Raw genomic sequence first — 57,142 nt, 5'->3', positions numbered from 1 at the left:
GATCACCCGTCGATCGGTTCTCAGGGTTTGTCGACGTCCAGGTTCGCGATCGCCGCGTCGGCGACCTCGCGGCCCCGCGCGGTGAAGTCGCCGTCGCCCGGATAGCTGATCGTGAGCTTGTACATGTCCCCGGCCTTCGACTTGAAGTAGAAGAGCCGCACCTCGCGGGGACGGGGATTCTGACTGTCGTCGGTCTTGTAGGTCACCGTGTTCTCGGCGGACTCCCGGCCCCGGTAGGTCGCCCTCGCGTCCGGCTTCGTCCGCGGCCCCGCCGGCATGTTCAGGCTGTAGGCACCGCTCGCCTTGAACGTTCCGTCGTCCGCGTACATCTCGGCTCTGGCGGAGTCCTTGATCACCTTGCTGGTGTCCTCGGACTTCAGGGCGAGGCTCAGCCCGATCCAGATGCTCCCGCTCCAGTCGGTGTACGTGACCCAGTGGCCCTTGTCCGACGCCCGGTCCGGTGTCCCCTCCTGGTACTCGGCGGGCACCGCCAGCGTCGCGGCGACGTCGGCCACGTGCCGCTTCTTCCAGCCGTCGGGCAGCGGACCGGCGAAGGGGTCCGCGATGACCACGTACGCCGTCACCCCGGCCGCCGCGACCGCCGTGACGACCGCCGCCGCGAGACCGATCAGGGTCTTGCGGCCGATACGGATGCCCCCTCCGCCGGGCGCCGGGGTGCCCTCCGGGCCGGCGATGCCCTCCCTCCGTGTGACCTGCGTCGGCGCGAGGACGGGCGGCCGTACGGCCTCCTCCAGGAGGCGCCGGACGTCGGCCGCCGCGGGACGGTGGGACGGTTCCTTGGCGAGCAGGCCGTTGATGACCTCCGTGAGCGGGGCACCCGCCGAGGCGGGCGCGGCCGGTGTCGCGTTGAGGACCGACTGGAGCGTGGCGGGTGTGTTGCTGCGCCGGAACGGCGACACGCCCTCCGTGGCCGCGTAGAGCACCACGCCGAGCGACCAGAGGTCGGAGGCGGGACCCGGGCGCACGCCCAGCACCCGCTCCGGGGCGATGTACTCGGGTGAGCCTACGAAGCCGCCGGTGTCCGTCAAATTCGTCTCGCCCTCGATGCTGGCGATGCCGAAGTCGGTGAGCACGACACGGTCGTGCGGGCCGAGGAGCACGTTGTCCGGCTTGACGTCCCGGTGCAGGACGCCCGCCGCGTGCGCCGCCTCCAGGGCGCCGAGGACCTCCAGACCGATGCGCGCGGTCTCGCGGCTGCCGAGGGTGCCCTCCCTGAGGGCGTCGCCGAGCGAGCGGCCCCGCACCAGCTCCATGACGATCCAGGGCTGTCCGTCCACGACGGCGACGTCGTGGACGTTCACCACGGCGGGATGGTCGAGCCGGGCCGCCGCGCGGGCCTCGCGCCGCATCCGCTCGTACGCGGTGGCCCGTTCACGCTCGGGAAGATGGTCCGGGACACGCGGTTCCTTGACGGCGACCTCGCGGTCCACGGTCTCGTCCCTGGCCCGCCACACCGTGCCCATGCCGCCGTGCCCCAGCTTGGCGAGCAGGCGATAGCGCCCGGCGATGAGGCGACCCGTCCCCGGCTCCTCCGGGGACCCCGGCGCGGGAGTCCCCACAGGAGCCGCGACGGTCCGGGCAGGCGTGGCATACGGATTGCCCGGGTACGGCACGGCGACCGGGCCCTCCGCCCGCCGCTCAGGCACCGTGGCGCCCGGCCGCGGGTCCGGCACGGCGCTCCTGGGGTCCGCAACCAGGGCCGCCGACGGCACGTCCGGCACCGTGGCACCCAGGTGCGGGTCAGGGGCCGGCGGGTCCGGGGTCATGGCGCCCGGCTGTCCGCCGCGTACCGCCCGTCCAGGTGGTTGCAGACCGAAACTCGTCGGCTCGTCGCCCCCGCGAGGGACTCCCCCGTCGTCGCTCATGCCCCCATCTGTATCGCGGCGGACGCCCGGCCAACCAGCCTCTTCGCCCACCGGTCACAGACCCGTGACGCACCTCATCCCTTATCTCCCCTTTACGGGGTTACGAGGCCGCGAACGTGTCCACGGCCACGTCGAAGTACTCCTTCGCCTCCGTCAGCCGGCCCACCGGCGCGGAGACCCAGACGTCGTACATCCGGCCGCCCTCCTCCCAGCACAGGTCGTAGGTGTGCCGCGGGCCTTCCGCCGTGCTGAAGCCGTTCCAGGTGAACTCCCAGAGGGCGGCGGAGTTTCCGTCGTGCACGGTCCGTGTGACCCTGCCGTCGCGGTAACCGGGGTTGCTGGAGGGGCCGTCGGCGTCCGCCCGGCGCATCACGCCGAGCGGACCGCCCGTCGCGGGACCGGCCACCTTGATGCCGATGCGGAAGGTGTCCCCCGACGACAGGTAGAAGATCCGCTCGCCCTGCGGGTCGCGCGTGAACCCTTCGGGCACGGCGAGCGAGAAGCCGTTCGGATCCGAGGCGATGCGGTAGCCCGAGGGCGCGCTGCGGGCGGACGGCGTCCGGTGGCCGGTCACCGTGACGGTGGGGCCCGCGCCGGTGGGCGGGGTCGAGGGCGTGCCGGACGCCGACGAGGGCGTGCCGGAGGGGGTGCCCGGTGTACGGGGCGTGCCCGGCGCGCTCGACGAGGCCGGTTTCCCGTCCCCGCCGCCGCCCATCAGCAGCGCGGCCGCCGACACCCCCGCACCGGCCATCGCCGCGACCAGGGCGGCGGTGACGAGGAGGCTGCGCGTGGACTGCCGGGGCGGCGGGTCGGACACGGTGCCGCCGGAGGCCGGCGACGGCTCGGGCGCGGGTCTGCGCAGCGATACGTGGGGCACGTCGCGCCGCGTCGGCGTGTACGGGACCAGCAGCCGCGGGGTACGGCCGGTGTCCCGGTAGGCGCGCAGCATCCGCTCCGCCTCCGCCGCGTCGAGCCGCCGCTCGGGATCGCGCTCCAGCAGCCCTCGTACGACGGGCAGCAGCGGCGCGGCCTGGGCCGGCGGACGGATCTCATCGACGACGACGGCGTGCAGGATGCCGCCGAGCGAGTCGCGGCGAAAGGGCGACGCGCCGCTCAGCACGGCGCACAGCAGCACACCGAGCGACCACAGGTCGGACTCGGGGCCGGTCCGGGCGCCGGCCATCCGTTCGGGCGCGGTGTACTCGGGCGAGCCGACGAACGCGCCGGTCTCGGTCAGCGTCGTCGCGCCCGCGACCTGGGCGATCCCGAAGTCGGTGAGGACGACGCGGTCGGTGCCCGCCTCGACGAGGACGTTGGCCGGCTTGAGGTCGCGGTGCAGGACGCCCGCCTCGTGCGCGCGGCGCAGCGCGCCGAGCAGGTCGATGCCGATGCGGGCGGCCTCGCGCGCGTCGACCGGCCCGTTAGCGGAGATCCGTTCGGCGAGCGAGCCGCCGTCGATCAGCTCCATGACGATGTACGGGCGTTCGTCGTCCTCGACGACGTCGTGGACGACGATGATGTGCGGGTGGTGGAGCTGGGCGACGGCCCGCGCCTCGCGCAGGGTGCGGTCGCGCTGGAGCCGGGACTCCTCCGTCGAGAGCGAGTCGTCGAGGGCCAGTTCCTTCACGGCGACCCGACGGCCGAGCAGTTGGTCGGTGGCACGCCAGACGACGCCCATGCCGCCCCGGCCGATTCTCGCCTCCAGCCGGTAACGCCCCGCGATCACACGGACGTTCTCCCCCTCGGTCCCCATGGGTCTCATCATGCCCCACCGGACGGACACCCTCCGTGGCACCGACCGGCCAAGTATGCCGCCGCTCCAGGACAGCCGGTGGCACAGCCCTGGGGACTCGGGCCCGGGTCAGCCCTCCTGGAAGCTCCGCAGGATCTGCTTGAACTGCTCTTTGGTGGTGGTCCATTCGCCGGCCGGCGAGGACTCGTAGACGGCGTACTCGGTGCCGTCGCTGTTCATGTACCCGACGTCGATCGCACGGTAGGGCCCCGGGAAGTAGTGCGGCGGGTCCTTGGCCAGGGCGTCCCAGGTGTACTCCCAGCGGGCACCCGGCTGGTCCCGGAAGAGCTCCTCCTTGAGGAGCAGTTGGCTGTAGTCCAGCAGGTGCCCTGCGAGGTTCTCATCCAGGTTAATCATGTGCTTATACGAGGAGCTGAAGTCCGGATCGGTGTCGACGGCGACCCGTACGAGGTGCTTGCCCTTGTCGGGTGTGAAGTCGACCTGCCGGAGGCCGTCCTTGTCGATGGAGACCGACCGCGTCCACCCCTTGGGCAGGGAGACGCTGAAGCCCACCGGGTCGTCGCGATGCTCCCAACCGGCGGGAACCGCCCCCTGGCTGCCCTTGTCGCTCGGCTTGGAGCTCGGCTTGTCGTCGGCACTCCGGGTCGACGACCCGGAGGCGGAGCCGCCGGGGCTGCCGGTGCCGAAGTGCTGCAGCCCGACCGCGACACCCCCGCCGACGATCGTCGCGAGGGCGACGACCAGGGCGAACGTGCGCAGGCGGTGCCGCTTCGACGGTGCGGCTACGGGCGCGATCGTCACCGGCCGGTACGGCGTCGTGGCGGCCGTGTGCGCGCGGGTACCGGTGCCGGTCCGCGGCTCCGCGGTGTCGTACCCCGCCTGCCCGGTCGGCGCGTACGACTGCGTCACACCCGACGGTCGCCCCTCCGCCACGTCGACAAGCATCCGCTCGACCTGCTCCGAGCCGGGCCGCTCGGCCGGATCCTTGCGCAGCAGCGCGGCGAGGACGGGCCCCAGCGCACCCGCGTTGACCGGTGCGGCGGGTTCCTCCTCGACGACGGCCTGCATGGTGCCGATGGGCGAGGTGCGGCGGAACGGCGACCTGCCCTCGACCGCCGTGTACAGCGTGGCGCCGAGCGCCCACAGGTCGGACGCCGGGCCCGGGTCGTGGCCGCGCACCCGCTCCGGGGCGAGGTAGTCGACCGAGCCGACGACCTCTCCGGTGCGGGTGATGGTGGTGTCGCCCTCGATCTGGGCGATGCCGAAGTCGGTGAGGAGCACTCGGCTGTCGCGGCCCAGCAGGACGTTGCCGGGCTTGATGTCTCGGTGCAGCACGCCCGCCGCGTGCGCGGCGCGCAGGGCCCGCAGTACCCACAGGCCGACGCGCGCGGCCTCGCGCGGCTCGATGCGGCCGCGCTCCTTCACCGCGTCGGCCAGCGACTCGCCCTCGACCAGCTCCATCACGATCCAGGGGCGGCCGTCGTGATCGAGGACGTCGTGCACGGTGACGACGGCGGAGTGGTTGATGCGCGCGGCGGCGCGGGCCTCGGCACGGGTGCGGGCCAGCAGGACGCTCCGCTCGCTGTCGGAGACGTAGAGCGCGGCGGTCAGCTCCTTGACCGCGACAGCGCGGTGCAGCACCTCGTCGTGGGCGCGCCAAACGCGCCCCATGCCACCGCTGCCGATGGATTCGACAAGCCGGTAGCGGCCCGCGAGGAGCAGGCCCTGCATCTGATTCACGTTTCCCCGCAATGGTCTTGACAGGGTCAGACTAAAGAGCGGTACCCACCCTGGGAACAAGCGGGGTCGTACGGAGACCTCACTGTGACGGTTGTCCCATCCCTGTACGGAAGGGAACCGTTCGGTGTTCAACGGCTCCCGTCTGGTCAAACACGGCGTGGCGAGGGCAAAAGGGTTGCTCAGCGGATGACTTGGTACGTCGACGAGGCCTGCTCGTACAGCCGCGAGACCTCGTCGCGCTCGGCGTCCGGGCCGCGTACCTGCACCACGTGGTAGTGCCCGGCGATCAGGATCGCGAGGTTGCGCACGTAGAGCGAATGCCCCGCGGAGTCCTGCCAGGTGAACTGGCCCTCGGCCATCGCCCTGCCGCCCACGTCGATCCGCCGCATCCCGCTGGAGGTCGCCCAGGTCGAGTCCCGGAAGGGCTGCAACTCCTTCTCGGTCTCCCGCTGATACGTCATCGGGTCGCTGCCGTACGTGGCGGTGCCGTCCCGACCGGGGACGACGATGAGCTCGAAGTCCCCCTGGGAGTAGACGACCTGGCCCCGGCCGTTCTTCGGCGAACGCGTCCAGCCGCTCGCCACGGCGACCTGGAAGCCCTCGGAGTCCTTGCGGAGGGTGAACCCGTCGGCGACGCCGGGATCGGCGGTCGTGTGCGAGGACGTCGAACTGGACTTTCCCGAGGGGCTCTTGACCGGGTCCGGCGAGGTCTGGTCGGAGCCGGGCGCGTTGCTCGCGGTCGGGTCGCCACCGGGCTGTGTGGCGGGGCCCGCCTGTCCGGCGGCGCCGGTCCGCCCCTCGTCGGTGCCGCTCCGGTCCGTCTTGGGCATGAAGACGACCGCGTACGTGACCGCGGCGGCCAGCACGAGCAGGATCAGCAGGAGGAGGTTCCGGCCCAGCCGGCGCGGACCCGCCGCGTTCTCCCGCCTGGCCCGCTTGTGGCGGGCGGGCGCACCGGTCGCGGGCAGCCCGGCGCGACGCCTGCGGACGAGCTCGCCCCGGCGCCGTACGATCGGCAGCCGGCTCGGGTCGACGGGCGGTACGGGCACGACGTGCGTCCCGGCCTCGGGCTCCGGCGCGGAGCGCACCAATGACCTCAGCCAGCCACGCAGTTCCTCGAAGTCGAGCCGTTCGGTGGGGTCCTGGCGCAGCAGCGACTCGACGACGGGCCGCAGCGGTCCGCACTCCTCGGCGAAGGCGGGCGGTTCCGCGCACACCGACTGGACGAGTTCGGCGGTGTTCTCCTCCGGGTAGGGGGCGTGTCCCTGCACGGCGCGGAAGAGCAGCGCGCCGAGTGCCCACAGGTCGGTCGCCGGTCCGATCGGAGCCGCCAACTGCCAGTTCTCGTGCACCGGTCCGGCCTGCTCGGGCGCCCAGCGTTCGGTGACCGGCCCGACGAGGGCCATCCGTGCCTGCCGGGCCCGCTCGGCCGCGAGCGCGGTGGCGGGCCCTCGGCGCGGCGGAGCACCGGCGACCAGGTCGCCCCAGCCACCGCCGGGGCGGCCGGAGGGGTGCGGTGCGGGGGTGAGTCCCTGCGGAGCGCCGGGCGCCCGGGTGTGGTCGGCGGCCGGGGAGACGCCGGGCAGGCGGGCGTGCCCGGTACCGGTGAATCCGCCGGGCGGTACGGGTACGTGGGTGCCGCCGGGTACCTGGAATCCGCCGGTGGGCCGGCCGTCGTCCGGGGTCCGCTCGCCGCCGAGGGGCCGTCCGGGGGCCGGGACTCCGGGACGGCCGCCCTGTCCCGTGCCGTAGGGGGCCTGGCCGGGCGCGAGCGCGGAACGGCCGTACGCCGTGTCTCCGCCCGCCGGCCCCCCGCCGGGGGCTCCGGCAGGACGCGGCTGGACTCCGTACCTGCTGGTGCCGCCGACTCCGTACGGGTCGGCTATCTGGCCCGGGGGCACGCTGTGCGGCTGCTGCCGGCCTCCCTGGCCGGGCAGGTGCGGCGGGGTGTGGCTCTGGGACCCCGGGGTGTGCGGGGAGGCGCCGTACCGGCTGTCCTGGCCGGGAAAGCGCGACGGCGCGCCGGGGTCCTGGGACCCCGGAGTCTGCGGAGAGGCGCCGTACCGGCTGTCCTGGCCGGTCTGCTCGCCGGGGGCGGCCGGCCGGGGTGCCGGAAGGGCGAGCGGGTCGCCCCGGCGCTCTCCCTGGACGCGGGCGGCGGCGCGTGCTCCGGCGCGGTACGCGGCGATGGCACCGGCGCGCGCGGCGCGGATGTCGTCCTCGGTGCCCTCGGCCTGGTCGCCCGTCTCCGGTCCGCCGTCCGGACCGGCGCCTTCCGCAGGACGGCCCGGACCCGCCGGACCGCCGGCTTCGAGGGCACGCGGTCCCCGGCCGGCCACGGGCGCGCCGGGGACCGGTGTCCCCGGGACCGGCGTTCCCTGCTCCGCGCGGGCCTCGATCGCGGCCCGCCGGGCCGCTTCGGCGTCGGCGCCGCTCGTGGCCGCGACGGCTACACCGCGCGGGGCACCACCGAATCCGGCACCGGCGACGGGCCCCCGCCCGCCCGTGGCACCCCGGGAAGCCCCCGCCCCGGCCGGACCGGCGTCACCGGGCTGCCCGGCGCGGGGGCCGGATCCGTGAGCGGCGAGACCGGCGTGACCGGTCGTGAGGTCGTCCTCCGGCGCGGGCAACGGGTCGTACCCGCACAGCGCCTCTTCGGCGGCCCCGGCCGCCAGTCCGGTGAGCAGGACGCGGCCGTCGTCGCAGACGAGCACCGTGCGCACGGTGATGTTGCGGTGCACCCAGCCGTGCGCGTGCAGGACCCGCAGCGCGGTCAGCACGTCGGCGGCGACCTCCGCGGCGCGGTAGGGGCTGAGCGGCTTCTCGGCGAGCAGCGCGGCCAGCGACCTCGCGGGCACCAGCTCGCTGACGATCCACAGCGAGCCGCCCTCGGCGAACACGTCGAAGACCTGGTCGAGCCGGGGGTGGTCGGGAATCCGCGCGGCCGCCTGCGCCGCCTCGATCGCGCGGACCACCGCCGGTTCGGTGGGCCGCCGGGTGGTGCGGGCCGACGCCCGCCGCACGCCGCCGTCCCGGGCCACGAACCCGTCGGGCAGCCCGTCCGCGTCGAGCACCTCGGCCTCGACGACCTCCGGCAACGGCACCTGCCGTACCAGGACTTCCTGCCCGCTATAGGTGTCGAAGGCCCGGCTCTCGGCGAGTTCGTACGCGTCGGACGGCGGCAGGGGCAGGCGGTAGCGGTCGGCGAGTACCCGTCCCGCGTAGTCGTCCACGATGCTCCCCCAGCCGACCGGTTGGTCAATTCCGTTCGCCGTGCGTCCCGTTGTGGCTTCGTTTGGTCCGCAACCACTCACGATACGTGCCCGAGGCAACCCGCAGAGCGGTGATGCGAGTTCTCGGGCATCGTTCGTCGCGGAACGTCACCTCGGCGAGCGGTACGTCACGACTTCGGCTGGAAGGTCTCGGTCAGCGTGGCCCACGTGCTCTTGCGCAGCGCGCTCCCCCACGCGGCGTCCTTGGCCGTGTACATCAGGGCGTAGCCCTGATGCGCGTTCACCACGAAACCGCGGTCGATCGTGTGGAACCTGGTGCCGCCGTCCACGTAGGTGAACTCCCAGTCGGCCGTGTTCCAGCCGCGGTAGCTCACGCTCTCTATGTGGATCTTCTTGTACTGGGAGCGCGCCATGTAGCGCTCCTGGTTGTTCCAGTCCGCGACCGGGTCGTCCTTGGGCGTCGACGTCCAGCCGACGAGGAGCTTCTGTCCGCCGGGACCGGTGAACCGGGCTCCCGTGGCGTCCTGGGACTCGTACTTCCATCCCTTCGGCAGCCCGATCGAGAAGCCCTGCCCGCTCTTGTACGTCGTCACGGCGGTGGAACCCGAGCCCGATTCCTTGCCGTCGCCGCCCGAGCCGCCCGAGTCGCCGGTGCTCGTGTCCGACGAGGCGCCGGCGGCGTCGTCCGAGCCGGAGCCCGACGTGTCGCCGGTGTCGGTGTGAGCGGCGTCGCTCTTGCTCTTGTCGCCGCTCTTGCCCTTGTCGTCGCTCTTGCTGTCGTCGCCGCTCTTCCCGCTGCCGGCGGCCGCTCCGGTGGAGGCGGTCGCCTTGGCGCCGCTGCCACCGCCCTTGGCGCCGTTGTCGTCGCCTCCGCCGATCGTGATGGCCAGCACGATGCCGACCACGACCAGCGCCACGACGACCGCGATGATCACCAGCGTCCGCAGCGGCACGACATCGGTCAGCGAGGCCTTGGGAGCCGGACGTGCCGGGCGCTCGGGTGCCACCGGCCATCCGGAGCCCGAGCCGCCGCGTCTGCCACCCGCGCCTCCGGCGCCGGTGGCGGAACCGGAGTTCCCCGCCTTGCCGTCGGAACCACCTGTCTGTCCCGGCACGGACGCGTTCACGGCGGTGGCCGCCACGGAGACGCCACCGGCCTGGCCCGCATCCGCTCCGGACGCCGAACCCGCCTGCGGGGAGGCCGTCTTGGCGGCTCCGGCCGTCTGCGCGGAATCCGGGCTGCCGGCCGCCTTGGCGCGGGCCGTCGCCGCCGAGGTGGCCGCCGCCGTGGCGGCCCCGGCCGCGGTCGCGGCCTTGCGCACCGAACGCAGGGCCCCGCGCAGCCGCTCCGCGGGCTCCTCGCCCTTCTTGCCGCCGGCCGAGCCGCCCCGCCGGGCCGGTTCCTCCGGCAGCGGCGGCATGGCCACGACCTTCGTCGCGTCCGGCGGCTCCGGCACGTTCCGCTCGGGCTCGGGTGCGCGCAGTACCTCGTTGAGCATGGCCCGGGCGCCCGCGTCGTCGAGCCGCTGCTCGGGATCCTTGGCGAGCAGGCCGTAGATCACCTTCTCCAGCGGGCCCGCGTTCTTGGGCTGTTCGACCGGCTCGGTCATGACCGCGGTGAGCGTCGCGATCGCGGAACCCTTGTCGTACGGCGGCACACCCTCGACCGAGGCGTACAGCAGACCGCCCAGCGACCACAGGTCGGCCGCGGGTCCGGGCTTGTGGCCGCGCGCCCGCTCCGGCGAGATGTAGGAGGGCGCGCCGACGAGCATGCCGGTCGAGGTGATGGACGGGTCGCCCTCCACCTGGGCGATGCCGAAGTCGGTGAGCACGACCCGGCCGTCGTCGCCGGAGATCAGCACGTTCGACGGCTTCACGTCACGGTGCAGGATGCCCTCGCGGTGCGCCGCCTGCAGCACGTCGAGGATCGCGAGCCCCACCTCGGCGGCGCGCCTCGGCGTGAGCAGCCCGTCCTCGCGGATGGCCTCGGCGAGGGACTTGCCCTCGATGAGCTCCATGACGATCCAGGGCCGGTTGTCCTCGTCGACCACGTCGAAGACCGTCACCGCGCCGTTGTTGCGGATCCGCGCGATGGCCTTGGCCTCCCGCAGCGTGCGCGTGATCAGCCGGCGCTTCTCGTCCTCGTCGATGGCCGACGGGAACCGCAGCTCCTTCACGGCGACCGTACGGCCCAGGGTCTCGTCCTCGGCGCGCCACACGGTGCCCATGCCGCCGCGGCCGAGAACATCCCCCAGCCGGTACCGCCCGGCGAGGAGACGTTCGCTCTTGTCCTGACGGGATGCTCCCGCCCGCTCCGCCTCCGACATGCGTCCCCTCATGCAACCCGCCCTGACAGAGCCTCCATTGTCCCCCACCCGACAAGTGCCCAGCGCCCTGGGGGCCCCTGGAACCGCAACAGCTCAGCCAGTGAGACGTCCGGACCCCGCCGGCGGGCTCGCCCGCGACCGCGTCCCGCACCGCCCGACCGCCCCGCGACCACGGCCGTGCGGGTCCGCCGCGCCCGTTTCGGGGACCGGCCCCCGCGACGGCCACGTGCACAGCAACGTGCCTCATGATGGCCGCGACAAGGAAGGACCTCGTGATGCCGGCGCCCTGGACACCTCGGACACTTCTGGCCATACCCATCTTCCTGGCGCTGCTCGTCACGGTCCCCGCCGACCTTCCGGGGCAGGTTCCGGCCGCCGCGCGAACGGCCGCCACCCAGGCCTCGGACGCCGCGCTGGCCCGTCTGGTGACCCGTGGCGGCGCTCCCGCCGCCGCTCTGCTCACCGACGACCCGTCCGGTTCGCATTTCGCGAGCGCCGGAAACGGACTTGCCCGATCCGATCATTTCCGCGCCGGAAGTATCACCAAGTCGTTCATCGCGACGGTCGTCCTGCAACTCGCCGCCGAACACCGGCTGTCCCTGTCCGACTCCGTCGAGGACCATCTGCCCGGCCTGGTGCGCGGAGCGGGCAACGACGGCCGCCGCATCACACTGCGCGCCCTGCTCCACCACACCAGCGGCCTCTACGACTTCACCGCGACGACCCGGGGCACCGTCCCCGTGACCGCTCCTCAGGCCTTGCGCATGGCACTCACCCATCCCCCGGCCGACCGTGGCCGCTTCGCCTACTCGAACACGAACTATGTGGTGCTCGGCATGATCGTCGAGCAGGTCACCGGCCACTCGTACGCCACCGAGGCCGAACGGCGCATCATCAACCCCCTCCACCTGAACGGCACTTCGTTCCCCGGTGATCATGTGTCGCTTCCCGCGCCGCACGGCCGCGCCTACGCCGCCGACGGCTCCGACGTCACCGAGCTCGACCCGCGCGTGGCCGGCGCGGCGGGTGAGCTCGTGAGCACGCTGGCCGATCTGAACCGCTTCTACGCGGCTCTGCTCGACGGCACGCTGCTGCCCTCGCGCCGGCTGCGCGAGATGCTCGACACCCGCGCCGCACACGGCTCGTACGGCATGGGCCTGTTTCCGGTGAAGCTGCCGTGCGGGACCACGGTGTGGGGGCACAACGGCCGGATCTCCGGCAGCTACGTGCGCAGCGCGGCCACCGTCGACGGTCGTCGTGTCCTCACCTTCCGGGTGAACACGGACGGGGTCACGGACCCGGCACTCGAACCGGCCCTGCTCGCCGCCGAGTTCTGTCCCCGCACCTCGTAGAACGGCCGGGCCGCGAACGGAGATCCCGGCTCACCACACCCGTTCGAGTGACATCGGCGGGAGGGGCGGTCAGAACGGCACGATGTCCGGCGCCCCCAGCCGGGCCGCGTCCGCCGTCAGGTCGTCCGGCTGGCGCTGGGACTCCCGCTCGGCCTCGACCCGCTTCTCGTAGTGCTCCACCTCGCGCTCGATCTGGTCCTTGTCCCAGCCGAGGACCGGCGCCATCAGCTCGGCGGCCTCGCGGGCGCTGCGGGTGCCCCGGTCGAAGGTCTCGATGGAGATGCGGGTGCGCCGGGTCAGGACGTCGTCCAGGTGGCGGGCGCCCTCGTGCGAGGCGGCGTAGACGATCTCGGCCCGGAGATAGTCCTCGGCGGCCGGCAGGGGCCCGCCGAGGGAGGGGTCCTCCTCGATGAGGGCGAGGAGTTCTTCGGCGAGCGACCCGTACCGGTTCAACAGGTGCTCCACACGCACCACATGGATGCCGGTGCGCGCCGCGATCCGCGCCCGCGCGTTCCACAGCGCGCGGTACCCCTCGGCGCCGAGCAGCGGGACGTCCTCCGTGACGCATTCGGCGACCCGCTGGTCGAGACCGTGCACCGCCTCGTCCACCGCGTCCTTGGCCATGACCCGGTAGGTCGTGTACTTGCCGCCGGCCACGACCACGAGTCCGGGCACCGGGTGGGCCACGGTGTGCTCGCGCGACAGCTTGCTGGTGGCGTCCGACTCCCCGGCCAGCAGCGGCCGCAGCCCCGCGTACACCCCTTCGACGTCGTCACGGGTGAGCGGCACGGAGAGCACCGAGTTCACATGCTCCAGCAGATAGTCGATGTCCGCGCTGGACGCGGCCGGGTGGGCCTTGTCGAGGTCCCAGTCGGTGTCGGTGGTGCCGATGATCCAGTGGCGGCCCCACGGGATCACGAACAGCACGGACTTCTCGGTGCGCAGGATCAGGCCCGTCGAGGAGTGGATGCGGTCCTTCGGCACGACCAGGTGGATGCCCTTGGACGCGCGGACGTGGAACTGACCCCGCTCCCCGACCATGGCCTGGGTGTCGTCGGTCCACACACCGGTGGCGTTGACGATCTGCCGGGCGCGGACCTCGTACTCGCCGCCGCCCTCGACGTCGCGCACCCTGGCCCCGACCACCCGCTCGCCCTCGCGCAGGAAACCGGTGACCCGCGCGCGGTTGGCGACCTTCGCCCCGTACGAAGCCGCCGTGCGCACCAGGGTCGCCACATAGCGGGCGTCGTCCATCTGAGCGTCGTAGTACTGCAGGGCGCCGATCAGCGCGTCCTTCTTCAGGGCCGGCGCGACGCGCAGGGCGTGGCGGCGGCTCAGATGGCGGTGGCCGGGCAGACCGCGGCCGTGACCGCGGGCCATCGACATGGCGTCGTACAACGCGACGCCCGAGCCCGCGTACAGCCGCTCCCAGCCCTTGTGCTGGAGGGGGTAGAGGAACGGGACGGGCTTGACCAGATGCGGTGCCAGCCGTTCGAGGAGCAGGCCGCGCTCCTTCAGCGCCTCGCGGACGAGCGCGAAGTCCAGCATCTCCAGATAGCGCAGGCCGCCGTGGATCAGCTTGCTGGATCTGCTCGACGTGCCCGACGCCCAGTCACGCGCCTCGACCAGCCCGGTGGACAGGCCGCGCGTCGCGGCGTCCAGCGCGGTACCCGCGCCGACCACGCCCGCGCCCACGACCAGCACGTCCAGCTCGCCCTCGGCCATTCCCGCCAGTGACTCGGCACGCTCCGCCGGCCCCAGTGTCGCTGTCCTCACCGCTGCCTCCCGCTGTAGGTCGCGCTGGCCGCACCCGTCCGGCGACGCCCGGCTCACATCCCCCCTGCCCAAAGTCTGACCGTCTCTCCCCTCATCGGCCACCGTCCGTCCTCAGCCTGTGGACAACTCTGGGCGACGCGTAGGGAATCTTGATCGATCAATCCCGTAAATCGGTCATATTTACTCCTAGTCTGACATTGCTCTCGCCCAACCTGTCCACAGGGCTTGCGCACCTGTCCCGCATCGGTTATTGGGAAGGACGGCCCACTCCATGCCCGCAGACCTCGCCGTCATCGGACTCGGTCACCTCGGCCTGCCCCTGGCCCAGGCCGCCGTCGCCGCCGGCATCTCCACCCTCGGCTACAGAACCGGCCCGGAAGGCGGCTCCCTCACCGCCCCGGAACTGCGCCGGATGCTCGCGGGCGGCTTCCGCCCGGCCACCAACCCGGCCGAGCTGGGCCGCGTCCGCACCGCCGTCATCTGCGCGCCGACCCCGCGGGGCGCGGACGGCGCCCTGGACCTCGGGCAGGTGGAGTCGGCGGCCCGCACCCTGGCCGCACGGCTGCGCCCGCACACCACGGTCATCCTGGAATCGCCCGTGCACCCCGGCACCACCGAGGCGTTCCTGCGCCCCCTCCTCGAAACCGGCTCCGGACTGCGCGCGGGGCGCGATTTCCACCTCGCCTACTCGCCCAGCCGGGTCGACCCCGGCAACCGCGACTTCACGCCCGCCGGAACACCGAAGGTCATCGGCGGTCTCACCCCCGCGTGCACCGAGTCGGCCGCCGCTTTCTACGGACGGCTCACCGACAAGGTCGTCCGCGCGCGTGGGCCCCGGGAGGCGGAGACCGTGCAGGTCCTGGAGACCAACTTCCGGCACGTCAACATCGCCCTCGTCAACGAGATGGCCGTGCTCTGCCACGACCTGGGCGTCGACCTGTGGGACGTCATCCGCTGCGCGGAGACCAAGCCGTTCGGGTTCCAGGCGTTCCGGCCCGGCCCGGGAGTCGGCGGCCACGGCATCGCCCAGGACCTCGGCGGTCCCTCCGGCCGCCCGCTGCGGATGGTCGAACTGGCCCGGCAGGTCAACAGCCACATGCCCCAGTACGTCATCCAGCGCGCCGCCGCGCTGCTCAACGAGCACGGCAAGTCCGCCCGGGCCGCGCGGGTGCTCCTCCTCGGCGTCACCTACAAGGCCGACATCGCCGACCAACAGGGCTCCCCCGCCCACGAGATCGCCGTACGGCTGATGGAACTCGGCGCCTCCGTCAGCTATCACGACCCGCACGTACCGGCGTGGAGCGTGCTCGGGCGGCCCGTACCGCGCGCGGACTCCCTCTACGAGGCCGCGGCCGACGCGGACCTGACGATCCTTCTCCAGCAGCACCGCACCTACGACCTGCAAGGACTGTCCGTGAAGGCCCAACTCCTCCTGGACACGCGGGGGGCGACCCCGACCGGGGCGGCACACCGGCTATAGGTGTCGCCGGCGAATTCACGGCACGGGAAGCCCCACCGAACCGAAACGGCCCAACCGTCGAACCGGCGGGCCGTTCGGCCGAGTGCCCGAACTACCTGGCCGAGTGCTTGTAGCGGTAACCGACCGCCTTACGGGCAGTCCCCTTGCCCACGCTCTTACCGGTGATCTTGCTGTACACGTTGAAGGAGTACTCCTGGTAGAGCGGGTACGCGTTCAAGGTCCCGAACTTGCCCCGGGGAACGTTCCAGCTGCCCCCCATGCTCTTCGTGCGCGACTTCGTGACGTCGAACCCGACGGCCGCCGACACGGGCTCGGCGGCCACTGTGATCGACGCGCTCTTGGTGTTGCTCACGGTCTCAGTGGCGGTCAGGGTGAGCGTCATGGGGCCGCGGCCCTGAACCACGGCGATGGACCTCTTGCCCTGCGCCAGCCCGTGGGACTTCACGTGATCGATTCCGCAGAAGGCCGGGTTGAAGTCAAGCCTGCTGCTCCGGCACGGAGTCCTCGACGCGGCGCCGGCCTCGCCGGCCATGCCCAACGTGCCCGCGAGCGCGGCGACGGTGGCGACTGCGCCTCGTACACCCCGGGATATGAGAAAGCTGGTTGATCGCAACGGAGTTCCCCTCGTTCTGCTGCCGGTCGAGCAGCGGGACGAGACTATCGACGCCAGGGACACATCAGACAACTTGATCGACTTATCTGATCAACATTTGAGCCTTGCGTCGAATCGTCCGGGATGCGCGGCGGACCGGTGAGGACCTCCTCGACGGTGCCGAGAGTCCGCGTGCGCGGGTCGCGCGAGGGGGAGACCGCGCGGATCCCGCCACGAGACCGTGGCCTGCGCCGATCCGACGATCCCGCTCCCGCGACACCACGCCCACGACCTGCGAGGACTGACCGTGAGGGCACAACTCCCCCTGAACGCAAGGGGAGCGATCCCGACCAGGGTGGGACACCGGCTCCGGGCCGGGGAATTGCCTCACCGATTGTCACTCCCCCCTGCTAATCTGCGGCAGCTCTCGCACACGCGTGCGCCCATGCCCCGGGCGCCGCCAGGTGTGCGCGACATCCCAGGCGCACACCTCGTGCGCCCGCATCCCTGGGGGGAACCACATGAGTGAGTCGACGCCGCCGTCCGGTCCGCCGGTCGACGCCAACCCGTACGCCAACGCGCCTGCCGCGCCGGCCGACCAGCCGCCCGTTCCGCCGCAGGGCGCGCCCCAGCCGGGCTTCCCGGTCGCGCCCCAGCCCGGCTTCCCGGTCGCGCCCGTCGCCCCGGCCGCCCCGGCGCGCAACAACTTCCCGCTCGGCCTCGTCGCCGCCATCGGCGCCGGCGTGGTCTCCGCGATCCTGTACGGCCTGATCATCGGCCTCACCAAGCACGAGATCGGCTACGCCGCCGTCGGTGTCGGCTTCCTCGTGGGCATCGCCGCGGGCCGTGTCGGCGGGCGCAGCCAGACCCTCCCGGTCGTCAGCGTGATCGTCTCCGTCGCCGGGATCTACCTCGGCCAGCTCATCGGCGAGGCCATGATCATCGCCAAGCACTTCGGCGTCGGCTTCAACGAGGTCTTCTTCTCCCACCTCGACGTGGTTCAGGAGAACTGGAAGGCCGACGCCGACCCGCTGACCTTCGTCTTCTTCGCGATCGCCGCCTACGTGGCTTTCCAGAGCGCCCGCAAGGTCGGGGACTGAGCGTCGCCGAGCCGCTGAACGGCGACTCGGACACCCGTCTCACGACGAAGGGCCCGTTCACCGAGGTGAACGGGCCCTTCGCGCGTACAGGCTTCCTACCCGCGGACTACCGCTTGTGCTGCGAGTCCGCCACCGTCACCTCGACGCGCTGGAACTCCTTGAGCTCGCTGTAGCCGGTGGTCGCCATGGCGCGGCGCAGGGCGCCGAAGATGTTCATCGAGCCGTCCGGGATGTGCGACGGGCCGGTGAGGATCTCCTCGATGGTGCCGACGGTGCCGAGGTCGACCTTCTTGCCGCGCGGCAGCTCCTCGTTCACCGCCTCCATGCCCCAGTGGTGGCCGCGGCCCGGCGCGTCGGTGGCGCGCGCGAGCGGGGAGCCCATCATCACGGAGTCGGCACCGCAGGCGATGGCCTTGGGGAGGTCGCCGGACCAGCCGACACCACCGTCGGCGATGACGTGCACGTACCGGCCGCCGGACTCGTCCATGTAGTCGCGGCGGGCCGCGGCGACGTCCGCGACGGCGGTGGCCATCGGGACCTGGATGCCGAGCACGTTGCGCGTGGTGTGCGCGGCGCCGCCGCCGAACCCGACGAGGACACCGGCCGCGCCGGTGCGCATCAGGTGCAGCGCCGCGGTGTACGTGGCGCAGCCGCCGACGATCACCGGGACGTCGAGCTCGTAGATGAACTGCTTCAGGTTCAGCGGTTCGGCGGCACCCGAGACGTGCTCGGCCGACACCGTCGTACCGCGGATGACGAAGATGTCCACGCCCGCGTCGACGACGGCCTTGGAGAACTGCGCCGTGCGCTGCGGGGAGAGGGCCGCGGCGGTGACGACTCCGGAGTCGCGCACCTCCTTGATGCGCTGCCCGATCAGCTCTTCCTTGATGGGAGCCGCGTAGATCTCCTGGAGTCGGCGGGTCGCGCTCTCCGCGTCCAGCCCGGCGATCTCGTCGAGCAGCGGCTGCGGGTCTTCGTACCGCGTCCAGAGGCCTTCCAGGTTCAGGACGCCCAGGCCGCCCAGCTCGCCGATACGGATCGCGGTGGCCGGGGAGACGACCGAGTCCATGGGGGCGGCCAGGAAGGGCAGCTCGAAGCGGTAGGCGTCGATCTGCCAGGCGATCGAGACCTCCTTCGGGTCCCGCGTACGGCGGCTCGGGACGACGGCGATGTCGTCGAAGGCGTACGCCCGGCGGCCGCGCTTGCCGCGCCCGATCTCGATCTCAGTCACGTTGTGGCCTTTCCCTCTTCGCTTCTGCGCCTCCCAGTATCCCCGACGCCCACGACGAGGGCGGCCCCGGAAGCTCCGGGGCCGCCCTCGTGGCGGGTCTCCACGGCGCGTGGAGACCGTTCAGGTGTACGGGTGACTACTTGAGGCGGCTGTAGTTCGGCGCCTCGACCGTCATCTGGATGTCGTGCGGGTGGCTCTCCTTGAGGCCCGCCGAGGTGATGCGCACGAACCGGCCGCGGTCCTGGAGCTCGGGCACCGTCCGTCCGCCGACGTAGAACATCGACTGGCGCAGACCGCCGACCAGCTGGTGGACGACCGCGGCGAGCGGGCCGCGGTAGGGCACCTGGCCCTCGATGCCCTCGGGGACGAGCTTCTCGTCGGAGGCGACGCCCTCCTGGAAGTAGCGGTCCTTGGAGAAGGAGCGCTGGTCGCCACGGGACTGCATGGCGCCCAGGGAGCCCATGCCGCGGTACGACTTGAACTGCTTGCCGTTGATGAAGAGCAGCTCGCCCGGGGACTCCTCGCAACCCGCGAGCAGCGAGCCGAGCATCACCGTGTCGGCGCCCGCGACCAGGGCCTTGGCGATGTCGCCGGAGTACTGGAGGCCACCGTCGCCGATGACCGGGACGCCGGCCGCCTTGGCGGCGAGCGACGCCTCGTAGATGGCCGTGACCTGGGGAACGCCGATGCCGGCGACGACACGGGTGGTGCAGATGGAACCGGGGCCGACACCGACCTTGATGCCGTCGACACCGGCGTCGATGAGCGCCTGCGCGCCGTCACGGGTGGCGATGTTGCCACCGATGACGTCGACGCCCGAGGAGTTCGACTTGATCTTGGCGACCATGTCGCCGACCAGCCGGGAGTGGCCGTGCGCGGTGTCGACGACGATGAAGTCGACACCCGCCTCGATCAGTGCCTGGGCCCGTTCGAAGGCGTCGCCCGCGACACCGACGGCCGCGCCGACCAGCAGACGCCCCTCGCTGTCCTTGGCGGCGTTCGGGTACTTCTCGGCCTTGACGAAGTCCTTGACCGTGATGAGGCCCTTGAGGACGCCCGTGTCGTCGACCAGCGGAAGCTTCTCGATCTTGTGGCGGCGCAGAAGCTGCATCGCGTCGTGGCCGGAGATGCCGACCTTGCCGGTGACCAGCGGCATCGGCGTCATGACCTCGCGGACCTGGCGCGAGCGGTCCGTCTCGAAGGCCATGTCACGGTTGGTGACGATGCCGAGCAGCTTGCCGCCGCCGTCGGTGACCGGCACGCCCGAGATGCGGAACCGGGCGCAGATCGCGTCGGCCTCGCCGAGCGTGGCGTCCGGGTGCACGGTGATCGGGTCGGTGACCATGCCGGACTCGGAGCGCTTCACCAGGTCGACCTGGTTGGCCTGGTCCTCGATGGACAGGTTGCGGTGCAGAACACCGACGCCGCCCTGACGGGCCATCGCGATCGCCATGCGCGATTCGGTGACCTTGTCCATGGCGGCGGAGAGCAGCGGGATGTTGACCCGGACGTTCTTCGAGATGTGCGAGGCGGTGTCGATCTGGTCGGGCGCCATGTCCGACGAGCCCGGCAGCAGCAGCACGTCGTCGTAGGTCAGCCCGAGTGTCGCGAATTTGGCGGGCACTCCGTCGACGTTGGCAGTCATGACACCTTCCCCAAATGGCCTTGATCGGTGCGGATGTCCATGCTAACGGGAAGCATGGCTCTCTCATTCCACGGTTGAGGGTGGGCTTCGGCCTCGTATGTTCGTACGGGATGACGGTCGTTCCCGTTCAGACCCGCGCCCGGAGAAGGACTCGGGGCCCGCTCGGGCCGCCCGGCCCGGGGTGGGCGCATGCCCGCCGGCCCCTGCCCTGCCCACCTGGGGCGGCGCCGTGCCGTCCCGGCCGAGCCGGATCGACCCCGCCGGGGTCCGTCACCTTTTGCCTGCAATTTGCGGAGGGAAAGGTTTCCCGCGCACGGGCACCCCTGACCGAAGTGACCGGCATCACCGGCCCGGCATCACCGGAACGTGTCATACCGGGACGCGGCCGGCTCGACGGGACCGTGCCGGCCGGACGCGCGACCAGCCGTACGCAGGGACGCACGACCAGACCTACGGCCGCGCCACCCGGTCACACCACCCGGTCACACCACCCGGTCGCGTCGCCGTGACCGCATCCGCATGTCCGAGGAACCCGGATCCCTACTGCTCCGCCAGTGCCCGCAGCCGGCTCAGTGCCCGGTGCTGGGCGACCCGGACAGCACCCGGTGACATGCCCAGCATCTGGCCCGTCTCCTCCGCCGTGAGGCCCACCGCGATCCGCAGAAGGAGCAGCTCGCGCTGGTTCTCGGGGAGGTTGGCCATGAGCTTCTTGGCCCATTCGGCGTCGCTGCTGAGCAGCGCGCGCTCCTCGGGGCCGAGGGAGTCGTCGGGCCGCTCCGGCATCTCGTCGGACGGAACGGCCGTGGACCCCGGATGACGCATCGCGGCCCGCTGGAGGTCGGCGACCTTGTGTGCGGCGATCGCAAAGACAAACGCCTCGAAGGGACGACCGGTGTCCTTGTAGCGCGGCAGCGCGAGGAGCACCGCGACACAGACTTCCTGCGCCAGGTCCTCTACGAAGTGCCGCGCGTCCCCCGGAAGCCGGGACAGCCGGGCGCGGCAGTAGCGCAGTGCGAGCGGGTGTACGTGGGCGAGCAGGTCGTGCGTGGCCTGTTCGTCGCCGTCGACCGCGCGAAGGACGAGCGCACCGATCCCCGTCGTCTCGTCTTCACGCATCGGTCCATGGTGCCTTGACGTCGTTCTGTCCGTGGCACCGCGTCCATAGTTGTGCACCGAAGCGTTATGAGCAGGTGCGCCGGAACTCATCTCCTGCGCCCTCCCCTTCCGCTCGACCGACTTGTCCCCAAGGAACTCCACACCTCAAGGATGCGGCATCCGCCGGGAAACGGAGTCCGGACACCGAGGAGGTTCCCTCCGAGGGCCCGGCCCCACCCGCCGGCAGGCGGGCAGGGACTACCCACGTCATACCCGCGAGGCGGCTCACCTGAGGGCTGTCCCGTGGTCCCCGGCGGGCGCGCGACGACGACGGGACACCCCTCAGCGGACCAGGCCCCACCGGAATCCGAGCGCGACCGCGTGCGCCCGGTCCGAGGCGCCGAGCTTCTTGAAGAGCCGCCGGGCGTGGGTCTTGACCGTGTCCTCGGAGAGGAACAGCTCACGGCCGATCTCCGCGTTCGAGCGTCCGTGGCTCATTCCTTCGAGCACCTGGATCTCCCGCGCGGTGAGCGTGGGCGCGGCGCCCATCTCCGCCGAACGCAGTCTGCGCGGCGCGAGCCGCCAGGTCGGGTCGGCGAGCGCCTGGGTCACGGTGGCGCGCAGCTCCGCCCGCGAGGCGTCCTTGTGCAGATAGCCGCGGGCACCGGCGGCGACGGCGAGCGCCACACCGTCCAGGTCCTCGGCGACGGTGAGCATGATGATGCGCGCACCGGGGTCGGCGGACAGCAGCCGCCTGACCGTCTCCACGCCGCCCAGTCCGGGCATGCGTACGTCCATCAGAATCAAATCCGAACGGTCGGCTCCCCAGCGGCGGAGGACTTCCTCGCCGTTGGCCGCCGTCGTCACACGCTCGACACCGGGCACGGTCGCGACCGCACGGCGGAGCGCCTCTCGGGCAAGCGGGGAGTCGTCGCAGACGAGGACGGATGTCATGACCGTCCTCCGCAGCTGATGCGCGTCACCTTGAGCCTCCAGGCTGTTACGAATCGTCACCTGTGCGGTCGACACTCGCAGGCGGATGTGTCCACCTACCCGAGCGCTTGTTCCTTCAACCGCCTCAGCCATCTCAACGATGGTCACTCGAAAGAGTTACGGGGCAGCCGGTCGTCATCGGCACTGTACGTGAGGGCGCGGACACGGTGCAGACATGCGCGCCGACCCTCAACGTTTCATCACAACCCATGCCCCATTTAGCCTGTTTTCTTCCCATTTGCTGGTGTCTGAGGCTAGATTCGCAATGAGTCATATTTTCATCTCCTTAGATCGTAGATGTACGGTCGGTGGGCACAGAGCAGCCCAGAACGGCAACAAGGGGACACGCAATGGCAGATTTCTCCCGCCTTCCCGGTCCGAACGCGGACCTCTGGGACTGGCAGCTCCTCGCGGCCTGCCGAGGGGTCGACAGCTCGCTCTTCTTCCACCCGGAGGGTGAGCGTGGTGCGGCACGGAGCGCTCGTGAGAACTCGGCCAAAGAGGTCTGCATGAGATGCCCGGTACGCGCGGAGTGCGCGGCACACGCGCTCGCGGTGCGCGAACCGTACGGCGTATGGGGCGGACTGACCGAGGACGAGCGCGAAGAGCTCATGGGACGGGCACGCAACCGACTGGTCTCGGCGGCGGCCACGGGAAACGCTTCCGCTTCGAACAACTGAAGGAACGTTTCTGCCCTGAAGGTGCGTACAGCTTCGGTACGTACAGGTGAGTGCGTACGGTTTCGGTACGTACACAGGTGAGTGCGCACAGGCTGGAGGTGCGTACGAGGACGCACGCACAGCGTGTGTACGGAGCAAGCGTGTGTACGGAGCACGGGACACGCACGGTTCGTGCGCGGAGCGCAGGAGGAGTTGAGCCCGGCCGCAACGGCCCGGCTCCCTCGCGGGCCGGGCGCCGGGGGAAGTGCTAGCCGGCGGAGTGCCGGCGGACAACCGCTCGTGCCAGCCGGTCAAGCGTCGCGGCCACCGCCGGTACCTCGGCCAGGTCCGGGAGGGTGAGAGCGACGATCTCGCGGCGCACCGCGGGCTCCACCGTCACGGTCCGTGCCCCCTTCGGACGTACGGACTCGAGCGCGAGCTCCGGCAGGACGGCGACGCCCAGTCCCGCGCCCACGAGCCCGACCACCGCCGGATAGTCGTCGGTGGCGAAGTCGATGCGGGGCTCGAAACCCGCGTCCCGGCAGACCTCGACGAGCCGGCCGCGGCAGCGCGGGCAGCCCGCGATCCACGACTCGCCGGCGAACTCGGCGATCGCGACGGACTCCGCGCGCGCGAGCCGGTGCCGCTCGGGCACCAGGCCGACGAGACGGTCCGTCAGCAGGGGCCGTACGACGAGGTCGTCCCACTCCTCGGCGCCCGGAGCGCTCTCGTAGCGGAAGGCGAGCGCGATGTCGCAGTCGCCGGCCCGGAGCTTCTCCACGGACTCGGGCGGTTCGGCCTCCTCCAGGGAGACACGCGTGCCGGGGTGAGCCTCGCGCAGCGCGGCGAGGGCCGTGGGGACGAGGGTGGAGCTGCCGCTGGGGAAGGAGACGAGGCGGACGCGGCCCGCGCGCAGGCCGGCGATCGCGGCGACCTCCTCCTCCGCGGCCGTGAGGCCGGCCAGGATGCTCGCGGCATGCTTGACCAGGGCCTCACCCGCCTGGGTGAGGCGCATCTCGCGGCCCGTCCTGACGAGCAGCGGGGTGCCCACGGACGACTCCAGGGCCTTCATCTGCTGGCTGACGGCGGGTTGGGTGCAACCCAGTTCGCGGCCCGCCGCCGAGAAGGAACCGGTGGTGGCGACAGCGCGCAGGACGCGGAGATGACGAGCCTCGATCACCCTTCGAGCATAAGCGCATCTTGGGTGCGGCGCCGAATATCACATCGACGCTTTGAGGTGGATCGCCTAGCTTGGTCCCATGAAGCTTCTGTCGCTGAATGTGGGCCGGGCGCGGGCCGTCCCGTACACGGACCATCCGGAGGGCGTGACCGGCATCGACAAGCGGCCGGTCGACGGTCCGGTCCGCGTGACCGCGCCGGGGCCCAAGGGCGCCGGCGGGAGCGGGCTGGCCGGGGACACCGTGTGCGACCTGCGGCATCACGGGGGCGACGACCAGGCGGTGTACGCGATGGCGCGCGAGGACCTCGACGACTGGGAGCGCGAGCTCGGCCGGACGCTGCCGAACGGCGCGTTCGGCGAGAACCTCACGACGCTGGGGCTGGACGTGTCCGGCGCGCTGATCGGTGAACGCTGGCGGATCGGTTCCGGCGTCGTCCTGGAGGTCACCTGCGGGCGCATCCCGTGCCGCACCTTCCAGGAGCACCTCGGCGAGAAGCGCTGGGTCAGGCGTTTCACGCACCGGGGTGCGCCGGGCGCGTATCTGCGGGTGATCGAACCCGGCGAGATCCGTTCCGGGGACCCGGTCGAGATCGTGCACCGGCCCGGCCACGATGTCACCGTCGCCGTCCAGTTCCGCGCCGCGACGACCGAACGGGAGCTGCTGCCGGGGCTGTTGGCGGCGGGTACGGCCCTGCATCCGGAGTCGCTGGCGGCGGCGCGGGAGTACGTGGCGAAGTACGGCGGGTAGGGGCGTCCGGCTCCGGCGGCGGGGGTCTCGGTCTGTCACTACCCTTCTGCCATGACAACGGCTCTGATTACGGGATCGACCGCGGGGATCGGTGCCGCCTTCGCGCGGCGGCTGGCGGCGGACGGGCACGACCTCGTGCTGGTGGCGCGGGACACGAAGCGGCTGCGCGAGCAGGCGACCGAGCTGCACGACCTGCATGGCATCGAGGCGGAGGTGCTCACCGCGGACCTGGCGACGGACGCGGGCATCGAGGACGTGGCCGCCCGGCTGTCCGACCGCAGGAACCCGGTCGACCTGCTGGTCAACAACGCCGGCTTCGGCAACAAGGGCCGCTATCTGGACGTGTCGATGGCGGACGAGCTGAAGATGCTCAAGGTGCACTGCGAGGCGGTGCTCCGGCTGACGTCGGCGGCGGCCGAGGCGATGCGGGAGCGCGGCCGGGGCGGGGTCGTCAACGTGGCGTCGGTGGCCGCGTTCGTGCCACGGGGTACGTACGGGGCGTCGAAGGCGTGGGTCGTGCAGTTCACGCAGGGCGCGGCGAAGGATCTCGCAGGCAGCGGGGTGCGCCTGATGGCGCTGGCGCCGGGCTTCGTGCGCACCGAGTTCCACGAGCGCGCGGGGATGGGCACGGACAACATCCCGAACTGGATGTGGCTGGACGCCGACAAGCTGGTCGCGGTGGCGCTCGCCGATCTGGCCCGCGGCAGAACCCTGTCGGTCCCGGACCCGCGGTACAAGGTGCTGATGGGCGTGGTGAAGGTGACGCCGCGCGCGCTGCTGGGCGGGATCTCGTCGAGGACGGGGCGGAAGTACGGGCCTCAGTGAGCCAAGGGCCCCTGTGGGCCGGGTACTCGCGATGATCGTGCTGTGGGTGGTGCGGCTCCTCCCGGAGGAGCTCGCGATGATCGTGCTGTGGGTGGTGCCGCCCCTCCGGTGGGAGGATTGAAGGGGGTTTCGACCGGACCAGGGGGGCCGGAGGCGGCGCCATGACTTTCGTACAGCTGATCGACTGCAAGACCAGTCGGTTCGACGAGATGAACCAGCTGATGGACACCTGGGTCGAGAAGACCCAGGGGAGACGGACCGCGACGCACAGCGTCATCGGCAAGGACCGCTCCGACGCGAACCACTTCGTGGAGATCGTGGAGTTCCCGTCGTACGAAGAGGCGATGCGGAACTCGAAGATGCCGGAGACCGAGCGGATCTTCCAGGAGATGGTGGCGCTCTGCGACGAGATGCCGACCTTCACGGACCTGGACGTGGTGCGCGACGACCAGCTCCACGCGGCGAACATCCGCAGGTTCTTCGAGATGGTGGCCGCCCCTGGTGAGCTGGCGCCGCTCGACGGGCTGATGGCGGAGAGCTATCACGACCACGATCCCGCCCGTGAGCAGGACGCCATCGGCCTCGACGCGGTGCGGCGCGTGATCGAGATGTGGCGGAGCGCCTTCGACATGGCGTTCACGATCGAGGACCAGATCACGGAGGGCGACCGTGTCTGCACCCGGTGGTCCTGGAACGGCACGCACAAGGCCGACTTCATGGGGATCCCGGCGTCCGGGAAGAAGGTCTCGATGACCGGCACGACCGTCTTCCGGTGTGCGGAGGACGGAAAGATGGCCGAGGGCTGGTGGCAGTACGACCGGCTGGGTCTGATGGCCGGGATCGGGGCGTTGGACGCGATGGGCTGACGGGTCGGCGCGCGAACGCGGTGGGCGGTCCGGGGCAGCGCCCACCGCGGTACCAACGCCGGAGGTCCCCGTTCCTTGTCGGAACAGGGACCTCTTCACGTCGTCACGCCTCGGTGGGCGTGTCCGCGCTCATGACGTCAGGCGTCAGTGGGAGTGCCCGTGGCCACCGTGACCGGCGTCGCCCTCGTCCTCGGCCGGCTTCTCGACGACCAGGGTCTCGGTCGTGAGGAGCAGCGAGGCGATGGAGGCGGCGTTCTCCAGGGCGGAGCGGGTGACCTTGACCGGGTCGATGACGCCGGCCTTGACCAGGTCGCCGTACTCGCCGGTGGCGGCGTTGAAGCCCTGGCCCTTGTCGAGCTCGGCGACCTTCGAGGTGATGACGTAACCCTCGAGGCCGGAGTTCTCGGCGATCCAGCGCAGCGGCTCGACGGCGGCGCGGCGGACCACCGCGACACCCGTGGCCTCGTCGCCGGTCTTGTCGAGGTTGCCCTCGAGGATCTTCACGGCGTGGACGAGCGCGGAGCCACCACCGGAGACGATGCCCTCCTCGACCGCGGCGCGGGTCGCGGAGATGGCGTCCTCCAGACGGTGCTTCTTCTCCTTCAGCTCCACCTCGGTGGCGGCGCCGACCTTGATCACGCACACGCCGCCGGCCAGCTTCGCGAGACGCTCCTGGAGCTTCTCGCGGTCCCAGTCGGAGTCGGTGTTCTCGATCTCGGCCTTGATCTGGTTCACGCGGCCGACGACCTCGTCGGAGCTGCCGGCGCCGTCGACGATGACGGTGTCGTCCTTGGTGATGGTCACGCGGCGGGCGCTGCCCAGCACGTCCAGACCGATCTGGTCGAGCTTGAGGCCGACCTCCTCGGCGATGACCTGACCACCGGTGAGGGTGGCGATGTCGCCGAGCATGGCCTTGCGGCGGTCACCGAAGCCGGGGGCCTTCACGGCGACGGCGTTGAACGTGCCGCGGATCTTGTTCACGACCAGGGTCGACAGGGCCTCGCCCTCGACGTCCTCGGCGATGATCAGCAGCGGCTTGGAGGCGTTCGACTGGATGACCTTCTCCAGCAGCGGCAGCAGGTCCTGGATGGAGCTGATCTTGCCCTGGTGGATGAGGATGTACGGGTCGTCGAGGACGGCCTCCATACGCTCCTGGTCGGACACCATGTACGGGGACAGGTAGCCCTTGTCGAAGGCCATGCCCTCGGTGAAGTCGAGCTCCAGACCGAAGGTGTTGGACTCCTCGACGGTGATGACACCGTCCTTGCCGACCTTGTCCATCGCCTCGGCGATGAGCTCGCCGACCTGGCTGTCCTGGGCGGAGAGCCCGGCCACGGCGGCGATGTCGGACTTGTCGTCGATCGGGCGGGCCGTCGCGAGGAGTTCCTCGGAGACGGCCTTGACCGCGGCGTCGATGCCCTTCTTCAGGAGGGCGGGCGACGCGCCGGCGGCGACGTTGCGCAGGCCCTCGCGCACGAGCGCCTGGGCGAGCACGGTGGCGGTGGTCGTACCGTCACCCGCGATGTCGTTGGTCTTGGTCGCCACCTCCTTCACCAGCTGGGCACCGAGGTTCTCGAACGGGTCGTCGAGCTCGACCTCGCGCGCGATGGTCACACCGTCGTTGGTGATGGTGGGAGCGCCGAACTTCTTGTCGATGACGACGTTGCGGCCCTTGGGGCCGATCGTCACCTTCACCGTGTCGGCAAGCTTGTTGACGCCGCGCTCAAGGGCGCGACGGGCGTCTTCGTCGAACTTCAGGATCTTCGCCATGGAAGCGGTTCAGCCCTCTCGGAAAATGTGGAGAACGAACCGCGCCCCCGGCGCCCGGCTCGAAATGATCGCGGGTGCCAGGGGCGTGGTTCACTGCAATGCTTGGTGCGGGGTTGCCCGGGGACGAACCCCGAACTCCCTTACCGGGTGAATTACTTCTCGATGATCGCGAGCACGTCGCGAGCCGAGAGGACGAGGTACTCCTCGCCGTTGTACTTCACCTCGGTGCCGCCGTACTTGCTGTAGAGAACGATGTCGCCGACGGCGACGTCGAGCTCGACACGCTTGCCGTCCTCGATGCGGCCCGGGCCCACGGCCAGGACGACGCCCTCCTGGGGCTTCTCCTTGGCGGTGTCCGGGATGACCAGGCCGGAAGCCGTGGTCTGCTCGGCGTCGAGCGGCTGGACCACAATGCGGTCCTCGAGCGGCTTGATGGCAACCTTGGAGCTGGTGGTCGTCACGATCCGACCTCCCCCTTCGGAGATCTCACGGGGTTAACTGTCTGAGGTGGCGACCAGGTGGATCCGTCGTCGCGGGTGCCGGACCTGCCCGTCGCTATTGGCACTCTCCAGGGGGGAGTGCCAGACCTGAGACTATGACTGTGATTAGCACTCGGTCAAGCGGAGTGCCAAAGGCGTCCGGCGTGGCGTGGGCCGGAAGGTGCAGGAACGCACCGAACGGGCGCACTCCGGAAGGGGCTCTCCGGCGAGAGCCCCTCGAAGCCGGTCCGCCACCCCGCGCTCCCGAAGGCCGTTCCCCGACCGGCGCTCCCAAGGCCGTTCCCCGCCCGGCGCCCCCAGGTCGCGAACACGGCCTAGAGGTAGTTCTCCAGCCGCGCCACGGTGAAGCCCTCGCGCTGGATCCTCCGGAGCAACCGGAGCGTGGCGTCCGTGAGACCGGGTTCGCCGGGGCCCGAGAGGATGTCGCCCGGCCGGAGCCGGTGCGCGTCGGCCGCCCTGCCGAGGACGATCGCGGCGACCCCGCAGTCGGCGGCGGCGCGCAGGGTGGTGTCGTCGTACCTGCCGTACGGGGGCCGCAGCAGCCGGGGCCGGACGCCGAAGCGCCGCGCGAGCTTGTCCTGTTGCCCGCAGATCTCGGCACGCTGGCCGGCGTAGGGCAGACCGCGCAGGGTGGCGTGGTCGACGGTGTGGTTCTGGAGGCTCGCGCCGACCGAGCGCAGCCGGGCGAGGCGTCCGTACCCGGGGCCGGCGACCCGGTCCGTGAGGAACATGCTGACCGGCAGGCGCAGTTCGCGGACCATGTCGGCGAACCGCGGGTCGCGCTCGGCCCCGTCGTCGTACGTCAGGAAGACCACCTTGTCGCGGGTGCGCACCTGGTTCACGACGGGCGGCAGCCCCGTGTCCGCGGTGCGCGCCGTGGTCCTGACGGTCACGTCCGGCGCCGGCGCGAGCGGGCTGGCCAGGCCCCAGCGGCGGTAGGCCGACTCCGTCGGGTGGACCCGCTGGGCGGCCTTCTTGCCGAGCCGTTCGATGGGGTCGACGGACTGCGCGCAGCCGCTGAGCAGTGCCGCCACGAGCAGCCCGGCGGCCGGCACCCGCAGCCTCACAGGTAGTCCTCCAGGCGTGCGACCGCGTACCCCTTGGCGGTGACCGTCCTCAGGAAGCGGCGGACCATGTCGGTCATGGTGCCCTTCCATGCCTCGCGGCCCTGGAAGTGGGTGAGAACGATGTCGCCGGGGTGCAGGTCCTGGCCCTCCTCGCGGTACTCCCAGTGGTCGGCGAAGACCTCCTCGTTCCAGATGGGCGCGTACCTGATGCCGCAGGACCTGGCGGCGCGCAGGGTGTCCTGGTCGTAGTTGCCGTACGGCGGGCGGAAGACGGTCGGGCGCCTGCCGAACTGCTTCTCCATCACGTCCTGCATGCCGCAGATCTCGCGCTTCTGCCGTGCGTAGGAGAGTGCGGGCAGGTAGGGGTGGTGCAGCGTGTGGTTGTTGAGCGTGATGCCGCGGTCGCGCATCCTCCGGAAGTAGCCGTAGTCGTCCTTGACGAGGAAGTCGCTGAGGAAGGCGGTGTACGGGATCTTCAGGTCGCTCATCATCCGCAGGAACGCGGGGTCCTTCTCGGCGCCGTCGTCGACGGTGAGGAAGACGACCTTGTCCTTGGTGGGGACGGTGGTGAAGACCGGCGGCAGCCCGAGTTCCTTCTGGTCGTCCACCTCGAACCCCTCGCGGGCCTCGATGACCGGCTTCCTGGCGGGCGGTGCCGGAGGCGTCAGGGGCACCGTCGCCACGCCCCAGCGCCTGGCGACGGCGGCGCGCCGGGTCTGTGCCGCCCGAAGCCGGGAGGCGTATGCGGCGAGGGCGCCCGCGGGGCCTTCCGGGAGCGCGACCCGTGGCGCGTGGGCCGGTTCGGCGGCTCCGCCTCCACCCGCGGCTCCACCCGCGCCTCCGGCCCCGGCCCGGGAAGCCGAGACGGCACCGGCCCCGGAAGCCGAGGCTGCGCCGGTCCCGGCGCAGCCGGAGGCGAGGAGGGCGAGGGCGAGCACGCCGACTCCCCAGCGCGCACCAGCCCCGTTTGCGCCGGTTTTATCATTTTGTCGTACGGGTCGCATGGAGCCGGATCCTCCCAGCTCACCACCCCCACCAGGGCCCCGACACCGCCGCGGGAAGCACACCGTCCACCGGCTGGCCCACAATGGCCGGGTGAACGACGTCTCCTTCGCCCCTCTCCTCACCGCCGAGGGCCGCGCCCTGCTCGACGAGGTCCGCGCCACGGAACCGGCACAGGAACTGGCCGTCGCCACCCGGCTGCGCCGCGAGCACCCCGCCGAACTGGTCTCGGCGGCCCTCGGCCAGGCACGGCTGCGGCAGCGGGCGGTGGCGAAGTTCGGGGCCGAGGACGCCGGACGGATGTTCTTCACCCCGAACGGGGTCGAGCAGTCCACCCGGACGAGCGTGGCCGTGCACCGCGCCGAGCGGCTGCGCGCGCTGGGGGTCCGCTCCGTCGCCGACCTGTGCTGCGGCATCGGCGGCGACGCCATCGCGCTGGCCCGCGCCGGAATCCGCGTACTGGCCGTCGACCGCGATCCCCTGACGGCCGCCGCCGCCCGCGCGAACGCCGACGCGCTGGGGCTCGCGGACCTGATCGAGGTGCGCGAGAGCGACGTCACCGAGGTGGACACCGCGTCCTACGACGCCGTCTTCGTGGACCCGGCGCGCCGGGGCGGCCGGGGCCGGATCTTCGACCCGGAGGCGTACTCGCCGCCGCTGTCCTGGGCGGTCGGAACGGCCCTGCGCGCACGGGTCGCCGCGCTGAAGATCGCCCCCGGCATCCCGCACGAGGCAGTCCCCGCCGAGGCGGAGGCCGAGTGGATCTCGGACGGCGGGGACGTGAAGGAAGCGGTGCTCTGGTTCGGCACGGAGCCCGGCCTGGTGCGGGCCACCCTGCTGCCGGGCCCACGCGAACTGCGCGGCCGCGGCCTGCCGGATCCGGAGGTCAGGGCGGTCGGGCGCTATCTGTACGAGCCGGACGGCGCCGTCATCCGCGCGCATCTCGTCGCCGAGGTGGCCGAGGAACTGGACGGCGGGCTGATCGACGGGACGATCGCCTACGTCACGGCGGACACCCTGCGTCCGACGCCGTACGCCTCCGCGTACGAGATCACCGACCGGCTCCCCTTCAACGTCAAGAAGTTGAAGGCGCTGCTGCGGGAGCGGGAGGTCGGTGTGCTGACCGTGAAGAAGCGCGGTTCGGCCGTCGAGCCGGAGGAACTGCGGCGCAAGGCCCTGCCCAAGGCACACGGTCGCGCCTCCGCGACCGTGTTCCTGACCCGGGTGGCGGGCGCCCCGACCATGCTGGTGGGGGCGCCCGCCAAGCCGCCTACTGCTGGTGGCGGGTGCTGAGCGGACCGAGGTCCGGGCCGGTGACGGGCCGCGGCGCCGTACCCGTCCGCACCGCCGAGGCACCCGCGGCAGGCCCGGCGGCCGACGAACTCGCCATCGGCGCAACGCCGTTGTAGTAGGGCGCGTACGTCCACTGGCTGCTGCTCGCGCTGATCGCCGTGCCGGCGGAGGTCAGCGCGGCCGTCGACACCGAGCCGGTGCCGCCGAAGGCGCCGATGCCGTTGATGTTCGCGGCACCCTTGAGCAGGTAGGACTTGGTGTCGGCGGTGAGGGTGGCGGCGTCCGTCCACAGCAGCGGGCCGAAGACGTTCATCGCCGCCGCGGCCGAGGTGCCCCCGCGCCAGCTGTCGGTGGAGGCCAGGGACACGCTGCCCGGCGCGCTCCACCAGAACCGCGCGAGAGCGGCCGCGGTGCCGGCGTTGGTGCTCGCCGTGATCGGGTAGTACGTGAAGGTCGACGGCCAGTGCGAGAACGGCGTGTGCGTGAGCGCGTACTTCGCCGAGGCGCCGACCGTGATCATGGAGGTGTCGCGCGGGTCGAGGCTGTTGAGGTACGACTTCACGGACGAGGTCAGCGTGTTGCCGTCGTTGAGCACGACGACCGCCTTGCCGCTCGTCCCCTCCGCGCCCGCGGCCGACGCGGCGGCGAGGGCCGAGTGGTAGTCGGTGCCGGTCGCGATGAAGACGTACGTCGGCGCGCTGGTGATCGACTTGGCGACGGCGACCGAGGTCGAGTAGCGGGAGGTGCCCGCCAGCCGCTTCGGGACGAAACCGAGCGCGGTGACCTTCGTCGAGACGGCGCTGCTCAGGATCGACGTGCCGCCGACGAGATAGACGCTCGCGCCCGGCTTGAGGGTCCGCTTGAGCTCTTTCTGCACGGACGTCGAGATCGAGGTGCCCGGGGTCAGCAGGACCGGCCCGTGCTTCTTGCCCGCGAGGGCGGGGGCGGTCAGCGCGTACGACTGGCTGTCCTGGGAGACCAGCACGGCGGACGAGGCGTTCATCAGTCCCGGCTCGCTCGTGCCGACCGTGTTCCAGGTCCAGCGGGACGCGGCGATGTTGCTGCCGTAGACGTCGGCGCCCCAGACCCGGGCGGCGGTGTTCTTGCGCATCGGCTGCCAGGCGGGCGAACGGCCGCCGTACGGGAACGGGCTGCCCACGGTCACGGAGTCGGCGGTGACCGTCAGGACCTTTATGGCGTCATAGGCGACGTGGTCGCCGACGGTGACGACCAGCCGGTCGCTCGCGGGCGCCCAGGAGGGGGTCGCGTAGTCGCTGGTGTCGTCGGTGAGGCGGCGCTCGCCGGTGCCGTCGGTGTTGATCGAGAACACCTGGCCGCGACCGTCGACGGTGCGGATGAAGGCGACCTTGGTGCCATCGGGCGAGATGGCGGGCGAGGCGCCCGCGACGAGCTTGGTCTCCGTCTTGGTGGCGGCGTTGTAGAGCACGACCGACGGCGTGGTCGTGGTGCAGCCGGTGCCGTTGCGCTGGAAGGCCAGCAGCTTGCCGGTCGCGTCGCCGCTCGGCACGAGGTCGCAGCCGCCGGTGGCCAGCAGCCGGACCGCGGTGCCGCCGCCGGCCGGCACGGCGTAGAGCTTCTTGGCCGCGGAGAAGACGATCCGGCGGCCGTAGGTCCAGTACGTGGGGTGGGACGCCGAGCCGTTCGCACCCGTGTAGACGTACGTCCCGGTGAGGCTGGTCAGGCCCACGGTCTTCAGCTCGCCGGCGTCCTCCATGACCACACGGCTGCCGTCGGGCGACCACGCGGGCGATGTGTCGTCGGAGCTGTTCGAGACACGCTTCATGGCGTTGCCGCTGGCGTCCACGGACATGATGCCGTCGATCTCCATAGCGATCTTGCCGTCGGTGGCCGGCCACCCGGCGACGTCGGCCGACGCCCCCGGTGCCAGGGCGACCGCCGTGCCGGCGGCCAGGGCCGTCGCCGCGGTCAGCGCCACGAGTCTGTGGCGCGCGAAGATTTTCAAGGGTGTACCCCCCAGGTTGGTGCGATGGGCTGCCGGACCACCTCGCAGGGGCCTACGGGATGAACTCAGAGCGTCATTCCCGTGTACGGCGGCGGCGCCACTGTAAGCCCTTGCGGATCACCTTGGGAACGGAGTTACCGGACGGGAACTTCACGAACTCCGCAGCTCACGCGCCCGTGCCTCCAGCAGCGCGCGTTCCCGCCCGTTCCGCGCCAGCGCGGCCGCCCGCTCGAACTCCGCGCGCGCCTCCCCCGTCCGTCCGAGCCGGGCGAGCAGGTCCCCCCGGACGCTCGGCAGCAAGTGGTAGTCGCGCAGGGCCGGTTCGCCGGCGAGGCCGTCGACGATGACGAGCGCGGGCTCCGGGCCCTCGGCCATCGAGACGGCCACGGCGCGGTTCAGTTCGATCACGGGGGACGGAGAGCGGGCCGCCAGCAGGCCGTACAGGGCGGCGATCCGGCGCCAGTCGGTCTCCTCGTAGGTGAAGGCCTGCGCGTGGCAGGCGGCGATGGCGGCCTGGAGGGCGTACGGTCCCGGGCTGCCGGTGGCGACGGCGTTGGCGCGGCCGAGCGCGGTGAAGCCGCGGCCGATCAGCATGCGGTTCCAGCGGCGGCGCCGCTGGTCCTTCAGGAGGACGGGCTCGCCGCCGGGCCCGGTGCGGGCGGCCGCCCGGGACTCCTGGAGCTCCAGCAGTGCGGCGAGGGCATGCACCTCGGGCTCCTTGGGCATCAGCTCGGCGAGCACCCGGGCCAGCCGGAGCGCGTCCTCGCACAGCGCGGGGCGGAGCAGGTCGTCGCCCGCCGTGGCCGCGTACCCCTCGTTGAAGACGAGGTAGATGACCTCCAGCACGGACCCGAGCCGGGCTTCGCGCTCGGGCCCGTACGGGACCTCGAAGGCCACCCCCTTCGTCGCCAGCGTCCGCTTGGCCCGCACGATGCGCTGGGCGACCGTCGCCTCCGGGACGAGGAAGGCGCGGGCGATCTCGGACGTCGTCAGGCCGCCGAGGAGCCGCAGGGTGAGCGCGATACGGGCCTCGGCGGACAGGACGGGATGGCAGGCGGTGAAGACCAGGCGCAGCAGGTCGTCGTCGATGTCCTCCGGGTCGGAGGGTTCGTCGAGGTGGTGCGGCGCGGACAGGGAGAGATCCCGCCCGACCTCCTCCAGCTTGCGCGCGTAGCGCTCCCTGCGGCGCACGAGGTCGATCGCCCGGTGCTTGGCGGTGGCCGTCAGCCAGGCGCCCGGGTTGTCCGGCACCCCGTCGCGCGGCCACTGCTCCAGCGCGGCGACCAGGGCGTCCTGCGCGAGTTCCTCGGCGATGCCGACGTCACGGACGATCCGGGCCACGCCCGCGATGATGCGGGGGGACTCGATGCGGTAGATGGTCTCGACGGCGGTGTCGACACCGCCGTCGGGTGCTCGGGTGGGCTGCTGTTCCACAACTCCCCATGAGACACCCACGGCGGCGCCGGGCCAAGGAGCGCTCAGCCCTCGGCGATCTCCCGCACCTCGCAGGTGACCGTCCAGTGCTCCTCGTGCACCTTCAGGAAGCGCTTGGTCCACTCCACGGCCTCGGCCATGTCCTTGCACTGCATGATCGCGTAGCCGCCGACGACCTCCTTGGACTCGGTGAAGGGCCCGTCGGTCACGGACAGTTCCCCGCCCGCGTAGTGGACGCGCTTGCCCTGCGCGCTGGGCGTCAGGCCCTCGGTCTGGAGCATGACGCCGGCCTTGGTGATCTCCTCGATGAGCTCACCCATCCGCTGCATCAGTTCGGGGCTGGGGCCTTCGGCGGGCGCGGTGCGCTCGTCGATCTGGACCAGGGAAAGGTAGCGGGGCATGGTGACTCCTCGTGTTTCGGTGCCTCGGAGGCGGGTTTCTCCCCGCCTCTCACCTGTGCGTCGAACGACGGACACCGGTTTCGACACCCTCCCCGGATTTCTTCGGGAACTTTTTCCGGACGGGGCCGGACTGCCCCGGACGGGTCAGTCCGCGCAGTCCGTGGGCTTCCGCGTCTCCGGCGTGAACCCGCCGTTTCCGGTCCGCAGGGCGGGGCGCAGCCGTCCGACGTGGGCGCGTACCTCGTCGGCCGCGAGGGCGGGACGCCCGCCCCGGCACCCTTCGCACAGCCCACCCCGCAGTGCCTGACCGCCCCCGCCCGGCTCCCCGCACGCCGTGCACACCACCTCGTAGCAAAGCGCCGGTGGCTGCGGCTCGGGCTCCGGCGGCAGCTTGGCAAGGAGCCGGGTGCGGACGAAGGCGTACGGGTGTGCCACCCGCTCCGGGAGCCCCGCCGTCAGCGCCTGGACGAGTTGCGGCTCACCGGCGCCTCGCGCGAACCACTCGGCGGCCTCCCCCTCCAGGGCCGCGCACTCCCCCGCCGACAGCGTCAGCCGGGCGTCGATCCGGCCGAGCCGGGCCAGCACGCCGTAGGCCGTCGAGCGGGCCGCCGCCGCGACAGGCGGCTCGGTCACCGGTGCCTCCCCGGCGAGCAGGGCGTTCCACCAGGCGTCGTCGCGGGCGGTGCGTGAGAAGAAGGTGTGCCAGACCCAGCGGGGGCAGCCGTCGACGGTGACGGGGCGGCGCACCCGGCGCAGATGGCCCGCCGCGGAAAGGTGGTTCAGTGCGGTGGACAGGGCGCACTGGCCGTACGGGAGGTGCTTGGCCAGGGTCTTGATGGAGAGGTCCGACTCGTCGGCGAGCCGGTCGATGTACGTCGCGATCGATGCCTCGCGCAGGGGCAGGTGATCGAAGTCCCGACCCGTACGAGGGGTTTGGCCGGGCGCCGACCTTTTTCCTTGACTTGCTCCTCGGGCTGAAGCCCGAGGATTCTGGCCTTCTCGTCCGTTGCTGTGCCGCTACGCGGCACGGGGTTCGGGCGGGAATCCATGGCTTCCTGTTTCTTCGCGCTGCGCCAGAAGGGACTCTGGTCTTACCGGCGCTCGGCAGGCTGTCGCCGCCAGTCCGGCGGCCGTTTTGATGTTGATCGCGGCGTTGTGGTCGCGGTCGTGGAGGGTGTTGCAGGCGGTGCAGGTCCATTCCCGGATGTGCAGGGGTTTGGGGCCGTCCTTGACACCACAGGTGGAGCAGGTCTGGGAGGTCGGCTCGAACCTGTCGATCTTGACCAGGGTGCGCCCGTACCGGGTGGCCTTGTACTCCAGCATGGCCACGAACTGGGCCCAGCCCGCGTCGTGGACGCTTTTGGCCAGCCTGGTGCGCGCTAGTCCTTTGACCGCCAGGTCCTCCACGCCGATCGCTTGGTTCTCGCGGATCAGCTGGGTGGAGAGCTGGTGATGGAACTCGCGGCGGGCGTCGGCCACCTGCGCATGCACGCGGGCGACCTTGAGGCGGGCCTTGGTCCGGTTCTTGCTTCCTTTCTGTTTGCGGGACAGCTCCCATATCCCCTGGCCCGGACGGCACTTCGGCCGTCGGCAAGGGAGGGTGGGCGGGTTGGACCTCCCGCCCAATCCATACAGAAGAGGCTCGAATCCCGAGCCCCGAAGCTCAAGTCCCGCGGATCACAGTCTCGTTCATTTGAGCGAATCCCAAAGATCGCTCGCCTCAGGCTCGTTCGCGATCACCCTGTTGGGGTCCGAGGGTGCCGCCACCACCGGCATCATCACCGTCCTGACCTCGTCGGAGGAGAGGGACTTCAGGCTCTGGCCGAGCTTCGCCAGCTCGCCGAGCGAGTCCAGCCCCGTGTCCGTCGTCAGGCTGCCCGTCACCGCGTTCGCGACGTCGTAGAGCTTGGCCGGGTCCGAGAGCAGGTCGGCCGAGGAGATCTGCTTCAACAGGGCCTTCACCAGCTTCTGCTGGAGGCCTATCCGGCCCAGGTCGCTGCCGTCGCCTATGCCGTGCCGGGTGCGGGCCAGGGCGAGGGCCTGCTTGCCGCTCAGATGGTGGGTGCCGGCGTCGAGGTGCAGATGGCTCTTGTCGTCGTCGATGTCCTGCTCGGTGGTGACGGTGACCCCGCCGAGGGCGTTCACCAGTTTCGCGAAGCCCGCGAAGTCGATCTCGATGTAGTGGTCCATCCGGACGTTCGTGATCGACTCGACCGTCTTCACGGCGCACACCGGACCGCCCACCGAGTAGGCGCTGTTGAACATCGCTCCGTACGCCACCGCCGTCGAGCCCCCGGACGGCAGCGGGCAGGACGGACGGGTGACCAGCGTGTCCCGGGGGATGCTGACGACCGTGGCCCGGGTGCGCCCCGCGTCGATGTGCACGACCATCGCCGTGTCGGAGCGGGCGCCGGAGCTGTTCCCCCCGCCGAGCTTCGCGTTCGCCTTGCCGCTGCGCGAGTCCGAGCCGAGGACCAGGATGTTGAGGGCCTCGGTCGGCAGCGGCGACGGGGACGCCGACGCGGCGGCGGACGCCGTGGCCGAGGGTGTCACCACCGCCTTGGCCGGGCGGTCGTCACCGAGCGCGCTGTTGATGTCGACGCTGGTGATGTTCCGGTTCAGATGCCAGTACGCCCAGCCCGCGGTGCCTGCGCCCACCACCAGCAGTCCGGCCAGGGTGAGGCCGGCGGCCTTCAACACCCGCGACCGCCGGCCCCGCCGTCTGATCTCGTCGCCGTTCTCGTCATGTCCGGTCACGGACAGGAACGTAAGTGCGCTTTATTAGGAGACTGTTAGGGAAAGAGGCGCGGAACGTTTTTCTTCGGAGAATCTCATCGTTCTCAGCCCGGGCTCAGTGCGGACCCGGCGCGGACTCCGGCCCCGGCCCCGGCCCCGGCCCCGGCCCCGGCCCCGGCCCCGGCCCCGGCCCCGGCCCCGGCTCAGCCCAGTGTCACGGTGGGCACGGGGTTGCTGCCGCTCCAGGACGCGTTGAACCCGAAGGTCACCGAACCGCCTTCCGGGACGGTCCCGTTGTAGGAGGCGTTGGCGCAGCTCACGGCCCCGCCGCTCTGGGTGCAGGTGGCGTTCCAGGCCTGGGTGATCCGCTGGCCCGCGCCGTACGTCCAGTTCACCTTCCACGAGGAGAGCGCGGCCCCGGAGCACGCGATGCGCACCTGCCCGGTGAACCCGGTGTTCCACTGGGTCTGGACGCTGTACGTCGCCGTGCACGCGCCCGTCGGCGGTGTGGTGGTCCCTCCGCCGAGCGAGGCCGCGATGGCGTCGTACGCCGGTTTGGGCGTGTAGTTCTCGTCGTACGGCGTCGCCGCGCCGTAGCCCGAGAACACGTCCGGGATCCAGGAGTCGGAGTCGGTGAAGCCCCAGACGGTCACGCCGTAGCAGCGGGTCACGGCGACGCAGGCGTCGAACACCGCCTTGTAGTCGGCGGCCTGCTGGGCCAGCTTGGCGCTGTCGGCGGGGAGCTGCATGCGGACGTCCAGCTCCGTGACCGCGACATCGACACCGAGGTCGGCGAAGCGCTGGATGTTCTGCTGGAGGGTGCCGGGGACCTGGCCGAGGATGAGATGGGCCTGGAGGCCGACGCCGTCGATCGGGACGCCGTGCGCCTTCAGGGACTTGACCAGGTTGTACAGGGCGGTGCTCTTGGCGTTGACACCCTCGACGTTGTAGTCGTTGATGTAGAGCTTGGCGCTCGGGTCGGCGGCGTGCGCCCAGGTCAGCGCCTGGGCGATGTAGTCGGCGCCGAGGCCGTTGTACCAGAGGGTCGAGCGGTAGGTGCCGTCCTCGTTGAAGGGCTCGTTGACCACGTCCCAGGCGGCCAGCTTGCCCTTGTAGCGGGTGACTTCGGTGGTGATGTGGTCCTGGAGCAGACCGCTCAGCTCGGCGGTCGTCCAGGTGCCGTTCGTCAGCCAGCTCGGGTTCTGGCTGTGCCAGACCAGGGTGTGACCGCGCACTTGCTGGTTGTGGGCCTGCGCGAACGCGACGATCTGGTCGGCCTCGGCCCAGTCGAAGCTGCCCCGGGTGGGCTCGACGGTGCCCCACTTCATCGCGTTGCCCGGGGTCAGCGAGTTGAACTGGCCCCCGGCGATGTCGCCGTACGTCCCGGTCAGCCTGGAGCCGGTGACGGCGGTGCCGATGACCTTGCCCTTGGCGGCGGCGAGGTCGCGCAGTGGGGTGCCGGCGGCGTGCGCCGTCGTGCCGGCCGCGAGCAGGGCGGCCACCGTCAGGGCCCCGGTGAGCAGGGCGGCGACGCCGCGGCGTAAGGAGCGGGCCCTTGAGGAGCGGGTTCGGGAGGTTCTCATGGCGGGTGCCTCCGAAAGTTTCGGTCGTACAACCGATTGACTTCGCAGGAGTGTGGAGGGCGACGCCCCACCCGTCAATACGGTCCCCCGGCCGACTTTGAGCCCAAGGCGCCACCCGGGCCCCACCCTCACGCCGGAGGCGCCCCCGTGCTGCTGCGGACCACCAGGCTCGTCGCCAGCTCCATCCGCGTCCCGGCCGAGGGCCTCTCCTGGCGGCTCAGGTCGAGCACCAGCTTCGCCGCCGCCTCGGCCATCTCCGTCAGCGGCTGCCGTACGGTCGTCAGCGGCGGCCCCACCCAGCGCGCCACCGGCAGATCGTCGAAGCCGACGACGCTCAGGTCCTCGGGGATGCGCAGCCCCAGTTCCCGGGCCGCCTCGTAGAGGCCGAGCGCCTGGAGGTCGTTGCCGGCGAAGATCGCCGTGGGCCGGTCGGGGCGGCGCAGCAGTTCGAGGCCGATCCGGTGGCCGGCCTCGTGGTGGAAGTCCCCGGCGACGATCAGCGAGGGGTCGACGGGCAGCCCGGCCGTCTCCAGCGCCGCACGGTAGCCGTCGACCCGCGCCCGGCTGCACATCATCCGGGACGGCCCGCTGATGGCGCCGATCCGGGTGTGGCCGAGTTCGACGAGGTGGCGGGTGGCGGCGAGGCCGCCCTGCCAGTTGGTGGCGCCGATGGAGGGCACGTCGACGCCGGGGTCGCCCGCCGGGTCCATCACCACGAACGGGATGGACCTGCTGTTCAGCAGGGCGCGCTGGGAGTCGTCGAGGCCCGAGAGGACGAGCACCACGCCGTGCGGACGGCGGGCGGCGACCTGGTCGGCCCAGGTCCGGCCGGGGGTGAGCCGCCCGGCGGACTCGGAGAGCACCACGCTGAGACCGGCATCCCGGGCGACGTTCTCCACGCCCCGGATGACCTCCATCGCCCAGGCGCTCTCCAGTTCGTGGAAGACCAGGTCGATCAGCGGTGAGCGGGAGGCTTCGGCCCGGCGGCGCCGGTAGCCGTAGGCGTGCAGCAGCTCCTCGACGCGGGAGCGGGTCGCGGGGGCGACGTCGGCGCGACCGTTGAGGACTTTCGAAACAGTCGGAGCCGACACCCCGGCCTCCCGGGCGATCTCGGCCAGCGTCGCCGTCTGTGCTTCTGCGGACTTCCCAGGCTTCATGGCGGCGATCGTATCTCTGCGCGACCCCTTGACGGGCCCACCGGATCGCCTTACCTTCCCGGAACATTCGAAAAATAACTCGAAACATTCGCGACGGATCATCGGCGATCCCTCGCGCTTACCGAGAGGTGCCGTCCTATGGAGTCCTACAGCAGACGTTGGTTCCTCGGCGCGGGCACGGCTGCCCTGGCCTCCGTCGGCGGGCTCACCGCCTGCGGCTCCGACGGCGGCTCGGGCGCCGACGGGACGCTCACCGCGTTCGTCTACGGTGACGACGCGGCGAAGATCCAGGTCAAATCCGTCAACCGGTTCAACGCGTCGGCCGCGGCGAAGAAGGCCAAGGGCAGCATCAAGCTGCAGAAGGTGCCCGCGACCGACTACCCGGCCAAGCTGCGCACGGCGATGGGCTCGCCCAACGCTCCCGACGTGTTCTTCAACTGGGGCGGCGGCTCGATCAAGGCCTACCGCGAGGCCGGCCAACTGGTCGACCTGACCGACGTCATCGCTTCCGACGCGGTGCTCAAGAGCGGCTTCCTGCCGTCGGTGCTGGCGTCGGGCGGGCTGGACGGCAAGAACTACGGCGTGCCGATGCGCGGCATGCAGCCCGTGATCCTCTTCTACAACAAGACGGTCTTCGAGGAGCACAAGCTCCAGCCGCCCACCACCTGGGACCAGTTGCTGGACATCAACGCCAAGCTGAAGAAGGCGAACATCACCCCGTTCGCGCTGGGCGGGGCGGACATCTGGCCCGAGCTGATGTGGCTGGAGTACCTCGTCGACCGGATCGGCGGCCCCCAGGTCTTCGACAAGATCAAGAACGGTGACGCCTCCGGCTGGGGCGACCCGGCCGTCCTCAAGGCCGCGCAGACGGTCAAGGAACTGATCGACGACGGCGCCTTCGGCAAGGGCTACAGCTCGGTGGGCTACGGCAACGGCGGTGCTCCCGCGGTCTTCGCCAAGGGCAAGGCGGCGATGCACCTGATGGGCTCGTGGGAGTACTCCACGCAGCTCGGCAAGTTCCCCGACTTCGCCAAGAAGAACCTGGGCTGGTTCGCCTTCCCGGAGATCGAGGGCGGCGCCGGCGACATCCGCAACGTGGTCGGCAACCCGACCAACTACTGGTCGGTGAACGCCCGCACCTCCAACAAGGACGCGGCGATCGCCTTCCTGCGCGACTCCGCCTCCCTGGCGTACACGAAGGAACTCATCGCCAACGGTGACGTCCCGGCCACCTCGAACGCGGCGACCCTCCTGGACGCCTCGCCGAACCCGGAGTTCGCCAAGTTCCAGTACCAGATGGTGCAGCAGGCCCCGGCGTTCACGCTGAGCTGGGACCAGGCGGTCGACCCCGACGTGGCGACGCCGATGCTCACCGAGGTCAACAAGCTGTTCGTGGGCAAGTCCTCGCCGACGCAGTTCGTGTCGGCGCTCAAGGAGCTCAAGTGAGCGTGCCGCAGGTCAAGGGCGGCCCGCGGAACGACGCGGGCCGCCCCCGCTCCAACCGACGCAACAGGGCCGGCCGCCCGAGCGCGGCCCTGGCCGTTCCCGGCGTCCTGTTCTTCGCGTTCTTCGCCATCGCCCCGATGCTCCTGGCCTTCTACCTGTCGTTCACCCGGTGGAACGGCCTGGGCGCCCCGAAGCCCGCCGGTCTGGCCAACTGGCGCAAGCTGCTGAGCGACGACCGGCTGACCCAGTCGCTGACGGTCACGGTCTCACTGACCGTGGTGAGCTGGGCGTTCCAGACGGTGATCTCGCTCCTGCTGGGCGTGTGGGCGGCGGGCCGGCAGCGCAACCGCGCTGTGCTCTCGGCGATCTTCTTCGTGCCGTTCCTGCTGTCGTCGACGGCGATCGCCCTGCTGTTCTACGCACTCCTCGACCCGAACTTCGGCATCATCCACCAGGACACCCTCGGCACGACCAGCGGCGCGTTCCTCGCGATCGTGTTCGTCGGCGGCTGGCAGTTCATCCCCTTCCACACCCTGATCTACCAGGGCGGGGCACGGCAGATCCCCGAGGTGCTCTACCAGGCCGCGGCGATCGACGGGGCCGGACGTCTGCGGCAGTTCTTCTCGATCACGCTGCCGCAGCTCCGCAACACGGCGACGACGTCCGGTGTGCTGATGGTCGTCGGTTCGCTGACGTACTTCGAGACGGTCCTGATCCTCACCCAGGGCGGTCCGGGCACCGACACGGCGATCCTGCCGTACCTGATGTACGAGGCGGGCTTCAAGAGCTACGACTTCGGCTACGCGAGCGCCGTCGCCTCCTTCCTGGTGCTCGCCGCGACCGCGTTGTCCCTGCTGTTGGTGAAGCTGTCCGGCTTCGGCGCGATGCGCAGCACCCGGGAAGGGATGTGACGGCATGTCACACGACACACTGCCCCGTCCCGTGAGGACGGACTCCACCCCGGCCGCCGAGCGGCCCGCGCGCCGCCGCAGGCACTGGTCCCGGCGGGCCAACCCGCTCGCCGGCGCCGGGACGCTGATCTGGCTGGCCGTCGTGATCATCCCGATCTACGCGATGATCTCGGCCTCGCTCACCCACCAGGACGAGGCGCTGGGCCACAACGCCCTGAAGCCGCCGTCCCATCCGACCCTGGACAACTACGACACCGTCCTGCACAACGGCTTCGGCCACCTGCTGTGGAACACGGTGCTGGCGGCGGCCGGGGTCATCCTGATCGTCCTGGTGCTGTGCGTCCCGCTGTCCTACGTGGCCGTACGGACCCGCAGCGTCTGGTCGGGGGCCGCGTTCCGGCTGTTCCTGCTGGGCGTGGCGATCCCCGCGCAGGCCGTCGTGGTGCCGCTCTACCTGATGATCGCCAAGCTGAACCTCTACGACAGCCTGCTCGCGATCGTCCTGCCGACCGCCGCGTTCGCCATGCCGGTGTCGGTGCTGATCCTCACCGGCACGCTGCGGGACATCTCGGAGGAGATGTACGAGGCGATGGCGCTGGACGGCGCGTCCACCACCCGGATGCTGTTCCAGCTCGTCATCCCGATGGCCAAGGGCGGCATCAGCACCGTCGTCATCTTCTCGGCGCTCCAGGCTTGGAACGGCTTCCTCTTCCCGCTGATCTTCACCCAGTCCGACGGGCCACGGGTGCTGACCCTCGGCCTGTTCGACTACGTGAGCGAGTTCGGGGTGAACATTCCCGCGATCCTCGCCTCCGTCGTCCTCTCCGGTGTCCCGATCTTCATCGTGTACCTGGTGGCCCGCCGCGCGCTGGTCGGCGGCCTCATGGGTGTGGGCGGCAAGTGAACGTGTACGACCAGGGGCGGCCCAGGGCCTGTCGCCCGAACCCCCCTTTCCCCGACAGGAGTTCCATGACCACCGCTCCCTGGCGCGACCCCGCCCTGCCCGCCGCGACCCGCGTCGACGACCTGCTCTCCAGGATGACCCTGGAGGAGAAGACCGCCCAGCTCTACGGCGTGTGGGTGGGCGCCGCCACGGACGGCGGCGGAGTCGCCCCGCTGCAGAGCGAGATGGCCTCCTCGTACGACTGGGACGAGCTGATCACCCGCGGGCTCGGCCAGCTCACCCGCTCCTTCGGCACCGCCCCCGTGGACCCGGCGCTGGGCGCGCAGGCGCTGGCCCGCGCCCAGCGCCGGATCGCCGAGGCGGGCCGCTTCGGCATCCCCGCGGTCGCCCACGAGGAATGCCTGGCGGGATTCACGGCCTGGCAGGCGACGGCGTACCCGGTCCCGCTGTCCTGGGGCGCCACCTTCGACCCGGCCCTGGTGGAGGAGCTGGGCCGGCGCATCGGCGACGACCTGCGCTCGGTCGGCGTCCACCAGGGCCTCGCCCCGGTCCTGGACGTGGTCCGCGACCTGCGCTGGGGACGGGTGGAGGAGACCATCGGCGAGGACCCGTATCTGGTCGGCACCGTCGCCACCGCCTATGTGCGGGGCCTGGAGTCGGCCGGGATCGTGGCCACGCTCAAGCACTTCGCCGGATACGCGGCCTCGGCCGGCGCCCGGAACCTGGCGCCGGTGCGCGCGGGGGTGCGCGAGCTCTCCGACATCACGCTGCCTCCGTTCGAGATGGCGCTGCGCGAGGGCGGCGCCCGTTCGGTGATGGCCGCCTACAACGACACGGACGGCGTCCCGGCCTCGGCCGACCCGTACCTGCTGACCGAGCTGCTGCGCGAAGAGTGGGGCTTCACCGGCACGGTCGTCTCGGACTACTTCGGTGTCGGCTTCCTCCAGTCGCTGCACCGGGTGGCCGGCAGCGAGGCCGAGGCGGCGCACAAGGCGCTGGAGGCCGGCATCGATGTCGAGCTGCCCACGCTGAAGTGCTACGGCGAGCCGCTGGTGACCGCCGTCCGCGCGGGCACCGTCCCCGAGTCGCTGATCGACCGGGCGGCCCGCCGGGTGCTGCTCCAGAAGTGCGAACTCGGCCTGCTGGACGAGGACTGGCAGCCGGAGACCGGCCGCCGGGTCGACCTGGACTCCGTGGGCAACCGGGCGCTCGCCCGCAGGCTCGCCGAGGAGTCGGTGGTCCTGCTGGACAACGCGGACGGCGTGCTGCCGCTGGCCCCGGACACCCGGATCGCGGTGGTCGGCCCGCGCGCGGACGACGCCCTGGCGATGCTCGGCTGCTACTCGTTCCCCTCGCACGTGCTCACGCACCACCCCGAGGTGCCCACCGGTGTGGACATCCCGACCGTGCTCGACGCGCTGCGCGCCGAACTGCCGGACGCCAAGGTGACGTTCGCGCAGGGCTGCGGGGTCACGGAGCCGGACCGGTCCGCTTTCGAGGAGGCCGTGGCACGGGCCACCGAGGCCGACGTGTGCGTGGCGGTGCTCGGCGACCGTGCCGGGCTGTTCGGCCGGGGCACCTCGGGCGAGGGCTGCGACGTGGCCGACCTCGGCCTGCCGGGTGTACAGGGCGAACTGCTCGACGCCCTGGTCGCCACGGGGGTCCCGGTGGTCCTGGTGCTGCTCACCGGCCGCCCCTACGCGCTGGGCCGCTGGCAGGACCGACTCGGCGGCGTCGTCCAGGCGTTCTTCCCCGGCGAGGAGGGCGGCCCCGCGCTGGCGGGCGTGCTGTCCGGCCGGGTCGGCCCGTCGGGCAGGCTGCCGGTGAGCGTGCCGCGTGACCCGGGCGGCCAGCCGTGGACGTATCTCCAGCCGCCGCTGGGCCTGAAGGGCGAGGTGAGCAACCTGGACCCGACGCCGCTGTACCCGTTCGGCCACGGCCGCTCGTACACGTCGTTCGCCTGGGAGGCGGCCGAGGTGCCCGAGGCCGAGATCGGCACCGACGGCTCGTACGACGTGGCGGTGACCGTCCGCAACACCGGTGAGCGCGCGGGCGCCGAGGTCGTCCAGCTCTACCTGCACGACCCGGTGGCCTCGGTGACGCGCCCGGACGTGCGGCTGATCGGCTATCAGCGCCTGGAACTGGCACCGGGCGAGGCCCGCCGGGTGACCTTCCGCTTCCACGCGGACCTCTCGGCGTTCACCGACCGCACCGGCACCCGGATCGTCGAACCGGGCGTCCTGGAGCTGCGGCTCGCGGCCTCCAGCGCGGACGTGCGCCACACGGCCCGGCTGAACCTGACGGGTCCGGTGCGGCATCCGGGCACGGACCGGCGCCTGCGCTGCGAGACCGAGGTCGCTCAGGTGTCCTGACCCGGCGGCCGGCCGGTGGGACCCGTTCCGGCACGGGACTCACCGGCCGGCCGTCAGCCCACCGATTCGAAACGCCACCTGTGCACCGCCCGGGACACCAACTCCTCGCCGGGTTCGGGCAGTTCGGGCAGCTCCGCGTCGTACGGCGCGTCCCACCAGGTGATGACGAGAACCCGGTCCTGAGGGGCCCGGAGGATCTCCCGGCGCACCGGGTCCCCGGGGATCTCCTGCCCGCGCACCCAGGCGAGCAGGTCCTCGCCCCGGCCGGTGACGGCCCGTGCCTCCCACATCAGCGCGACGGTCACGGGTAGAGGTTCTCCTTCGCGACCTCGTGCACGTGATCGTGCGTGTGCGCATGCCCGCGCCCCGGCACGTGCGGATCCGTCACCGGCAGCGAGGAGTCCGCCGACAGGTCCCAGTCGGAGGCGGCCCGGTTCCGGGCGACCATCTCGGCGCCCAGCGCGGCGACCATCGCGCCGTTGTCCGTGCACAGCTTGGGGCGCGGCACCCGCAGCCGGATCCCGGCGGCCTCGCAGCGCTCCTGGGCGAGCACCCGCAGCCGCGAGTTCGCGGCCACGCCACCGCCGATCATGAGGTGGTCGACGCCCTCGTCCTTGCACGCGCGGACGGCCTTGCGGGTGAGCACGTCCACCACGGCCTCCTGGAAGGACGCGGCCACGTCGCGCACCGGCACCTCCTCCCCCGCCGCCCTCTTGGCCTCGATCCAGCGGGCCACGGAGGTCTTCAGACCGGAGAAGGAGAAGTCGTAGGCCGGATCGCGCGGCCCGGTGAGACCGCGCGGGAACGTGATGGCGTTCGGGTCGCCCTCCTTGGCGTACCGGTCGATGACCGGGCCGCCCGGGAAGCCGAGGTTCAGCACGCGCGCGATCTTGTCGAAGGCCTCGCCCGCCGCGTCGTCGATGGTCGCGCCCATCGGCCGTACGTCGGAGGTGATGTCGGTGGACAGCAGCAGCGACGAGTGGCCGCCGGACACCAGCAGGGCCATCGTCGGCTCCGGCAGCGCGCCGTGCTCCAACTGGTCCACACAGATGTGGGAGGCGAGGTGGTTGACCCCGTACAGCGGCTTGCCGAGCGCGTACGCGTACGCCTTCGCGGCCGAGACCCCGACGAGCAGGGCCCCGGCGAGCCCGGGTCCGGCGGTGACCGCGATGCCGTCCAGGTCCCTGGCCGACACCCCCGCCTCCTTCAGCGCCCGCTCGATGGTCGGGACCATCGCCTCCAGGTGCGCCCGGGACGCGACCTCGGGAACGACCCCGCCGAAGCGCGCGTGCTCGTCGACACTCGACGCGATGGCGTCCGCGAGCAGGGTGTGCCCGCGGACGATGCCGACGCCGGTCTCGTCGCAGGAGGTCTCGATGCCGAGGACGAGCGGTTCGTCAGCCATGGGTCTCTGTTCCTTGTACGGACGTCGATGGGTCGTGCAGCCGCATCACCAGGGCGTCGATGTTCCCCGGCTGGTAGTAGCCGCGCCGGAAGCCGATGGGCTCGAAGCCGAAGCGCTCGTACAGCTTCTGCGCGCGGACGTTGTCCACGCGGCACTCGAGCATCACCTCGGCGCAGTCGAAGTCGCTCGCGGCCCGCAGCAGTTCGGTGAGCAGCCGGCCGCCGAGGCCCGTGCCCCACTGGTCCTGCCGCACCGCGATCGTCTGCACGTCGCCCAGGTCTCCCGAGGCGGCGAGCCCGGCGTAGCCGACGATCGCGTCGCCGTCGGAGGCGATCAGGTAGCGCCGGGTCGCCTCCGCTCCGCGGGCGTGGGCCAGCTCGGACCAGAACATGCCCCGCGACCAGGCGTCGACGGGGAAGAGTTCCTTCTCCAGCTCCAGTACGGGATCGATGTCCCACCAGCGCATCTCGCTCAGCACGACGGTCACTTGGGGGTGACCACCTTGTAGTTCTTGGGCACCTGGGCGTCCGGGCGGCGCAGGTACAGCGGCCTGGGCGGCTCCAGCTCCTCGCCGGCGGCCAGCTTCTCGGCGGCCAGGGAGGCGAGGGCCGCGGCCGAGACGTTCTCGGGAGCGCGGGCGTCCGGGAAGGTGTCGGGGTACAGGAGGGCACCCGCGCCGACGGCGGGCAGCGCGGTGACCGCCTCGTCGATCTCGGCGGGACGGTCCACGGCGGGCTCCGACAGCCGCGTACGGCGGTCGGCGTACCGCGCCCAGTAGACCTCCTTGCGCCGGGCGTCCGTGGCGACGACGAACGGCCCCTCCACGTCGGCGGCGTAGGCGAGCCCGTCGAGGGTGCACACACCGTGCACGGGCACGCCGAGCGCGACGCCGAAGGTGTCGGCGGTCATGAGGCCGACGCGCAGCCCCGTGTACGGGCCGGGGCCTACGCCCACGACGATGCCGGTGACGGCGTCCAGCCTGAGGCCTGCCTCGGCGAGCACCCGGTCGACGGCCGGCAGCAGCAGCTCTCCGTGCCGGCGCGCGTCCACCTGGCTCGACGAGGCGATGACGGACGTGCCGTCGTGCAGAGCGACGGTCACGGCGGGAGTGGCGGTATCCAGAGCGAGCAAGAGCACGCAAACAGCCTACGGCGCCGGAGCCCGGCGCAAGGCCGCCCGGGACTCCCGTCCCTCGGCTGCTACCGTCAGCGCAAGGACGTACGAAGGTCGAGAGGTGGGCACACAAGGTGGCTAGGAGCAGCTCGGGAATCGTGGCCGGGCTCACCGTGGCGGCGCTCGCGGCAGTCGGCTTCCTCGCCTTCCAGGCACAGGCGAACGTTCCGGACACCCTGGGCGCGCCGAGCGGAAGCGTTTCTCCCAAGGCCTCCGCCCCCAAGACGCCCAAGGCGGCCAAGAAGGACCCGGCCGCGCTGCCGGCTCCGTCCGGCACCGGTGTGCGGGTCGTCTACTCCACCGGCACCGACCGCGTCTGGCTCGTCGGCGCGGGCAACAAGGTGAAGCGCACCTTCGAGGTCACCCCGGGCACGGTCGACCCGGCCGCGGGCACGTACGCCGTCACCTCGCGGACGGGAGCGACCCCCGGGTCCGACGGCACACAGATCGAGCACGTCGTACGGTTCACGCAGGTCGACGCCGTCGCCATCGGCTTCAGCGCCGCGGTGAGCGGCTCCACGGATGCCCCGGACCCCGAGAAGAAGGTCGGCGGCATCCGCGCCTCGCGCGCCGACGGCGACGCGATGTGGGCGTTCGCGACGGTCGGCGCGAAGGTCGTCGTCATCAAGTAACGAGCGGCGACGGCGCCCGGTCCCGCGCGGGTTTCCGGGCCGCCGTGTCCGGCACGTACGTCCGGCGCCGGCGTCCGGAGCGCCATGTCCGGCTCGTACATCCCGCGCGAACGTCGGGTCAGGCGGCCGCACGTCGGCGTCGGACGCCCCGGGTGCGCGTCAGGCCGCCCTGAACGGGCTCTGCGTGTCAGGGTCGCCCAGCGCCAGCGGGGCACGGGGCGGCCGGGAGACCGCCTCCGCCGCGGCGCACGCCGCCAGCAGCTCTCGCATCGACACCCCGGCCACCGCGCGCGGCGCGGCCGGCACGTCACGTTCTGAAGCCGGCACTGCGGCCGACTCTGATGCCGACATGGACGCCTCCTCGGGCTCCGGGGGCAAGCGTGGTTAGGTAGACCTAACTACGTGCTGATGTCCATGTGAACACGGCCGGGACGCCGAACGCAATATTTTGCCGACGTCCTGTCGGAATCGTTGGCCGAATGTACGAGCGAGAGCCGCCGGGCCGCGCGCGGAGGCGGGCCGGGCGGCGGCCGGGGGCGGGTCGGGCGGCGAGCGGAGGCAGATCAGGCGTCGGGCGAAGGTGAGTCAAGCCTCGGGGCGGAGGCGGCTCAGGCGCCGGGGCGGAGGCAGGGCAGGGCAGGGCCCCGAGCGAAGGCGGGCAGGCTGCGGGCGGAGGCGGGTCAGGCGGCGAGGACCGTCAGGTCGGCGGCGGCCCAGCGCCGCCCCAGTCCCGTGACCGTCACATGCCGGACCTCGTCGGTGGTGTCCCCGACGGCCCGGTGGATGACGACGTGCAGCCGGTCGTCGGTCAGTTCCTCGACCTTGCCCTCGCCCCACTCCACGACGATCACGGAGTCCGAGAGCGAGACGTCGAGGTCGAGGTCCTCCATCTCGTCGAGCCCGCCGCCGAGGCGGTACGCGTCCACGTGCACGAGCGGCGGCCCGTCGCCGAGGGAAGGGTGCACACGGGCGATGACGAAGGTCGGTGAGGTGACCGCGCCGCGGACGCCGAGCCCCTCGCCGAGTCCGCGGGTCAGCGTGGTCTTGCCCGCGCCGAGTTCGCCGTTCAGCATCACGAGGTCGCCCGCGCGCAGGAGTTTGGCCAGCCTGCGGCCCAACTCCTTCATCTGCTCGGGAGAGTTGACGGTGATCTGCACGCCGACGCCGTCCTGGGCGGGCTCAGCCGGGTTGTGCGCTGCTGCTGGTGCTTCCATAACCGCCCACGGTAGCCCCTGCCGGGACGGCTCCGGCGCGCACGAGGAGGTCCGCGAGGCGGTCTATGACGACCTCGGGGTGCTCCAGCATGACGAGGTGTCCGGCGTCGGGGACGAGCACCAGCTCGGCGTCCGGCAGCAGGTCGGCGATCGCCTCGCTGTGCTCGCTCGGTGTCACCAGGTCCTTGACCCCGGCGAGGACGAGGACGGGCATCTCGGCGAAACGGGCCAGCGCGGCGGCCTTGTCGTGCTCGGTGAACGCCGGGTAGAACTCGGCGACCACGTCGATCGGCGTTCCCTCGATCATCCGTTCGGCGAACCGCTCGACCGCCGGATCGACGTCCCGGCCCGCGAACGAGTACCGCTTGATGACCCCGGCGAACAGGTCGGCCGTGGCCCGCCGCCCCCGCTCCACCAGGGCTGCCTGCTGCCCGAGCGCCTTCAGCACACCGGGGAGCACACGCCGCACGGCGGCGACGCCCGCGACGGGCAGCCCGAAGTTGACCTCGCCGAGCCGCCCCGAGGACGTACCGACCAGGGCCACGGCGACGACCCGGTCGCGAATCAGCTCGGGGAACTGCTCGGCGAGCGCCATCACGGTCATCCCGCCCATGGAATGCCCGACGAGCACGATCGGGCCCTCCGGCACCGCCGCCTCGATGACGGCCAGCAGGTCACGGCCGAGCTGGTCGATGGTGACCGGCTTGCGGTCCTCCAGTTGGGCGACTCCCCGCCCGGACCGGCCGTGGCTGCGCTGGTCCCAGTGCACCGTGCGCACGACACCGCGCAGCGCGGCGCGCTGGAAGTGCCAGGAGTCCTGGTTGAGGCAGTAGCCGTGGCTGAAGACGACAGTGACGGGGGCGGGGGCCTTGCGGCCGAAGAGCCGACGCCGGCGCGGGGCGAGCGAGGCCTCCGGCTCGGCCTCGTCGACCTCGTAGTACAGCTCGGTGCCGTCGTCGGCGTGGGCCTTGCCCGGCGTGCCGCGCAGGCTGCCGTACGGGCCGGTGGAGTCGAGGGCGAGACGGGCCTTCTTGCGCATGCCGCGCCCGACCGTGAGCCGCTCGATCGCCACTCCGGCCGCGGCGCCCGCCGCGACCACGCCTATCGCGGCACCGGCGACACCGGCCCTGCGCCAGTTCCCGGCGGAGGCGGCGGCCGTCGAGGCCGCGCTCACGACAGCCTCCGCGCTGGTCTCGCTCACGTCCCGCTCCTCTTCGCTCCGGCTCTCGGCTGTCCGTTGTCGGCTGTCGGCTGTCGGCTGTCGGCTGTTCGCTGTCGGCTCTGGGCTGTGCGCGCGTCGGCCCGGCTTCCGCCCGCCGTGTACCGCCCGCCGTTCTCCGCTCGCCGGGCCCGCGCGCCTGTTCGACTACAGGGTGCTACCCGTCTTGTTCCTCTTTCACCTTCACGTAGACGCGCGGAACACGGGTTCCGATGCGGGTGACGATCTCGTACGCGATCGTGCCCGCCGCGCGCGCCCAGTCCTCGGCGGTGGGCTCGCCGTCGTCGCCGGGACCGAACAGGACGGCTCGGGCGCCGGGCTCCGGCTCGTCGCCGCCGAGGTCGACGACGAACTGGTCCATCGCGACCCGGCCCGCGACCGTACGCCACTTGCCGCCGATCAGGACGGGGCCGGTGCCCGAGGCGTGCCGCGGGACGCCGTCCGCGTACCCGACGGGGACGAGACCGAGGGTGGTCTCGCCCGGGGTGACGTAGTGATGGCCGTAGCTCACCCCGTGGCCGGCCGGTACGTGCTTGACCAGCGCGAGCGACGCGCTCAGCGTCATCACCGGGCGCAGTCCGAAGTCGGCGGGGGTGCCGAGCTCGGGGCTCGGCGAGATCCCGTAGACCGCGATCCCGGTCCGTACGAGATCGAAGTGGCTCTCGGGGAGGGTGAGGGTCGCGGGCGAGTTGGCGATGTGCCGCACCTCGGGGCGTACGCCCTGCTCCTCGGCGTACGACACCATCTCGCGGAACAGGGTGAGCTGGGCCTGGATCGAGGGGTGGCCCGGTTCGTCGGCGCAGGCGAAGTGGGACCAGAGTCCGGTCACGGTGATCAGTCCGCGCGCCTCGGCGGCCAGGGCCTCGGCGACGAGCTCGGCCCAGTCGGCGGGCTGGCAGCCGGCGCGGCCGAGGCCGGTGTCGGCCTTGAGCTGCACACGGGCTCGCGCCCCGACGGACTCGGCGGCCGCCACGGCCTCCCGCAGCGCCCACATCCCGCTGACCGACACGTCGATGTCGGCCTCGATGGCCTCGGCCCAGGGGCCGCCCGGGGTCCAGAGCCAGCACATGACGCGTCCCGGCAGGCCGGCGGCCCGCAGGGCGAGCGCCTCCTCAGGGGTGGCCGTGCCGAGCCAGGTGGCGCCCGCCTCGCGCGCGGCGCGGGCGCACGGGACCGCGCCGTGGCCGTACGCGTCGGACTTGACCACGGCCATCACGGCCGCGGTCGGCGCGTGGGCACGCAGGGCCCGCACGTTGGCTCGCAGGGCGGCCAGATCGATCTCCGCGCGGGCGCGCAGGGGCGCCGTCCGCGAGTGTGCTGTCTCTGTCATCGCGCCCCAGTCTCTCAGAGGCGTACGGCGGCTTCCCGGCACCGGTCCCCGGAAGGTGGCCGGTGAGCGGCCCGGGTGCCCGGGGAGACCCGAGGCCGACGCCGCCGGACCCGGGGCGGACCCGGGCCGGCACCCCCGTCCCCGGTGCCTCCCTCCCGGCTCTCTAGTGGCTGGGCCGTCGGCCCCACACATAGACGCGGTCGCCCTTCCTGAGCACCTTCCAGAGTCTGCGGGCGTCGGCGAGCCGCAGATTCACGCAGCCCATCGAGCCGGCGACCGTACGGATGCTGCCGCGCACGGCGTGGAAGGCCTGCCCGCCGCTGAAGAACTGGGCGTACGGCATGGGGCTGTTGTAGAGGGTCGACCAGTGGTTCCGGTGCCGCCAGTAGATCGTGAACCAGCCGGTGCGGGTGGGGTGCCGGACGCTGCCGCTGCGCATCGGCACCGGGCCGAACAGGATCCGGCCCCGCTGCTGCACCCAGGTGCGCTTGTGGGTGAGGTCGACGCAGGCGACCCGGTAGGAGCGGGCGGGGCAGCCGCGTGGAGCACGCCTGTGCTGCGCCGCGCGGGACGACAGCGCCCGCATGCGGGCCCAGGTCGCCGGTCCGGCGGTCCCGGTGGCGGGCTCGACGCCGTGCTTCTCCTGAAAGGCACGGATGGCCCGGCAGTCCCTCACCGACTGCGCCCCGTCCACCCGCAGCTTCAACCCCCGCTCGACTTCCCGCTGATACTCGCCCCGCTCCCCACCACACCCACCGGGCCGCCGCCCACCCGGGACACCCGCACCCGGCCCGTCCGAGCCGGCCCTGGACCCGCCGGGCTCTGACCCGCGGGTCGCGGACGCGAGCGGCGCGGACCCATCGGACCCGGACCCGACCGGCCCGGACCCACGCGGCCTGGCCCCGAGGGGGCCGGAACCAAAGGCGCCGGACGGGAGGGGGCCGGACGCGAGGGGCACGAACCCGGCCGACGCGGGCCCGGACGGCGCCGACCTGCCCGGCCCGGACCCGCCCGGCCCGGAGATGAGCGGAGCGGACCCGCGCGGTCCGGACGAGACCGGCCTCTCACGGCCCCCGGCCGTGTCCCGCAGGCCGTGCCCCGCGCCGGGCGGGCCCACGGGGGCCGAGAGCGCCGGTGACATCAGGGCGCCCGGGGTCCGGTCCGGCCAGGAGGGGCGCGGACCTCTCGCCGCGCCGGGCCACGGCTCGGCGGCCCGTCCGGAGGCGGGCGACAGCGGAGCGGACGCGGCCGCCACCGCCCCCACGGGCACGGCCGTCACCACCGCCAACAGCACCGCGATCCCCCTGCAGGCACTTCGTCTGCTCATCACGCGAACAGACATACGCAATACCCGCCGCCCCTCGGAGGCGCCACACGCAAAAGGTCCCCCGATCTGGGCAACGTCCCCGGCCGGCGGAGGCGGGCGGCCGGGGCGGGCCGAGGTCAGGAGGTCAGGAGGTCAGGAGGTCAGGAGGTCAGGAGGTCAGGAGGTCAGTCGAGGGTGTCGCGCCAGGCTTCCGGGAGGGCGGCGGCCACGTCGTGGGCACCGGCGGGCGCGCCGTCCGCCGCGAAGCGGCCGGCGAGTCCGTGCAGGTACGCGGCGACACTGCCCGCGTCGAGGGCGGAGAGCCCCGCCGCCAGCAGCGACCCCGCGAGCCCCGACAGCACGTCCCCGCTCCCCGCGGTGGCCAGCCACGCCGTCCCGGTGGCGTTCACCCGCACCGCGCCGCCCGTGGGATCGGCGACCAGTGTCGTCGCCCCCTTGAGGAGGACGGTCGCCCCGTACAGTCCCGCCAGTTCCCGTACGGAGGCCAGCCGGGCCTCCTCCACCGCCTCCCGGGCGACCCCGAGGAGCGCGGCGGCCTCCCCGGCGTGAGGGGTCATCAGCGTCGGCGCGGTGCGGGCCCGTACGGCCCCCCGGTCGGCGAGCCGCAGCCCGTCCGCGTCCACCAGCACCGGCACGTCCGCGTCCAGCACCTCCGCGACCGCCGAGGCGTCGTCCCCGGCCCCGGGCCCCGTCACCCAGGCCTGCACCCGCCCCGCCTTCGACGGTCCCGTGTCGGACACCAGCGTCTCGGGGAAGCGGGCGATCACCGCGTCCGCGGCGGGACCGACGTACCGCACCGCCCCGGCCCCGCCGCGCAGCGCCCCGGCCACGGCGAGCACCGCGGCCCCGGGATAGCGGGCGGACCCGGCGGCGATCCCGACGACACCGCGCCGGTACTTGTCGCTCTCCGCGCCCGGAAAGGGCAGCCGGGCCGCGACGTCGGCGTGCTGGAGCGCCTCCACGTCGGCCGGCTCCGGCAGGTCGAGCCCGATGTCGACGAGGCGTACGGAACCGGCGTACCCGCGCGCCGGTTCGATGAGCAGCCCCGGCTTGTGGGTGCCGAAGGTGACGGTGAGGTCGGCGCGGACGGCGGCGCCCAGCACCTCCCCGGTGTCCGCCTCGACCCCGCTCGGAAGGTCGACGGCGACGACGGCGGCCCGTGAGGCGTGCGCGAGTTCGGCGAGGCGTGCCGCGTCGGGCCGCAGGCCGCCCTTGCCGCCGATCCCGACGATGCCGTCGACGACGAGGTCGGCCCGCCGCAGGAGCGGTTCGGCGGCGGCGGGCGCGGCCGAGGTGCCCCCGGCGCGCGACAGCGCCGCCAGTCCCCCCGGGTGGGTCCTCTCGGGGGCGAGGAGCACCGCGGTGACACCGGCCCCGCGCCGGGCGAGCCGCGCCCCGGCGTACAGGGCGTCGCCGCCGTTGTCCCCGCTGCCCACGAGGAGCACCACCCGGCGGCCGTACACCCGGCCGAGCAGGTCCGCGCAGGCGGCGGCGAGCCCGGCGGCCGCCCGCTGCATCAACGCCCCTTCGGGGAGCCGTTCCATCAGCTCCCGCTCGGCGGTCCTCACGGTCTCCACGCTGTACGCAGTACGCATACCGCCGAGTCTCCCGCACCGGCACGCGCCGTGCGCGCTCCCCGCACCGGGCGGGCCGCCGGGACACCGGGTCGTGCGGACCGGGGCGATCGGCGGGAGGGCGACCCCCGGCTAGTGCCGCGGCAGGCAACGTTTGCCCGTCAAGGAGCGGCGCCCGGTGCGTGCTCTCGGTGTGCCGGCCGGAAGTCCTCGTACTGGATGTACTT

At 72.0% G+C, this 57,142-nt stretch carries 46 protein-coding genes and 1 pseudogene; 13 read left to right on the top strand and 34 right to left on the bottom strand.

The features are described from left to right. Nucleotides 1–20: 20 nt before the first annotated feature. From ACWEBX_RS14335 to ACWEBX_RS14315, 5 genes are all read right to left on the bottom strand, one after another. Nucleotides 21–1,886 (bottom strand): protein kinase domain-containing protein, encoded by a 1,866-nt coding sequence (locus ACWEBX_RS14335; RefSeq protein ID WP_451885152.1) that lies wholly within the window; start codon nucleotides 1,884–1,886, stop codon nucleotides 21–23. A 100-nt stretch (nucleotides 1,887–1,986) separates the two neighbouring features. Continuing rightward, nucleotides 1,987–3,639 (bottom strand): protein kinase domain-containing protein, encoded by a 1,653-nt coding sequence (locus ACWEBX_RS14330; protein ID WP_451885151.1) that lies wholly within the window; start codon nucleotides 3,637–3,639, stop codon nucleotides 1,987–1,989. 108 nt (nucleotides 3,640–3,747) lie between these two features. Further along, nucleotides 3,748–5,370, bottom strand: coding sequence for a serine/threonine-protein kinase (locus ACWEBX_RS14325; RefSeq protein ID WP_451885164.1), 1,623 nt, complete (start codon nucleotides 5,368–5,370; stop codon nucleotides 3,748–3,750). Nucleotides 5,371–5,558: 188 nt separating this feature from the next. Next, complete coding sequence (locus ACWEBX_RS14320; RefSeq protein WP_451885150.1) at nucleotides 5,559–8,612, bottom strand: protein kinase; 3,054 nt, start codon at nucleotides 8,610–8,612, stop codon at nucleotides 5,559–5,561. A 167-nt stretch (nucleotides 8,613–8,779) separates the two neighbouring features. Beyond that, a complete protein-coding gene (locus ACWEBX_RS14315) occupies nucleotides 8,780–10,939 on the bottom strand; it encodes a serine/threonine-protein kinase (RefSeq protein ID WP_451885163.1) in 2,160 nt (719 codons plus the stop codon). A gap of 275 nt (nucleotides 10,940–11,214) precedes the next feature. Here ACWEBX_RS14315 and ACWEBX_RS14310 point away from each other — a divergent pair, with 275 nt between their 5' ends. Beyond that, nucleotides 11,215–12,291, top strand: a complete 1,077-nt coding sequence (locus ACWEBX_RS14310) for a serine hydrolase domain-containing protein (protein ID WP_451885149.1) — start codon at nucleotides 11,215–11,217, stop codon at nucleotides 12,289–12,291. Nucleotides 12,292–12,360: 69 nt separating this feature from the next. On the opposite strand, the gene ACWEBX_RS14305 is transcribed toward ACWEBX_RS14310, so the two are convergent. Then, entirely contained in the window at nucleotides 12,361–14,067 is a 1,707-nt protein-coding gene (locus ACWEBX_RS14305) for a glycerol-3-phosphate dehydrogenase/oxidase (protein WP_451885148.1), read from the bottom strand. Between the two features lie 271 nt (nucleotides 14,068–14,338). Between ACWEBX_RS14305 and ACWEBX_RS14300 the strand changes: the two genes are divergently transcribed. Beyond that, nucleotides 14,339–15,547, top strand: coding sequence for a nucleotide sugar dehydrogenase (locus tag ACWEBX_RS14300; protein ID WP_451885147.1), 1,209 nt, complete (start codon nucleotides 14,339–14,341; stop codon nucleotides 15,545–15,547). A 91-nt stretch (nucleotides 15,548–15,638) separates the two neighbouring features. On the opposite strand, the gene ACWEBX_RS14295 is transcribed toward ACWEBX_RS14300, so the two are convergent. Beyond that, nucleotides 15,639–16,079: a hypothetical protein gene (locus tag ACWEBX_RS14295; protein WP_451885146.1), complete on the bottom strand. Its 441-nt coding sequence runs from the start codon at nucleotides 16,077–16,079 to the stop codon at nucleotides 15,639–15,641. 581 nt (nucleotides 16,080–16,660) lie between these two features. Here ACWEBX_RS14295 and ACWEBX_RS14290 point away from each other — a divergent pair. Beyond that, entirely contained in the window at nucleotides 16,661–17,239 is a 579-nt protein-coding gene (locus ACWEBX_RS14290; RefSeq protein ID WP_451885145.1) for a hypothetical protein, read from the top strand. Nucleotides 17,240–17,345: 106 nt separating this feature from the next. Here ACWEBX_RS14290 and ACWEBX_RS14285 read toward each other — a convergent pair whose 3' ends face one another. The 4 genes from ACWEBX_RS14285 to ACWEBX_RS14270 form a co-directional block, all read right to left on the bottom strand. After that, a complete protein-coding gene (locus tag ACWEBX_RS14285; RefSeq protein WP_451885144.1) occupies nucleotides 17,346–18,470 on the bottom strand; it encodes a GuaB3 family IMP dehydrogenase-related protein in 1,125 nt (374 codons plus the stop codon). Between the two features lie 136 nt (nucleotides 18,471–18,606). Further along, complete coding sequence (gene guaB / locus ACWEBX_RS14280; RefSeq protein WP_451885143.1) at nucleotides 18,607–20,115, bottom strand: IMP dehydrogenase; 1,509 nt, start codon at nucleotides 20,113–20,115, stop codon at nucleotides 18,607–18,609. A gap of 540 nt (nucleotides 20,116–20,655) precedes the next feature. After that, nucleotides 20,656–21,231 carry a sigma-70 family RNA polymerase sigma factor gene (locus ACWEBX_RS14275; protein ID WP_037626847.1) on the bottom strand — a complete coding sequence of 192 codons (576 nt, stop codon included), beginning with the start codon at nucleotides 21,229–21,231 and terminating at the stop codon, nucleotides 20,656–20,658. A gap of 321 nt (nucleotides 21,232–21,552) precedes the next feature. Further along, complete coding sequence (locus tag ACWEBX_RS14270; RefSeq protein WP_003948568.1) at nucleotides 21,553–22,164, bottom strand: response regulator transcription factor; 612 nt, start codon at nucleotides 22,162–22,164, stop codon at nucleotides 21,553–21,555. Nucleotides 22,165–22,553: 389 nt separating this feature from the next. Between ACWEBX_RS14270 and ACWEBX_RS14265 the strand changes: the two genes are divergently transcribed. Beyond that, the gene (locus ACWEBX_RS14265) at nucleotides 22,554–22,883 is read left to right on the top strand and encodes a WhiB family transcriptional regulator (RefSeq protein ID WP_362406782.1); all 330 of its coding nucleotides are present in this window, start codon (nucleotides 22,554–22,556) and stop codon (nucleotides 22,881–22,883) included. A gap of 247 nt (nucleotides 22,884–23,130) precedes the next feature. On the opposite strand, the gene ACWEBX_RS14260 is transcribed toward ACWEBX_RS14265, so the two are convergent. Beyond that, a complete protein-coding gene (locus tag ACWEBX_RS14260) occupies nucleotides 23,131–24,042 on the bottom strand; it encodes a LysR family transcriptional regulator (protein ID WP_451885142.1) in 912 nt (303 codons plus the stop codon). A gap of 79 nt (nucleotides 24,043–24,121) precedes the next feature. Between ACWEBX_RS14260 and ACWEBX_RS14255 the strand changes: the two genes are divergently transcribed. From ACWEBX_RS14255 to ACWEBX_RS14245, 3 genes are all read left to right on the top strand, one after another. Next, complete coding sequence (locus tag ACWEBX_RS14255) at nucleotides 24,122–24,790, top strand: MOSC domain-containing protein (RefSeq protein ID WP_451885141.1); 669 nt, start codon at nucleotides 24,122–24,124, stop codon at nucleotides 24,788–24,790. Between the two features lie 51 nt (nucleotides 24,791–24,841). Continuing rightward, a complete protein-coding gene (locus ACWEBX_RS14250; protein WP_451885140.1) occupies nucleotides 24,842–25,615 on the top strand; it encodes an SDR family NAD(P)-dependent oxidoreductase in 774 nt (257 codons plus the stop codon). A 161-nt stretch (nucleotides 25,616–25,776) separates the two neighbouring features. Continuing rightward, entirely contained in the window at nucleotides 25,777–26,481 is a 705-nt protein-coding gene (locus tag ACWEBX_RS14245; protein ID WP_451885139.1) for an ester cyclase, read from the top strand. A 144-nt stretch (nucleotides 26,482–26,625) separates the two neighbouring features. On the opposite strand, the gene groL is transcribed toward ACWEBX_RS14245, so the two are convergent. The 4 genes from groL to ACWEBX_RS14225 form a co-directional block, all read right to left on the bottom strand. Then, nucleotides 26,626–28,251, bottom strand: coding sequence for a chaperonin GroEL (gene groL / locus ACWEBX_RS14240; protein ID WP_451885138.1), 1,626 nt, complete (start codon nucleotides 28,249–28,251; stop codon nucleotides 26,626–26,628). A gap of 152 nt (nucleotides 28,252–28,403) precedes the next feature. After that, the gene (gene groES, locus ACWEBX_RS14235; protein WP_266761820.1) at nucleotides 28,404–28,712 is read right to left on the bottom strand and encodes a co-chaperone GroES; all 309 of its coding nucleotides are present in this window, start codon (nucleotides 28,710–28,712) and stop codon (nucleotides 28,404–28,406) included. 353 nt (nucleotides 28,713–29,065) lie between these two features. Next, entirely contained in the window at nucleotides 29,066–29,818 is a 753-nt protein-coding gene (locus ACWEBX_RS14230) for a polysaccharide deacetylase family protein (RefSeq protein ID WP_451885137.1), read from the bottom strand. Further along, nucleotides 29,815–30,822, bottom strand: coding sequence for a polysaccharide deacetylase family protein (locus ACWEBX_RS14225; protein WP_451885136.1), 1,008 nt, complete (start codon nucleotides 30,820–30,822; stop codon nucleotides 29,815–29,817). Before ACWEBX_RS14225 ends, ACWEBX_RS14230 begins: the two co-directional genes overlap by 4 nt. A 91-nt stretch (nucleotides 30,823–30,913) precedes the next feature. On the opposite strand from ACWEBX_RS14225, the gene ACWEBX_RS14220 reads away from it, so the two are divergent. Beyond that, on the top strand, nucleotides 30,914–32,113 hold the full coding sequence (locus tag ACWEBX_RS14220) for a THUMP-like domain-containing protein (protein ID WP_451885135.1): 1,200 nt from the start codon (nucleotides 30,914–30,916) through the stop codon (nucleotides 32,111–32,113). Here ACWEBX_RS14220 and ACWEBX_RS14215 read toward each other — a convergent pair. From ACWEBX_RS14215 to ACWEBX_RS14180, 8 genes and pseudogenes are all read right to left on the bottom strand, one after another. After that, nucleotides 32,091–34,097 carry a cell wall-binding repeat-containing protein gene (locus tag ACWEBX_RS14215; RefSeq protein WP_451885134.1) on the bottom strand — a complete coding sequence of 669 codons (2,007 nt, stop codon included), beginning with the start codon at nucleotides 34,095–34,097 and terminating at the stop codon, nucleotides 32,091–32,093. The genes ACWEBX_RS14220 and ACWEBX_RS14215 overlap by 23 nt on opposite strands. Before the next feature lie 150 nt (nucleotides 34,098–34,247). Beyond that, on the bottom strand, nucleotides 34,248–35,531 hold the full coding sequence (locus tag ACWEBX_RS14210) for an RNA polymerase sigma factor (protein WP_451885133.1): 1,284 nt from the start codon (nucleotides 35,529–35,531) through the stop codon (nucleotides 34,248–34,250). A gap of 44 nt (nucleotides 35,532–35,575) precedes the next feature. Further along, a complete protein-coding gene (locus tag ACWEBX_RS14205; protein ID WP_151469210.1) occupies nucleotides 35,576–35,932 on the bottom strand; it encodes a YciI family protein in 357 nt (118 codons plus the stop codon). A 144-nt stretch (nucleotides 35,933–36,076) separates the two neighbouring features. After that, nucleotides 36,077–36,679, bottom strand: a complete 603-nt coding sequence (locus tag ACWEBX_RS14200; protein WP_451885132.1) for a hypothetical protein — start codon at nucleotides 36,677–36,679, stop codon at nucleotides 36,077–36,079. A 270-nt stretch (nucleotides 36,680–36,949) separates the two neighbouring features. After that, nucleotides 36,950–37,486 (bottom strand): annotated as a pseudogene (locus ACWEBX_RS14195) (RNA-guided endonuclease TnpB family protein); the annotation flags it as partial. Nucleotides 37,487–37,621: 135 nt separating this feature from the next. Further along, a complete protein-coding gene (locus ACWEBX_RS14190) occupies nucleotides 37,622–38,689 on the bottom strand; it encodes an LCP family protein (RefSeq protein WP_451885131.1) in 1,068 nt (355 codons plus the stop codon). A gap of 182 nt (nucleotides 38,690–38,871) precedes the next feature. Continuing rightward, nucleotides 38,872–40,251 (bottom strand): endo-1,4-beta-xylanase, encoded by a 1,380-nt coding sequence (locus tag ACWEBX_RS14185; RefSeq protein ID WP_451885130.1) that lies wholly within the window; start codon nucleotides 40,249–40,251, stop codon nucleotides 38,872–38,874. A gap of 128 nt (nucleotides 40,252–40,379) precedes the next feature. After that, nucleotides 40,380–41,408: a LacI family DNA-binding transcriptional regulator gene (locus tag ACWEBX_RS14180; RefSeq protein WP_451885129.1), complete on the bottom strand. Its 1,029-nt coding sequence runs from the start codon at nucleotides 41,406–41,408 to the stop codon at nucleotides 40,380–40,382. Between the two features lie 138 nt (nucleotides 41,409–41,546). Here ACWEBX_RS14180 and ACWEBX_RS14175 point away from each other — a divergent pair, with 138 nt between their 5' ends. The 4 genes from ACWEBX_RS14175 (at nucleotide 41,547) to ACWEBX_RS14160 (ending at nucleotide 47,041) form a co-directional block, all read left to right on the top strand. Continuing rightward, nucleotides 41,547–42,854, top strand: a complete 1,308-nt coding sequence (locus ACWEBX_RS14175) for an ABC transporter substrate-binding protein (protein WP_451885128.1) — start codon at nucleotides 41,547–41,549, stop codon at nucleotides 42,852–42,854. Nucleotides 42,855–42,856: 2 nt separating this feature from the next. Next, complete coding sequence (locus tag ACWEBX_RS14170; protein ID WP_451885162.1) at nucleotides 42,857–43,765, top strand: carbohydrate ABC transporter permease; 909 nt, start codon at nucleotides 42,857–42,859, stop codon at nucleotides 43,763–43,765. Nucleotides 43,766–43,769: 4 nt separating this feature from the next. Continuing rightward, on the top strand, nucleotides 43,770–44,669 hold the full coding sequence (locus ACWEBX_RS14165) for a carbohydrate ABC transporter permease (protein ID WP_451885127.1): 900 nt from the start codon (nucleotides 43,770–43,772) through the stop codon (nucleotides 44,667–44,669). A gap of 65 nt (nucleotides 44,670–44,734) precedes the next feature. Beyond that, nucleotides 44,735–47,041 (top strand): beta-xylosidase/alpha-l-arabinosidase, encoded by a 2,307-nt coding sequence (locus tag ACWEBX_RS14160; RefSeq protein WP_451885126.1) that lies wholly within the window; start codon nucleotides 44,735–44,737, stop codon nucleotides 47,039–47,041. 53 nt (nucleotides 47,042–47,094) lie between these two features. Here ACWEBX_RS14160 and ACWEBX_RS14155 read toward each other — a convergent pair whose 3' ends face one another. Genes ACWEBX_RS14155 through tsaB form a run of 4 tightly spaced genes read right to left on the bottom strand, consistent with a single transcriptional unit; the run spans nucleotide 47,095 to nucleotide 49,583 of the window. Then, on the bottom strand, nucleotides 47,095–47,346 hold the full coding sequence (locus ACWEBX_RS14155; protein ID WP_451885125.1) for a hypothetical protein: 252 nt from the start codon (nucleotides 47,344–47,346) through the stop codon (nucleotides 47,095–47,097). Then, nucleotides 47,343–48,446: a tRNA (adenosine(37)-N6)-threonylcarbamoyltransferase complex transferase subunit TsaD gene (gene tsaD / locus ACWEBX_RS14150; protein ID WP_451885124.1), complete on the bottom strand. Its 1,104-nt coding sequence runs from the start codon at nucleotides 48,444–48,446 to the stop codon at nucleotides 47,343–47,345. The genes ACWEBX_RS14155 and tsaD overlap by 4 nt, the downstream gene beginning before the upstream one ends. Continuing rightward, the gene (gene rimI / locus ACWEBX_RS14145) at nucleotides 48,439–48,912 is read right to left on the bottom strand and encodes a ribosomal protein S18-alanine N-acetyltransferase (protein WP_451885161.1); all 474 of its coding nucleotides are present in this window, start codon (nucleotides 48,910–48,912) and stop codon (nucleotides 48,439–48,441) included. Before rimI ends, tsaD begins: the two co-directional genes overlap by 8 nt. Before the next feature lie 17 nt (nucleotides 48,913–48,929). Beyond that, nucleotides 48,930–49,583, bottom strand: a complete 654-nt coding sequence (tsaB, locus tag ACWEBX_RS14140; protein ID WP_451885123.1) for a tRNA (adenosine(37)-N6)-threonylcarbamoyltransferase complex dimerization subunit type 1 TsaB — start codon at nucleotides 49,581–49,583, stop codon at nucleotides 48,930–48,932. Nucleotides 49,584–49,693: 110 nt separating this feature from the next. On the opposite strand from tsaB, the gene ACWEBX_RS14135 reads away from it, so the two are divergent. Then, the gene (locus ACWEBX_RS14135) at nucleotides 49,694–50,251 is read left to right on the top strand and encodes a hypothetical protein (protein WP_451885122.1); all 558 of its coding nucleotides are present in this window, start codon (nucleotides 49,694–49,696) and stop codon (nucleotides 50,249–50,251) included. A 159-nt stretch (nucleotides 50,252–50,410) separates the two neighbouring features. Here ACWEBX_RS14135 and ACWEBX_RS14130 read toward each other — a convergent pair whose 3' ends face one another. The 6 genes from ACWEBX_RS14130 to ACWEBX_RS14105 all read right to left on the bottom strand — a co-directional run bounded on the left by ACWEBX_RS14130 (nucleotide 50,411) and on the right by ACWEBX_RS14105 (nucleotide 56,936). Then, nucleotides 50,411–50,602 (bottom strand): hypothetical protein, encoded by a 192-nt coding sequence (locus ACWEBX_RS14130; RefSeq protein ID WP_451885121.1) that lies wholly within the window; start codon nucleotides 50,600–50,602, stop codon nucleotides 50,411–50,413. Between the two features lie 329 nt (nucleotides 50,603–50,931). After that, nucleotides 50,932–51,465, bottom strand: a complete 534-nt coding sequence (tsaE, locus tag ACWEBX_RS14125) for a tRNA (adenosine(37)-N6)-threonylcarbamoyltransferase complex ATPase subunit type 1 TsaE (RefSeq protein WP_355765753.1) — start codon at nucleotides 51,463–51,465, stop codon at nucleotides 50,932–50,934. Next, on the bottom strand, nucleotides 51,431–52,666 hold the full coding sequence (locus ACWEBX_RS14120; protein WP_451885120.1) for an alpha/beta fold hydrolase: 1,236 nt from the start codon (nucleotides 52,664–52,666) through the stop codon (nucleotides 51,431–51,433). Before ACWEBX_RS14120 ends, tsaE begins: the two co-directional genes overlap by 35 nt. Nucleotides 52,667–52,841: 175 nt before the next feature. Beyond that, complete coding sequence (alr, locus tag ACWEBX_RS14115) at nucleotides 52,842–54,014, bottom strand: alanine racemase (protein WP_451885119.1); 1,173 nt, start codon at nucleotides 54,012–54,014, stop codon at nucleotides 52,842–52,844. Between the two features lie 163 nt (nucleotides 54,015–54,177). Then, on the bottom strand, nucleotides 54,178–54,720 hold the full coding sequence (locus ACWEBX_RS14110; protein WP_451885118.1) for a L,D-transpeptidase family protein: 543 nt from the start codon (nucleotides 54,718–54,720) through the stop codon (nucleotides 54,178–54,180). A gap of 785 nt (nucleotides 54,721–55,505) precedes the next feature. Continuing rightward, complete coding sequence (locus ACWEBX_RS14105) at nucleotides 55,506–56,936, bottom strand: NAD(P)H-hydrate dehydratase (RefSeq protein WP_451885117.1); 1,431 nt, start codon at nucleotides 56,934–56,936, stop codon at nucleotides 55,506–55,508. Nucleotides 56,937–57,142: the final 206 nt, after the last annotated feature.

Source organism: Streptomyces sp. NPDC005070, assembly GCF_053600395.1.
This window is presented reverse-complemented; position numbering and strand designations above follow the sequence as displayed.

What these genes read in the sequence shown, in the direction of transcription:
- ACWEBX_RS14160 (WP_451885126.1), top strand. Translation starts at nt 44,735, where the DNA reads ATGACCACCGCTCCCTGGCGCGACCCCGCCCTGCCCGCCGCGACCCGC.
- ACWEBX_RS14105 (WP_451885117.1), bottom strand. Translation starts at nt 56,936, where the DNA reads ATGCGTACTGCGTACAGCGTGGAGACCGTGAGGACCGCCGAGCGGGAG.
- ACWEBX_RS14180 (WP_451885129.1), bottom strand. Translation starts at nt 41,408, where the DNA reads ATGAAGCCTGGGAAGTCCGCAGAAGCACAGACGGCGACGCTGGCCGAG.
- rimI (WP_451885161.1), bottom strand. Translation starts at nt 48,912, where the DNA reads ATGCGCTGGTGGGACATCGATCCCGTACTGGAGCTGGAGAAGGAACTC.
- ACWEBX_RS14225 (WP_451885136.1), bottom strand. Translation starts at nt 30,822, where the DNA reads ATGCGACCCGTACGACAAAATGATAAAACCGGCGCAAACGGGGCTGGT.
- guaB (WP_451885143.1), bottom strand. Translation starts at nt 20,115, where the DNA reads ATGACTGCCAACGTCGACGGAGTGCCCGCCAAATTCGCGACACTCGGG.
- groL (WP_451885138.1), bottom strand. Translation starts at nt 28,251, where the DNA reads ATGGCGAAGATCCTGAAGTTCGACGAAGACGCCCGTCGCGCCCTTGAG.
- alr (WP_451885119.1), bottom strand. Translation starts at nt 54,014, where the DNA reads ATGACAGAGACAGCACACTCGCGGACGGCGCCCCTGCGCGCCCGCGCG.
- ACWEBX_RS14330 (WP_451885151.1), bottom strand. Translation starts at nt 3,639, where the DNA reads ATGGGGACCGAGGGGGAGAACGTCCGTGTGATCGCGGGGCGTTACCGG.
- ACWEBX_RS14205 (WP_151469210.1), bottom strand. Translation starts at nt 35,932, where the DNA reads ATGCCCCGCTACCTTTCCCTGGTCCAGATCGACGAGCGCACCGCGCCC.
- ACWEBX_RS14165 (WP_451885127.1), top strand. Translation starts at nt 43,770, where the DNA reads ATGTCACACGACACACTGCCCCGTCCCGTGAGGACGGACTCCACCCCG.
- ACWEBX_RS14270 (WP_003948568.1), bottom strand. Translation starts at nt 22,164, where the DNA reads ATGACATCCGTCCTCGTCTGCGACGACTCCCCGCTTGCCCGAGAGGCG.
- ACWEBX_RS14275 (WP_037626847.1), bottom strand. Translation starts at nt 21,231, where the DNA reads ATGCGTGAAGACGAGACGACGGGGATCGGTGCGCTCGTCCTTCGCGCG.
- ACWEBX_RS14255 (WP_451885141.1), top strand. Translation starts at nt 24,122, where the DNA reads ATGAAGCTTCTGTCGCTGAATGTGGGCCGGGCGCGGGCCGTCCCGTAC.
- tsaD (WP_451885124.1), bottom strand. Translation starts at nt 48,446, where the DNA reads ATGGCTGACGAACCGCTCGTCCTCGGCATCGAGACCTCCTGCGACGAG.
- ACWEBX_RS14265 (WP_362406782.1), top strand. Translation starts at nt 22,554, where the DNA reads ATGGCAGATTTCTCCCGCCTTCCCGGTCCGAACGCGGACCTCTGGGAC.
- tsaE (WP_355765753.1), bottom strand. Translation starts at nt 51,465, where the DNA reads ATGGAAGCACCAGCAGCAGCGCACAACCCGGCTGAGCCCGCCCAGGAC.
- ACWEBX_RS14175 (WP_451885128.1), top strand. Translation starts at nt 41,547, where the DNA reads ATGGAGTCCTACAGCAGACGTTGGTTCCTCGGCGCGGGCACGGCTGCC.
- ACWEBX_RS14245 (WP_451885139.1), top strand. Translation starts at nt 25,777, where the DNA reads ATGACTTTCGTACAGCTGATCGACTGCAAGACCAGTCGGTTCGACGAG.
- ACWEBX_RS14325 (WP_451885164.1), bottom strand. Translation starts at nt 5,370, where the DNA reads ATGCAGGGCCTGCTCCTCGCGGGCCGCTACCGGCTTGTCGAATCCATC.
- ACWEBX_RS14315 (WP_451885163.1), bottom strand. Translation starts at nt 10,939, where the DNA reads ATGTCGGAGGCGGAGCGGGCGGGAGCATCCCGTCAGGACAAGAGCGAA.
- ACWEBX_RS14250 (WP_451885140.1), top strand. Translation starts at nt 24,842, where the DNA reads ATGACAACGGCTCTGATTACGGGATCGACCGCGGGGATCGGTGCCGCC.
- ACWEBX_RS14295 (WP_451885146.1), bottom strand. Translation starts at nt 16,079, where the DNA reads ATGGCCGGCGAGGCCGGCGCCGCGTCGAGGACTCCGTGCCGGAGCAGC.
- ACWEBX_RS14130 (WP_451885121.1), bottom strand. Translation starts at nt 50,602, where the DNA reads ATGTCGGCATCAGAGTCGGCCGCAGTGCCGGCTTCAGAACGTGACGTG.
- ACWEBX_RS14185 (WP_451885130.1), bottom strand. Translation starts at nt 40,251, where the DNA reads ATGAGAACCTCCCGAACCCGCTCCTCAAGGGCCCGCTCCTTACGCCGC.
- ACWEBX_RS14300 (WP_451885147.1), top strand. Translation starts at nt 14,339, where the DNA reads ATGCCCGCAGACCTCGCCGTCATCGGACTCGGTCACCTCGGCCTGCCC.
- ACWEBX_RS14310 (WP_451885149.1), top strand. Translation starts at nt 11,215, where the DNA reads ATGCCGGCGCCCTGGACACCTCGGACACTTCTGGCCATACCCATCTTC.
- ACWEBX_RS14335 (WP_451885152.1), bottom strand. Translation starts at nt 1,886, where the DNA reads ATGAGCGACGACGGGGGAGTCCCTCGCGGGGGCGACGAGCCGACGAGT.
- ACWEBX_RS14290 (WP_451885145.1), top strand. Translation starts at nt 16,661, where the DNA reads ATGAGTGAGTCGACGCCGCCGTCCGGTCCGCCGGTCGACGCCAACCCG.